Origin of the sequence: Georgenia thermotolerans, from assembly GCF_009193185.1 — a bacterium.
Classification (GTDB): domain Bacteria; phylum Actinomycetota; class Actinomycetes; order Actinomycetales; family Actinomycetaceae; genus Georgenia; species Georgenia thermotolerans.
Window position 1 is genome coordinate 1 of the sequence record NZ_VUKF01000009.1, and the last position, 57339, is coordinate 57339.

The 57339-nt window shown below is 71.5% G+C and carries 53 protein-coding genes and 1 pseudogene (1 of these 54 only partly in view); 30 read left to right on the top strand and 24 right to left on the bottom strand.

The features are described from left to right. Nucleotides 1–125 precede the first annotated feature (125 nt). Together GD970_RS05760 and GD970_RS05765 are read left to right on the top strand one after the other, a co-directional pair. A pseudogene (locus tag GD970_RS05760) lies at nt 126–329 on the top strand (integrase core domain-containing protein); the annotation flags it as partial. Nucleotides 330–352: 23 nt separating this feature from the next. Then, nucleotides 353–1222 (top strand): outer membrane protein assembly factor BamB family protein, encoded by an 870-nt coding sequence (locus tag GD970_RS05765; protein WP_152201854.1) that lies wholly within the window; start codon nt 353–355, stop codon nt 1220–1222. A gap of 28 nt (nt 1223–1250) precedes the next feature. Here the strand turns inward: GD970_RS05765 and GD970_RS05770 are convergent, their stop codons facing one another. Then, entirely contained in the window at nt 1251–1955 is a 705-nt protein-coding gene (locus GD970_RS05770) for a TetR/AcrR family transcriptional regulator (RefSeq protein ID WP_226925182.1), read from the bottom strand. A gap of 254 nt (nt 1956–2209) precedes the next feature. Here GD970_RS05770 and GD970_RS05775 point away from each other — a divergent pair, with 254 nt between their 5' ends. The 3 genes from GD970_RS05775 (at nt 2210) to GD970_RS05785 (ending at nt 6045) form a co-directional block, all read left to right on the top strand. Then, nucleotides 2210–3193 (top strand): NAD(P)-dependent alcohol dehydrogenase, encoded by a 984-nt coding sequence (locus GD970_RS05775; protein ID WP_152202023.1) that lies wholly within the window; start codon nt 2210–2212, stop codon nt 3191–3193. 119 nt (nt 3194–3312) lie between these two features. After that, complete coding sequence (locus tag GD970_RS05780; protein WP_152202024.1) at nt 3313–4581, top strand: MFS transporter; 1269 nt, start codon at nt 3313–3315, stop codon at nt 4579–4581. A gap of 108 nt (nt 4582–4689) precedes the next feature. Next, entirely contained in the window at nt 4690–6045 is a 1356-nt protein-coding gene (locus tag GD970_RS05785; protein ID WP_152201858.1) for an APC family permease, read from the top strand. A 22-nt stretch (nt 6046–6067) separates the two neighbouring features. Here GD970_RS05785 and GD970_RS05790 read toward each other — a convergent pair whose 3' ends face one another. From GD970_RS05790 to GD970_RS05815, 6 genes are read right to left on the bottom strand one after another with little or no spacing between them, the layout of a single operon-like run. Next, nucleotides 6068–7525 (bottom strand): aminobutyraldehyde dehydrogenase, encoded by a 1458-nt coding sequence (locus GD970_RS05790; protein WP_152201861.1) that lies wholly within the window; start codon nt 7523–7525, stop codon nt 6068–6070. 8 nt (nt 7526–7533) lie between these two features. Beyond that, nucleotides 7534–8916, bottom strand: a complete 1383-nt coding sequence (locus tag GD970_RS05795; RefSeq protein ID WP_226925185.1) for an NAD(P)/FAD-dependent oxidoreductase — start codon at nt 8914–8916, stop codon at nt 7534–7536. Next, nucleotides 8913–10001 carry an ABC transporter ATP-binding protein gene (locus GD970_RS05800; protein WP_152201866.1) on the bottom strand — a complete coding sequence of 363 codons (1089 nt, stop codon included), beginning with the start codon at nt 9999–10001 and terminating at the stop codon, nt 8913–8915. The genes GD970_RS05795 and GD970_RS05800 overlap by 4 nt, the downstream gene beginning before the upstream one ends. Then, nucleotides 9998–10789: an ABC transporter permease gene (locus tag GD970_RS05805; protein ID WP_211489633.1), complete on the bottom strand. Its 792-nt coding sequence runs from the start codon at nt 10787–10789 to the stop codon at nt 9998–10000. The genes GD970_RS05800 and GD970_RS05805 overlap by 4 nt, the downstream gene beginning before the upstream one ends. Beyond that, nucleotides 10782–11672 (bottom strand): ABC transporter permease, encoded by an 891-nt coding sequence (locus GD970_RS05810; protein ID WP_152201868.1) that lies wholly within the window; start codon nt 11670–11672, stop codon nt 10782–10784. The genes GD970_RS05805 and GD970_RS05810 overlap by 8 nt, the downstream gene beginning before the upstream one ends. After that, a complete protein-coding gene (locus tag GD970_RS05815) occupies nt 11672–12778 on the bottom strand; it encodes a polyamine ABC transporter substrate-binding protein (protein ID WP_211489634.1) in 1107 nt (368 codons plus the stop codon). The genes GD970_RS05810 and GD970_RS05815 overlap by 1 nt, the downstream gene beginning before the upstream one ends. Nucleotides 12779–12985: 207 nt before the next feature. Between GD970_RS05815 and GD970_RS05820 the strand changes: the two genes are divergently transcribed. Genes GD970_RS05820 through GD970_RS05835 form a run of 4 tightly spaced genes read left to right on the top strand, consistent with a single transcriptional unit; the run spans nt 12986 to nt 17227 of the window. Beyond that, a complete protein-coding gene (locus GD970_RS05820) occupies nt 12986–13609 on the top strand; it encodes a TetR/AcrR family transcriptional regulator (protein WP_152201872.1) in 624 nt (207 codons plus the stop codon). After that, nucleotides 13606–14949: a glycosyltransferase gene (locus GD970_RS05825; RefSeq protein ID WP_152201875.1), complete on the top strand. Its 1344-nt coding sequence runs from the start codon at nt 13606–13608 to the stop codon at nt 14947–14949. The genes GD970_RS05820 and GD970_RS05825 overlap by 4 nt, the downstream gene beginning before the upstream one ends. Then, complete coding sequence (locus GD970_RS05830) at nt 14946–16235, top strand: aminoglycoside phosphotransferase (protein WP_152201878.1); 1290 nt, start codon at nt 14946–14948, stop codon at nt 16233–16235. Before GD970_RS05825 ends, GD970_RS05830 begins: the two co-directional genes overlap by 4 nt. Further along, nucleotides 16232–17227 carry an SIS domain-containing protein gene (locus tag GD970_RS05835; protein WP_152201880.1) on the top strand — a complete coding sequence of 332 codons (996 nt, stop codon included), beginning with the start codon at nt 16232–16234 and terminating at the stop codon, nt 17225–17227. The genes GD970_RS05830 and GD970_RS05835 overlap by 4 nt, the downstream gene beginning before the upstream one ends. Nucleotides 17228–17286: 59 nt before the next feature. Here the strand turns inward: GD970_RS05835 and GD970_RS05840 are convergent, their stop codons facing one another. From GD970_RS05840 to GD970_RS22645, 3 genes are all read right to left on the bottom strand, one after another. Next, nucleotides 17287–18114 carry a deoxyribonuclease IV gene (locus tag GD970_RS05840; protein ID WP_152201882.1) on the bottom strand — a complete coding sequence of 276 codons (828 nt, stop codon included), beginning with the start codon at nt 18112–18114 and terminating at the stop codon, nt 17287–17289. Between the two features lie 84 nt (nt 18115–18198). Then, on the bottom strand, nt 18199–18609 hold the full coding sequence (locus GD970_RS22640) for a VOC family protein (protein ID WP_346266129.1): 411 nt from the start codon (nt 18607–18609) through the stop codon (nt 18199–18201). 12 nt (nt 18610–18621) lie between these two features. After that, on the bottom strand, nt 18622–18840 hold the full coding sequence (locus tag GD970_RS22645; RefSeq protein WP_211489636.1) for a helix-turn-helix domain-containing protein: 219 nt from the start codon (nt 18838–18840) through the stop codon (nt 18622–18624). Nucleotides 18841–18910: 70 nt separating this feature from the next. Between GD970_RS22645 and GD970_RS22650 the strand changes: the two genes are divergently transcribed. Then, nucleotides 18911–19489 carry a hypothetical protein gene (locus GD970_RS22650; RefSeq protein WP_211489637.1) on the top strand — a complete coding sequence of 193 codons (579 nt, stop codon included), beginning with the start codon at nt 18911–18913 and terminating at the stop codon, nt 19487–19489. Nucleotides 19490–19578: 89 nt separating this feature from the next. On the opposite strand, the gene GD970_RS21515 is transcribed toward GD970_RS22650, so the two are convergent. After that, nucleotides 19579–19800, bottom strand: a complete 222-nt coding sequence (locus GD970_RS21515) for a DUF6191 domain-containing protein (protein ID WP_193314891.1) — start codon at nt 19798–19800, stop codon at nt 19579–19581. A 192-nt stretch (nt 19801–19992) separates the two neighbouring features. On the opposite strand from GD970_RS21515, the gene GD970_RS05860 reads away from it, so the two are divergent. Then, complete coding sequence (locus tag GD970_RS05860) at nt 19993–21768, top strand: MDR family MFS transporter (protein ID WP_226925186.1); 1776 nt, start codon at nt 19993–19995, stop codon at nt 21766–21768. A gap of 81 nt (nt 21769–21849) precedes the next feature. On the opposite strand, the gene GD970_RS05865 is transcribed toward GD970_RS05860, so the two are convergent. Both GD970_RS05865 and GD970_RS05870 read right to left on the bottom strand, forming a co-directional pair. Further along, nucleotides 21850–22278, bottom strand: a complete 429-nt coding sequence (locus GD970_RS05865) for a protein-tyrosine phosphatase family protein (RefSeq protein ID WP_152201884.1) — start codon at nt 22276–22278, stop codon at nt 21850–21852. 118 nt (nt 22279–22396) lie between these two features. Next, complete coding sequence (locus tag GD970_RS05870) at nt 22397–22744, bottom strand: nuclear transport factor 2 family protein (protein WP_152201887.1); 348 nt, start codon at nt 22742–22744, stop codon at nt 22397–22399. A gap of 247 nt (nt 22745–22991) precedes the next feature. On the opposite strand from GD970_RS05870, the gene GD970_RS05875 reads away from it, so the two are divergent. Together GD970_RS05875 and GD970_RS05880 are read left to right on the top strand one after the other, a co-directional pair. Then, a complete protein-coding gene (locus GD970_RS05875; RefSeq protein WP_152201890.1) occupies nt 22992–23960 on the top strand; it encodes a serine/threonine-protein kinase in 969 nt (322 codons plus the stop codon). A gap of 44 nt (nt 23961–24004) precedes the next feature. Next, nucleotides 24005–24586 carry a thymidine kinase gene (locus GD970_RS05880; protein ID WP_152201892.1) on the top strand — a complete coding sequence of 194 codons (582 nt, stop codon included), beginning with the start codon at nt 24005–24007 and terminating at the stop codon, nt 24584–24586. A gap of 101 nt (nt 24587–24687) precedes the next feature. Here the strand turns inward: GD970_RS05880 and GD970_RS05885 are convergent, their stop codons facing one another. Next, a complete protein-coding gene (locus GD970_RS05885; RefSeq protein WP_211489638.1) occupies nt 24688–27189 on the bottom strand; it encodes a beta-glucosidase family protein in 2502 nt (833 codons plus the stop codon). A gap of 229 nt (nt 27190–27418) precedes the next feature. Next, complete coding sequence (locus GD970_RS05890; RefSeq protein ID WP_152201895.1) at nt 27419–28174, bottom strand: sulfite exporter TauE/SafE family protein; 756 nt, start codon at nt 28172–28174, stop codon at nt 27419–27421. 830 nt (nt 28175–29004) lie between these two features. On the opposite strand from GD970_RS05890, the gene GD970_RS05895 reads away from it, so the two are divergent. After that, on the top strand, nt 29005–29628 hold the full coding sequence (locus GD970_RS05895) for a hypothetical protein (RefSeq protein WP_152201898.1): 624 nt from the start codon (nt 29005–29007) through the stop codon (nt 29626–29628). A 119-nt stretch (nt 29629–29747) separates the two neighbouring features. Further along, entirely contained in the window at nt 29748–30233 is a 486-nt protein-coding gene (locus GD970_RS05900; RefSeq protein ID WP_152201900.1) for a hypothetical protein, read from the top strand. Nucleotides 30234–30816: 583 nt separating this feature from the next. Here GD970_RS05900 and GD970_RS05905 read toward each other — a convergent pair. Next, the gene (locus GD970_RS05905; protein ID WP_152201903.1) at nt 30817–33903 is read right to left on the bottom strand and encodes a DUF3427 domain-containing protein; all 3087 of its coding nucleotides are present in this window, start codon (nt 33901–33903) and stop codon (nt 30817–30819) included. Between the two features lie 437 nt (nt 33904–34340). Between GD970_RS05905 and GD970_RS05910 the strand changes: the two genes are divergently transcribed. After that, entirely contained in the window at nt 34341–34601 is a 261-nt protein-coding gene (locus GD970_RS05910) for a hypothetical protein (RefSeq protein WP_152201905.1), read from the top strand. A gap of 91 nt (nt 34602–34692) precedes the next feature. Here the strand turns inward: GD970_RS05910 and GD970_RS05915 are convergent, their stop codons facing one another. The 3 genes from GD970_RS05915 to GD970_RS05925 form a co-directional block, all read right to left on the bottom strand. Next, nucleotides 34693–35319 (bottom strand): MBL fold metallo-hydrolase, encoded by a 627-nt coding sequence (locus GD970_RS05915; protein WP_152201907.1) that lies wholly within the window; start codon nt 35317–35319, stop codon nt 34693–34695. A gap of 31 nt (nt 35320–35350) precedes the next feature. After that, the gene (locus GD970_RS05920; RefSeq protein WP_152201910.1) at nt 35351–36445 is read right to left on the bottom strand and encodes an S-(hydroxymethyl)mycothiol dehydrogenase; all 1095 of its coding nucleotides are present in this window, start codon (nt 36443–36445) and stop codon (nt 35351–35353) included. A 153-nt stretch (nt 36446–36598) separates the two neighbouring features. After that, nucleotides 36599–37225, bottom strand: coding sequence for an HAD family hydrolase (locus tag GD970_RS05925; RefSeq protein WP_152201912.1), 627 nt, complete (start codon nt 37223–37225; stop codon nt 36599–36601). A 137-nt stretch (nt 37226–37362) separates the two neighbouring features. Between GD970_RS05925 and GD970_RS05930 the strand changes: the two genes are divergently transcribed. From GD970_RS05930 to GD970_RS05985, 12 genes are all read left to right on the top strand, one after another. Next, nucleotides 37363–38226 carry a MurR/RpiR family transcriptional regulator gene (locus tag GD970_RS05930; RefSeq protein WP_211489639.1) on the top strand — a complete coding sequence of 288 codons (864 nt, stop codon included), beginning with the start codon at nt 37363–37365 and terminating at the stop codon, nt 38224–38226. Between the two features lie 47 nt (nt 38227–38273). Beyond that, a complete protein-coding gene (locus tag GD970_RS05935; RefSeq protein ID WP_405002562.1) occupies nt 38274–40430 on the top strand; it encodes an outer membrane protein assembly factor BamB family protein in 2157 nt (718 codons plus the stop codon). Next, nucleotides 40427–41383: a carbohydrate ABC transporter permease gene (locus tag GD970_RS05940; protein WP_152201920.1), complete on the top strand. Its 957-nt coding sequence runs from the start codon at nt 40427–40429 to the stop codon at nt 41381–41383. The genes GD970_RS05935 and GD970_RS05940 overlap by 4 nt, the downstream gene beginning before the upstream one ends. Further along, entirely contained in the window at nt 41380–42201 is an 822-nt protein-coding gene (locus GD970_RS05945; protein ID WP_152201923.1) for a carbohydrate ABC transporter permease, read from the top strand. Before GD970_RS05940 ends, GD970_RS05945 begins: the two co-directional genes overlap by 4 nt. Before the next feature lie 62 nt (nt 42202–42263). Continuing rightward, entirely contained in the window at nt 42264–43580 is a 1317-nt protein-coding gene (locus GD970_RS05950) for an extracellular solute-binding protein (protein ID WP_152201926.1), read from the top strand. Beyond that, entirely contained in the window at nt 43577–44686 is a 1110-nt protein-coding gene (locus GD970_RS05955) for an ABC transporter ATP-binding protein (protein WP_170297143.1), read from the top strand. Before GD970_RS05950 ends, GD970_RS05955 begins: the two co-directional genes overlap by 4 nt. A gap of 267 nt (nt 44687–44953) precedes the next feature. Then, nucleotides 44954–45526, top strand: coding sequence for a TetR/AcrR family transcriptional regulator (locus tag GD970_RS05960; protein WP_170297144.1), 573 nt, complete (start codon nt 44954–44956; stop codon nt 45524–45526). A 125-nt stretch (nt 45527–45651) separates the two neighbouring features. Beyond that, the gene (locus GD970_RS05965; RefSeq protein ID WP_152201931.1) at nt 45652–46554 is read left to right on the top strand and encodes a branched-chain amino acid ABC transporter permease; all 903 of its coding nucleotides are present in this window, start codon (nt 45652–45654) and stop codon (nt 46552–46554) included. Beyond that, nucleotides 46503–47741 (top strand): ABC transporter substrate-binding protein, encoded by a 1239-nt coding sequence (locus tag GD970_RS05970; RefSeq protein ID WP_152201933.1) that lies wholly within the window; start codon nt 46503–46505, stop codon nt 47739–47741. The genes GD970_RS05965 and GD970_RS05970 overlap by 52 nt, the downstream gene beginning before the upstream one ends. After that, nucleotides 47738–49459: a branched-chain amino acid ABC transporter ATP-binding protein/permease gene (locus tag GD970_RS05975; RefSeq protein ID WP_152201936.1), complete on the top strand. Its 1722-nt coding sequence runs from the start codon at nt 47738–47740 to the stop codon at nt 49457–49459. Before GD970_RS05970 ends, GD970_RS05975 begins: the two co-directional genes overlap by 4 nt. Beyond that, complete coding sequence (locus GD970_RS05980) at nt 49459–50148, top strand: ABC transporter ATP-binding protein (protein ID WP_152201939.1); 690 nt, start codon at nt 49459–49461, stop codon at nt 50146–50148. The genes GD970_RS05975 and GD970_RS05980 overlap by 1 nt, the downstream gene beginning before the upstream one ends. A gap of 35 nt (nt 50149–50183) precedes the next feature. After that, nucleotides 50184–51629 carry an amidase family protein gene (locus GD970_RS05985; protein WP_152201941.1) on the top strand — a complete coding sequence of 482 codons (1446 nt, stop codon included), beginning with the start codon at nt 50184–50186 and terminating at the stop codon, nt 51627–51629. A gap of 100 nt (nt 51630–51729) precedes the next feature. Here GD970_RS05985 and GD970_RS05990 read toward each other — a convergent pair whose 3' ends face one another. Then, on the bottom strand, nt 51730–52209 hold the full coding sequence (locus tag GD970_RS05990) for a VOC family protein (protein ID WP_170297146.1): 480 nt from the start codon (nt 52207–52209) through the stop codon (nt 51730–51732). A 55-nt stretch (nt 52210–52264) separates the two neighbouring features. Between GD970_RS05990 and GD970_RS05995 the strand changes: the two genes are divergently transcribed. Next, nucleotides 52265–53068, top strand: a complete 804-nt coding sequence (locus GD970_RS05995; protein ID WP_170297147.1) for an SDR family oxidoreductase — start codon at nt 52265–52267, stop codon at nt 53066–53068. Here the strand turns inward: GD970_RS05995 and GD970_RS06000 are convergent. The 4 genes from GD970_RS06000 to GD970_RS21525 all read right to left on the bottom strand — a co-directional run bounded on the left by GD970_RS06000 (nt 53053) and on the right by GD970_RS21525 (nt 57064). Further along, complete coding sequence (locus GD970_RS06000) at nt 53053–54222, bottom strand: AI-2E family transporter (RefSeq protein WP_211489640.1); 1170 nt, start codon at nt 54220–54222, stop codon at nt 53053–53055. The two genes, GD970_RS05995 and GD970_RS06000, sit on opposite strands and share 16 nt — an antisense overlap. Before the next feature lie 120 nt (nt 54223–54342). After that, nucleotides 54343–55005, bottom strand: coding sequence for a response regulator transcription factor (locus GD970_RS06005; protein WP_152201948.1), 663 nt, complete (start codon nt 55003–55005; stop codon nt 54343–54345). Beyond that, nucleotides 55002–56345: a sensor histidine kinase gene (locus tag GD970_RS21520; RefSeq protein WP_170297148.1), complete on the bottom strand. Its 1344-nt coding sequence runs from the start codon at nt 56343–56345 to the stop codon at nt 55002–55004. Before GD970_RS21520 ends, GD970_RS06005 begins: the two co-directional genes overlap by 4 nt. Next, nucleotides 56228–57064, bottom strand: a complete 837-nt coding sequence (locus tag GD970_RS21525) for a hypothetical protein (protein WP_170297149.1) — start codon at nt 57062–57064, stop codon at nt 56228–56230. The genes GD970_RS21520 and GD970_RS21525 overlap by 118 nt, the downstream gene beginning before the upstream one ends. Before the next feature lie 176 nt (nt 57065–57240). Between GD970_RS21525 and GD970_RS06015 the strand changes: the two genes are divergently transcribed. Beyond that, nucleotides 57241–57339 carry the 5' portion of a hypothetical protein gene (locus GD970_RS06015; RefSeq protein ID WP_152201953.1) on the top strand. 672 nt of this gene lie beyond the right edge of the window, so the window shows 99 of its 771 coding nt (coding positions 1–99); the start codon lies at nt 57241–57243; the stop codon falls past the right edge of the window.

The following is a 57339-nucleotide window of genomic DNA, read 5'->3' on the forward strand; positions in this document are numbered from 1 at the left end:
ATCTACGCACCGCGCTCGAGGAGCTCGCCACCAAGGTCCGCCGCCACGAAGAAGAGCTCCGCAGACTCCGACGGACCTGACCAGCTACCTCCACCACCCCGGAGGGGCAGGGATTAGCCGGTTAACCCCAAACCAACGGGAAAGTCGAACGGTTTAACCGGATCCTGCTCCAGGAATGGGCCTACGCCCGCCCCTATACCTCAGAGGCCGAACGCGTGGCCGCTTACGAGCGCTTCCTGCATCACTACAATCACCACCGCGGCCACACCGCCCTGAAGGGCGCCTCACCCGCCGATCGCGTACCCAACCTGGCGGGGCAGTACACCTAGTCGTCGTCAGCCCGCAGGGCCAGGTGCTGTGGCAGTGGCCCCAACCGGGCGACCTCGAGCCGGGGCAGACCTTCACCATCCCCGACGACGTCTTCGTCACCCCCGACGGCAAGAGCCTGATCGCCACCCAGGAGGACGACTTCGTCATCACCGAGATCGACATCGCCACCCGCAAGATCGTCTGGCGGTACGGCACCCCGGGGGCGCACGGGTCGGGCCCCAACCAGCTGTGGAACCCCGACGACGCGATGAAGCTGCCCGACGGCTCCGTCGTGGCCGCCGACATCAAGAACTGCCGGCTGGTCGATCTCGTACCGTCGTCGCCCGGTCCGGTGTGGAGCCTGGGCACGCTCGGGTCGTGCGCGCACGAGCCGCCCGCGCGGTTCGGCAGCCCGAACGGGGTCTTCCCCCTGCCGAACGGCCACTTCCTCGTCACCGAGATCAACGGCGCCTGGGTCGACGAGATCGACCGGAGCGGGCACGTGTATTGGGCGGTGCACGTGCCGGGGACGACCTACCCCTCCGACGCCAGCGAGGTCAGGCCCGGCCAGTACGTCGCGGCCGACTACACGAACCCCGGGCAGGTGGTGGTCTTCGACCAGTCCGGCAGGGCGCTGTGGCGCTGGAACCCGACCAGCGGCGAGGGCCGGCTCAACCACCCGTCCCTGGCCGAGGGGCTGCCCAACGGCGACATCCTGCTCAACGACGACGCCAACCACCGCGTGATCGTGCTCGACCCGAGGCAGAACCGGATCGTGTGGCAGTACGGGCACACCGGAGTCGCCGGCCGCGCACCGGGTTACCTCAACACCCCCGACGGGCTCGACCCGGTGCCGCCGCACTCCTTCGCGACCGTCATGGGGCTGACCCGGCCGACGCCGGGCTCATGGTAGGGGCGCCGACGCCGAGCTCGACCGCCCGCTAGGGCAGGGCTGCCGCCAGGGCGTCGAGGATGACGCCGAGGCCGAACTCGAACTCGTCCCCGAAGTCGTACCCCGGCTGCATGGCGTGCGTCGTGGCCAGCTCGACGAGGTAGGGGTACGCGTCGGGGGAGAACTGCGCCGCGATCGCCTCGGTGACCTCCGGGGCGGTGTCCTTGTCGAACGGCAGTGCGGCCTCCTGGACGGCGAAGCCATAGACGTAGGCGTCCAGGAGGGCGTAGGCGTGCGCGGTCATCACCACCGAGAACCCGGCCCGGCGCAGGATGCCGAGCACCGCGTCGTGGTGACGCAGGTTCGCCGGACCCGGCACCGCCCGGGACTCCATGAGGGTGATGGCCCACGGGTGGCGCCGCAGCACGTTCCGCGCCGAGGTGGCGCGCCGGGTGAGCTCGGCGCGCCAGTCTCCGTCGATCCGAGGCAGCTCCATCTCCGCGAACACCATGTCCACAATGCCGTCGAGGATGGCGTCCTTGTTGGCCACGTGGTGGTAGAGCGACATGGGCTTGACGCCGAGCTCCTGCGCGAGGGAGCGCATGGTGAGCGCGGCAAGGCCTTTCTCGTCCGCGATGGCGAGGGCGCAGCCGAGGACGCGCTCGCGGGTGAGCGGCGTGCGGCCCGGCCCGTCGCCGGGCGGCTGCGTCCCTGACCGGTCCGCGCTCGCCCCGCCCCTGCTCGACCGGTTCACGGTTGCCCCACCCGCGCCAGACCGAGCCATGCCCGCTGCGTCCGCCATCTTCGCTGTCCCTCCGAGCGATCACCTCGGCCGCACCTCTAGACGGCCGTACTTTGTAAGGCTACTCTCCCGTACTAAGTAAGGTGCGGCACCGGGCCGCGCCGCCCGATGAAGGGCTCGTCATGGCATCAGCACGGCAGTCAGTGACCACGCGGACCTCGACGACCACGGGGACCTCGACCGATCCCGCCGGGCGGCAGGCCACCATGCGGGCGGCCGTTCGCGCGGAGTACGGCACGGCCGACGTCGTCCGGCTCGCCGAGGCCCCGCGTCCCGCCGTCGGCGACAAGGAGGTGCTCGTCGAGGTGCGCGCGGCCGGTCTCGACCGCGGCGTCGTCCACCTCATGACCGGGCTGCCCTACCTGGGCCGCCTCGCCTTCGGCGTCCGCCGGCCGCGCAACCCGGTGCTCGGCATGGACCTCGCCGGCACGGTCGTGGCCGTCGGCCCGAAGGTGACGCGGTTCACCGTCGGGGACGCGGTGTACGGCGCCGGGAAGGGCAGCTTCGCCGAGTACGCCGTCGCCAAGGAGAGTCAACTGGCTCGGAAGCCCGCCAAACTCACCTTCGCGCAGGCCGCCGCGGTGCCGGTCTCGGCGTGCACCGCCGTGCAGGGCCTCGACGCCGGGCGCCTCCAGGCGGGTCAGAGGGTCCTCGTCATCGGCGCGTCCGGCGGCGTGGGGAGCTACGCCGTCCAGCTGGCCAAGGCCGCCGGGGCGGAGGTCACCGGCGTGGCCGGCACCGCGAAGCTCGACCTCGTGCGCGCCCTCGGCGCCGACCACGTCCTCGACCACACCCGTGAGGACTTCGCTGACGGCCGCCACCACTGGGACCTCATCCTCGACATCGCCGGGAACCCTTCGATCGCCCGTCTGCGCCGGGCTCTCGCGCCGGCCGGGACCGCCGTCCTCACCGGCGGGGAGGAGGGCGGCAACCTCACCGGCGGCATGGGCCGGCAGCTGGCCGCGCTCGCCCTGTCACCGTTCGTGCGTCAGCGGCTGACGATGTTCCTCGGCCTCGTGCGTGCCGAGACCCTCGAGCGGCTCACCGCGCTCCTCGAGTCCGGCGCGGTGGTGCCCAGCGTGGACCGGACGTACCCGCTCGAGGAGGCGGCGGCGGCCATCCGCGCCCTCGAGGCCGGACGGGTGCGCGGCAAGGCGGTCATCGAGGTGCGAGCCGCAAGCTCGCGCTGACCGCGCCCAACGAACATCACATTCCAGACGAACCGGTCAGGCGTAAAGTTAGGGAGCCTAAGTAACAGTAGAGACCGGAAAGGCGTTTCGTGACCTCCCCCGTCGACGTGCAGCAGCAGATCGCACTACCGGACGGTGCCGCCGCCCCACCCAAGCCCGCTAAGGAGCCGGTCTTCACGCCGACCTTCGTCCTGGCGTGGCTGGTCAGCTTCATCCAGTACCTCGTCTTCTACATCCTCGTCACGACCATGGCGCTGTACGCGGTGAAGCAGTTCGCCGCCTCGGACGCCGCCAGCGGGTTCGCCTCCAGCGCCTTCGTCGTCGGTGCCACCGTGGCCCGCCTCGTCTCGGGGTATCTGGTGGACGTGCTCGGCCGGCGCAAGGTCATGCTCGTCGCGCTGGCCGTGGTGGTCGTGGCCTGCGCGTTCTACGTGCCCGCCGGTTCCCTGGCCTTGCTCATCGTGGTGCGGGCCGTGCACGGCGCCGCCTACGCCTTCGCCAGCACCGCCACCATGGCCATCGCCCAGGCCGCCATCCCGGCCTCGCGCCGGGCGGAGGGCACCGGCTACCTGGCGCTGGCCACCACGCTGGCCACCGCCGTCGGCCCGGCCCTGGGCCTGCTGCTCGTCGGCTCCGTCGGCTACGACGCCATGTTCTGGACCGTGCTCGCCACCGCCGTCGTCGGGCTGCTGCTCGGCCTGTTCCTGCGCAAGCCCCTGCACGAGCGCGAGGCCGAGGCCGCCGCCGCGCGGGCCGCCGAGGAGGCCGGCACGGCGCCGAAGACGCGGGCCAGCTTCTCCTTCGGCGACATCGCGCACCCGGCCGTCGTGCCGATCGGCTGCTTCATGCTGGTCATCGGCCTGTGCTACGCGGGCGTCATCACCTACCTCAACGCCTACTCCGAGCAGCGCGACGTCGTGGCCGGCGCGGGGCTGTTCTTCGTCGCCTACGCGATCGCGATGCTCCTCATGCGGTTCGTGCTCGGCACGCTGCAAGACCGCAAGGGCGACAACGTCGTGGTCTACCTCGGCCTGGTGTGCTTCGTGCTGGCCCTGGGCCTGCTGGCCGCGGCGCAGGCCGACTGGCACGTCGTCCTCGCCGGCGCCCTCACGGGCCTGGGGTACGGCACCCTCATGCCCGCCGCGCAGGCCATCGCCGTCAGCGCGGTGCCGCCGCACAAGCTCGGCACCGGCATCTCCACCCTGATGCTCCTGGCCGACGTCGGCATCGGCGTCGGGCCGATCTTCCTGGGCGTGCTGGTCTCCGCCACCGGCTACACCACCATGTATGCGCTGCTGGCCGTCCTGACAGTGCTGGCAGCCGGGCTGTACCACGCCGTCCACGGGCGCCGGGACGTGGCCAAGACCGGCCGGGCCGCCCGGGCCTGACGCGCCGGCGTCTGCTCGCCGACGTCGACCCGGGCCGTAGCGTCCGGCGCGACGTCGGCGTCATCGGCAGCGGTTGCCGAAGCCGGTGAGTGGACGGAGCCTTCCGGGATGACCACCGACGCGCCCACCGGGGCACCCTCGCGCCTGAAGCAGGGCATCACGCCCGCCCTGCTGTTCCTGTTCATCCTCGGTGACGTGCTCGGGGCGGGGGTGTACGCCCTGGTCGGCGAGCTCTCACAGAAGTCCGGCGGGATGATCTGGGCCCCGCTCGTCCTCGCCATGCTGATGGCGATGCTGACCGCCGCCAGCTACGCCGAGCTCGTCACGAAGTACCCCAAGGCCGGCGGCGCGGCCGTCTTCGCCCGGCGCGCCTTCAACCGGCCGATCATCTCGTTCCTCGTCGGCTTCTCGATGCTGGCCGCCGGGGTCACCAGCGCGGCCGGCCTGGCCATCGCCTTCGCCGGGGACTACCTGTCCACCTTCCTGGCCGTCCCGACGGCGCTGGCCGCCCCGGTGTTCCTCGTCCTGCTCGCCCTGCTCAACGCCCGGGGCATCAAGGAGTCGGTGCGCTCCAACGTCGTCATGACCCTCATCGAGGTCTCCGGCCTGGTGCTCGTGATCGTCCTGGTCGCCGTCGCGGTCGGGGGCGGGCAGGGCGAGGTCGGCCGCCTCACCGAGGTGCCGGACGGCGTCGGCGTCGGCGCGGCGGTGCTCGGCGGCGCCCTGCTTGCCTTCTACTCGTTCGTCGGCTTCGAGACCTCGGCCAACGTCGCCGAGGAGGTCCAGGACGTGCGCCGGGCCTACCCGCGGGCGCTGTTCGGCGCCCTCAGCGTCGCCGGGATCGTGTACGTGGCCATCGGCGTCGGCGCGGCGGTGATCATGCCGCCCGAGGAACTGTCCGGGTCCTCGAGCCCGCTGCTCGACGTCCTCGGCGCCACCGGCATCGGCGTGCCGCCGTGGGCTTTCAGCGCCATCGCGCTCGTCGCCGTCGCCAACGGGGCGCTGCTGACGATGATCATGTCCAGCCGGCTGGCATACGGCATGGCCGACGAGGGGCTGCTGCCGGAGCCGCTGACCCGGGTGCTGCCCGAGCGCCGCACGCCCTGGGTGGCCATCGCCGTGACCACCGTGGTGGCGCTCGCGCTCACGCTCGTCGGTGACCTGAGCGTGCTCGCCGAGACGGTCGTGCTCCTGCTGCTCGTCGTGTTCCTCAGCACCAACATCTCCGTGCTGGTGCTCCGTAAGGACCGGGTGGCCCACCAGCACTTCCGCACGCCCGTGGTGCTGCCGGTCCTCGCGATCGTCTCGTGCGTCGTGCTGCTCGCCCAGCAGTCGCTGCAGGTGTGGGCCTACGGCCTGCTCATGCTCGGGGTCGGCGTCGTCCTCCACCTTGTCACCCGGCGCACCAGCCACGCCCGGGCGGTCCGGGCGGACCAGGCCGAGGCGGTGGCGACACCGCAGTAGCTGCGGGGTGACCCGCCGCCGGTCACGCCGGGCGGAAGGAGTCGTGCGCCTGCCGGACGGAGTGCTTGATCATCACGTGCTGGGTGACCGTGTACTCCAGCACCGCCTCGTGGCTCATGTCCTTGCCGAAGCCGCTGCCCTTGACCCCGCCGTGCGGGGCCTCGGACGCGATGGGCAGGTGGTCGTTGACCCAGGTGACGCCGGCGTGGATCTGGGGCGCGACGCGCAGGGCGGTGGCCACGTCGGCGGTCCAGATCGAGGACGCCAGGCCGTAGGCGCTGTCGTTGGCCAACCCGACGGCCTCGTCCTCGGTCTCGAAGGTGCTGAGCACGAGCACCGGCCCGAACACCTCGTCCTGGACGATCTCGGCGTCCTGCGCCGCGCCGGTGAGCAGGGTTGGCGGGTAGTAGGCGCCCGGTCCCTCCGGCAGCACCCCGCCGGCCCGGAGGGTGGCGCCCGCCTCGACGGCCCGGGTGACGAACCCGTGGACGCGGTCGCGGTGCCCGGCCGAGACCAGTGGTCCGATGTCGGTGGCCTCGTCCCGCGGATGCCCCACCCGGACCCGGGCCATCTGCTCGACGAGGAGGCCGGTAAAGCGGTCGGCGACGGACGCGTGCACGTACGCCCGCGTGGCGGCGGTGCAGTCCTGGCCGCTGTTGTAGGTGGTGGCCATCGTCAGCGCCGTGGCGGCCGCCTCGAGGTCGGCGTCGGCGAAGACGATCGCCGGCGCCTTGCCGCCGAGCTCGAGGTGCACCCGCTTGGTGCTCGCCGCCGCCGACTCCATCACGGCGCGCCCGGCGCCGGGGGAGCCGGTGATGGACACCATCGCGACCCGGGGATCGTGCACCAGCGCCTGACCGACGTCGGCGCCGCCGGTCACGACGTTCAGCACGCCCGCGGGCAGCCCCGCCCGGGTCGCGAGCTCGGCGAGCCGGATGGCGGTGCGCGGGGTGCTCGGTGCCGGCTTGAGCACGACGGCGTTGCCGGCCGCCAGCGCCGGGCCGATCTTCCAGACCGCCATGACCAGCGGGAAGTTCCACGGGGCGATGCCGGCGACCACCCCGAGAGGGCGGCGCACGAGCATCGAGGTGTACCCGGCGCTGAAGCTGCCCGCCCCGGTGCCCTCCAGCGAGCGGGCGGAGCCGGCGAAGAAGCGGAGGTTGTCGGCCGCGAAGGGCAGCTCCCCGTCGCGGAAGACGGCCACGGGCTTGCCCGTCTCGGCCACCTCGAGATCGGTGAGCGTCTCGGCGTCGTCCTCCAGGAGGTCCGCCAGGCGCAGCAGCACCCGTGCCCGTTCCCCGGGGGTGCGGGCCGCCCAGCCGGGGAAGGCGGCGGCGGCCGCGTCGACGGCGGCGGCGACCTCCGCCGCGCTCGCCTGGCTGACGGTGTCGATGACGTCGCCGGTGGCGGGGTCGACGAGCAGGGCCGCCTCGCCGCGGCCGGGGCGGGTGACCCCGTCGACGTGAAGTCCGTGTGCCATGTTCTCTCCTAGCTGTTGAAGCCGACGCCGAAGCGGTCCATGACCCGCAGGAGGGGTCCGCGCCGTCCGGTGCGGTCCTCCCGGGCCAGCGCGGCGCGGGTGATCTGGACGGCGGGCCAGCGCAGCGGTTCCGGGGGGACGGGGACGGGGCGCTCGCGGACCAGCGCCAGGCGGGAGCGCTCGGTCTCGCGCCCGGCGAGCGCGTCGAGCGCGACGCGCGCGCCGAAGCGCGATGCGGCCACGCCCAGGCCCGTGTACCCCACGGCGTACGCCACCCGGCCCCCCAGGGCCGTGCCGAAGACGGGCGTGAACCGCGAGGTGGTGTCGATGAGCCCGCCCCACCGGTGGGTGAAGCGGACGTCGGCGAGCTGGGGGAACGTTTCGCGGAACTGACGGGCGAGCAGCGCGTGGGTGCTGTCCCGCTGCCCGCGGTGGGCGGCGGTGGCGCCACCGAAGTAGTAGACGGCGTCGTACCCGCCCCACAGGATCCGGTCGTCGGGCGTGCGCCGGTAGTAGTGGAACTCGTTGCCGGCGTCGGTCAGGCCCTGGTTCTGGTGCCAGCCGATCGCCTCGAGCTGGGCCGGCGTCAGCGGCTCGGTGGCGAGCACGTAGTCCCACACGGGGATGACGTAGGCGCGCAGGCGGCGCAGCAGCGGGTCGAAGGCGTTGGTCGCGATGATCGCCTGGCGGGCGCGGACCTCGCCGTGCTCGGTCCGGCACCGCACGCCCGCGCCGTCGCGCTCGAGCCGGGTCACCTCGGTGGACTCGTGCAGGCGGAGCCCCCGGGCGAGCGCGGCGTCCCGAAGCCCGGCGCACAGGGCGGCCGGGTCCACCAGGCCTCCGCCCGTCGTGCGCAGGCCGGCGAGGTAGGTGGGGGAGTGCACGTCGGCCTGGGCCTCGTCCCGGTCCAGCAGATACGACTCCTCGCCGTACCGCTCGTTCAGCGCGTGCGCGGCGCGCAGCGCCGCCACCTCGTGCGGGCGGGTCGCCATCATGGTCTTGCCGCACAGGCGGAAGTCCGCGTCGATTCCTTCCGCGCGCAGGAACTCACCGATCTCGCGCACGTTCTCCCGGCCCAGCCGCACCAGGTCGTGCTGCTCCGCGGGCCAGGTGGCCTCGCCGTGGGAGAGCCCGTGGCTGAGGGACTCCGAGACGAAGCCCCCGTTGCGGCCGGACGCCCCCGCGGCCACGTGCGCGGCCTCCAGCAGGACCACGTCCCGGCCCGGCGTCTCCTCGAGGGCGTGGATCGCGGCCCACAACCCCGTCAGGCCCCCGCCGATGATGACGAGGTCGGCGGTCGTGGCGCGGGTGAGCGGGTCGGAGACGGCTTCGACGTCCCGGTCCTCCCACCACACCGGGAGCGGACGTGCCTCGGCGAGGTCGCGGCTCACGCGAGCTCGTCCTGGACGACGACGGCGTCCGCGGCGTCCCACGCCACCCCGACGGCGGCCCCGCGCTCCGTGGTGGTGGCGCCCGGGACGCCGACGAGCAGGGGGGTGGGGAGGCCCGCGACGGCGACGGCGATGGTGGAGCCGCCGCCGTGGAACTGCACGTCACGGACGGTGCCGCGGAGGAGGCCGTGGTCCGGCTCCGTCAGACGGACCCACTCGGGCCGCAGGACGAGATGCGCGGGACCGGTGAGGTCCGGCGGGACGGTACCGGGGAGAGCGCCCAGGTCCTCGGCGGTGAAGGTGCCGGCACCGGCGGCCCCGGCCACCAGGGTGCTCGAGCCGATGAAGTCGGCGACGAACAGGTTGCGCGGGTTCCGGTACAGCTCGACGGGGTCGGCGACCTGCTGCAGGCGTCCGGCGGCCATGACCGCGATGCGGTCCGCCATCGACAGCGCCTCCTCCTGGTCGTGGGTGACGATGACGAATGTGATGCCCACCTCGTGCTGCAGCCGTTTGAGCTCGAGCTGCATCTCCCCGCGGACCTTGCGGTCCAGGGCCGAGAGCGGTTCGTCCAGCAGCAGCACCTTGGGACGCTTGACGATGGCCCGGGCCAGCGCCACGCGCTGACGCTGCCCGCCGGAGAGCTGGGCGGGCCGGCGCCCGCCCATGGCCGAGAGCCCGACGGTCTCGAGCACCTCGCCGACCCGCCGGTCGATCTCGGCGCGGGGCAGCTTCTCCCGCTCCAGGCCGTAGGCGACGTTCTTCGCGACGCTCATGTGGGGGAACAGGGCATAGGACTGGAACATCAGGTTCACCGGGCGGCGGTGCGGCGGCATGGCGAGGAGGTCCTCGCCGCCGAGCAGGATGCCGCCGGCGTCGGGCTGCTCGAACCCGGCGATCGAGCGCAGCAGCGTCGTCTTGCCGCAGCCGGAGGGGCCGAGGAGGGCGAAGAACTCGTTCTCGCCGATGGAGAGGGAGACGTCGTCCAGCGCCTTAACGTCGCCGTACGCGCGGCTGACCTCGGAGACCTGCAGCAGCGGGCGCACGGCGGTCCGGGTGGAGGTGCCGGAGTCGAGGACGATCATGGTGCGGGCTTCTCCGTTCTGCGCACGGCGCGCGCCGCGACGACGATCACGGTGACGGTGATGGCGATGAGCACCGTCGCGAGGGCGTTGATCTCGGGGGTGACCCCGGTGCGGACCATCGCGTAGATGGCGATCGGCAGCGTCTGGGTGGTCGGGCCGGCGGTGAAGTAGGCGATGACGAACTCGTCGAGCGAGAGGGTGAACACCAGCAGCGCACCGGCCACCACCGCCGGGGCGATCGACGGCAGCGTCACCCGCAGGAACGTGGTGGCGGCGTTGGCGCCGAGGTCGCGGGAGGCCTCCTCCAGCGAGGCGTCCGTACCGTTCAGCCGGGCGCGGACCACCGCGACGACGAAGGCGGTGCCGAACACGGAGTGGGCGATGAGCACGCTGAGCGTGCCGGTGGGGATGGACGCGAGCGTGAAGAACGACAGCAGCCCGATCGCCAGCACGAGGTCCGGCAGGATGCCCGGCGCCATGGACGCCGCCTCGAGCGCGGTGGAGCGCAGGTGCCGGGCCAGGCCCACCGCGAGCGTCGTGCCCAGCACGGTCGCCACGACGGTGGCGCCCACGGCGACGACGAGCGAGGTGCCCAGCGCCCCGATGAGGTCGCCGTTCCGGGCCAGCTCGCCGTACCAGCGGAAGCTGAAGCCGCCCCAGGTGAAGGCCGAGCGGGAGGCGTTGAACGACATCCCGATCAGCACGAGGATCGGCAGGTACAGGAAGAGCCCGCACGCCGCCAGCGCGAGCCAGAGCCTGCCCGGCCCGGTGGCCCTGTGGCTACGCACGGCGGCCACCGCCCTCGATGTGCCTCGCGATGCGCGACTGCACGAGGAACAGCACCACGAGCAGGACGATGAGGATCATCGCCAGCACCGCGCCGAACGGCCAGTCACGGGCCCGGAGGAACTGGTCGCGCACCAGGTTGCCGACCATGGAGACCTTGCCGCCGCCGAGAAGCTCGGGGATGACGAAGTTGCCCATGGACGGCACGAACACGAGGATCGCGCCGGTGAGGGTGGCCGGGAGCGTGAGCGGGAACGTCACGCTCCAGAACGTCCGGGCCCGGGTGGCGCCGAGGTTGGCAGAGGCCTCGAGCAGCTCCGGGTCCACCTTCTGGATGGCCGCGTACAACGGCAGGATCATCAGCGGCAGGTAGGCGTAGACCATGCCCACCACCACCGCGCCGGTGGTGTACAGGAGCTCGACCGGGGCGTCGACCAGGCCGAGCGCCACCAGGGCGTCGTTGACCAGGCCCTGGCTGTTGAGTAGCACGATCCACGCGTAGGTCCGGATGAGGAAGTTCGTCCAGAACGGCACCACGACCAGCACGAGCGCCACGGTGCGCCACCGGGACGGCAGCTTGGTGATGGCGTAGGCGGTCGGGTAGCCGATGAGGAAGGCGACCAGGGTGGCGAGCCCGGCGACCAGGAGGGAGTCGGCGAGGACCCGCAGGTAGATCGGCTCCAGCGCCCGTGAGAAGTTGCCGAGCGTGAAGGACCACTCGACGCCGGAGAAGCGGCCGCGCGTGGCGAACATGTACGCGCCGACGAGCAGCACGGGCACCGCCACGAAGACCGTCAGGTACAGCAGGCCCGGCGCGAGCAGGAGGGTCGGCTCGAGCCGGGCGCCGCGCCGGCGGCGCCCGGGCCGAACGGGCGGGGTGGGCATCAGGAGGCCGTGACCTCGGTGATGGTCCGCGTGTAGAGGGACATGGCCTCGCCGATGTCGGTCAGCGCCTCGCCCTGGAGCATCTCGTCCCGCCGGGCGCCGAGGACGTCGTACTGCTCGAGGAGGTCGGCCGGAAGCAGGTCGAGGGCGGCCTGGTTGGGGACGTTGTACAGGATGTTCTCCGCGGCCCACGCGTGGTTCTCGGGCTTCAGCACCGTGTCGATGAACGCGTACGCGGCCTCCTTGTTCTTGGAGGACTTCAGGATCGCCATGGCGTCGACGAACAGGTCCGAGCCCTCCTTCGGGACGGCGAACTTGATGCTCGCGTTCTCGGCGGTGCCGTAGTTGCACCAGCCGTCCCACGCCTCGACCATGACGGCCTCGCCGCTGATGAGCCGCTCGTAGAAGGTGTTGTCGTCGTAGGCGAGGAGGCTCGGCTTCGCCTGCAGCATGAGCTCCTTCACCTCGGCCATCTCGGCCTCGTCCGTGGTGTTGGCGGAGAACCCGAGGGCCTTCTGCGCGGGCAGCACCGCCCAGCGGTCGGTGCCCATCATGGTGACCTTGCCCTTGTACTCGTCGGCGGGCGTCAGCAGGTCGTACCAGCTGTCGGGCGTCTTGGCGACGAGGTCCTCGCGGTAGCAGATCCCCGTGGTGCCCCAGGTGTACGGCGCCCAGTACGTCTGGCCGTCGACCACCGCGCTGTCGGTGGCCAGGCTGTCGAGCTCGCCCCAGTTCTCGAGCAGGGCGGGGTCGATGGGCTCGAGCAGGCCCTCCTTGGCAAAGGCCTCCAGGAAGGGGGCGGTGCCGAAGATGACGTCCAGGCCGTCGCCGCCGCCGGCCGTGACCTTGGCGACGAGGTCCTCGTTGGTGGCGTGGTGGGTGACCTTGACGGTGGCGCCCGTCTCCGTCTTGACGATGTCGGCGATGTCTTCGGGCATGTACGACTCCCAGTTGGACACGACGATGGTCTGCTTGCTGAGGTCGGCGTCCGGGTCGAGGGCGGTGGGCTCGTCGGCGGAGCCGCCGCCGCAGGCGGCGAGCAGGACTGCGGTGCTGGTGCCGAGGGCCGCGACGGCGGTGCTGCGCCGGGAGGGGAACTTCGTCACGGGGTTCTCCACATCATCGGGGGAGGGCTCGGCGCCGGTGCCGGGCCCTTGGGCGCAAAGATTTGCACGTCGATTCAGACTTGGCAATGCCCCTTCTGCACCGATTTCTTGGCAGAAGCGGGAAATTTCTGAATCGCTCTTCAAATCCGCTTGGTCCCGTGCCATGCTCTGCGCCACGACTCGTCCCCTCGAGAGATGGCCCCCGTCATGTCCGTAGGCAGGAAGCAGCGCCGCGAGAGTCTCATCGCGGCTGCGCGGCGTGCGGTCGCGGAGCACGGGGCCGATGTGCGTCTCAAGGACGTCGCGCAGCAGGCCGGTCTCACGCCGGGAGCGGTGCTCTACCACTTCCCGGACATCCAGACGCTGCTGGTCGAGGCGAACCGGGCCGGTGTGGAGCGGTTCTACGACGAGCGCCTACGCACGGTGGCCGCGATCGCCGACCCGGCGGAGAAGCTCGTCGTCACCATCGCCTCCGGCCTGCCGCACGACTCCGACGACGAGGCGGTCCGCCTGATGTGCGAGCTGGGCGGCGCCGCCGGCCGCTACCCGGTCTACGGCGCCATGCTGACGTCCCTGTACGACCGGCAGGTCTCGATGTACCAGCTGCTCCTCGAGACGGGCGCCGCCGCGGGCGCGTTCGTCCTGGCGCAGCCGTCCCTGACCATCGCGCGCAACATCGTCGCCCTCGAGGACGCGTACGGCTATCGCATGGTCGCCCGGCACCCCATGATCGACCGCCGCGCCGCGACCGAGCTGATCCTCGACTACGCCCGCCTGGCCACCGGCCACCCGCTCGACCACCCCAACCCCTATGACAAGGAGCTCCGATGAAGAAGCTGACTGTCCTGTTCCTGCCCGAGTCCGCCTACGGCCCTACCAACCAGTGCATCGGCGTCGGTGACCTGCTGCTCAAGCGAGGGCACCGGGTGATCTTCGCGTCCGAGTCCTCCTGGGCCGGCAGGCTGAGCCCCCTGGGTTTCGAGGAGCGCCTGGTCGACCTCGCCGAGCCGGACCCGGACGCCGGGGAGGAGGACGCCGGGCAGTTCTGGACCGACTTCATCGCCGAGACCGCGCCGGAGTTCCGCAAGCCCACCACCGAGCAGCTCGAGACGTTCGTCCGCCCGACCTACCAGGCGCTCATCGACGGCGCGAAGTACGCCGAGCCCGCCTTGCGCAAGATCATCGCCGAGACCCGGCCGGACGTGCTGGTCGAGGACAACGTGGTGCTCTTTCCGGCCCTGACCACCAGCGGCGCGCCCTTCGTCAGGATCGTGTCCTGCAACCCGCTCGAGGTCCCCGGGCCGGACGTCGCCCCCGGCCTGTCCGGCCTCGGGCAGGACGATCCGAGCGCCTGGGAGCCCTTCCGCGCCGAGTTCGAGCGCACCCACCGGGAGATGTGGGAGGCGTTCAACGCCTGGGTCGTCGAGCAGGGGGCCGACCCTCTGCCCGAGCTGGAGTTCATGCCCCGCGACAATGCCGCCAACCTCTACGTCTACCCCGAGGAGGCCGACTACACCGACCACCGGCCCCTTGACCCCAGCTGGCACCGCATCGACTCCAGCGTGCGGCTCACCGACGACGCCTACGAGCTGCCCGCCGAGGTGGCCGACCGGCCCGCGGGCAGCGCGCTGGTGTACGTCTCGCTGGGCTCCCTGGGCGGGGCCGACGTCGAGCTCATGCAGCGCATCGTCGACGCGCTCGCGGACAGCCCGCACCGCTTCATCGTCAGCAAGGGCCCGGTGGCCGAGAAGATCACCCTTGCCGCCAACATGGTGGGCGCGGGCACGCTGCCGCAGACGAACGTGATCCCGCAGGTCGACCTGGTCATCACGCACGGCGGCAACAACACGACGACCGAGACCCTGCACTTCGGCAAGCCGATGGTGCTGCTGCCCCTGTTCTGGGACCAGTACGACAACGCCCAGCGCATGCACGAGCTCGGCTACGGCATCCGGCTCAAGACCTACGAGTTCACGCCGGAGGAGCTCAACGGCGCCGTCGAGAAGCTGCTCGCCGACACCGAGCTGCGCGCCCGACTCGCCGCGATCGGCGAGCGCATCCGCGCCCGCGACGGGCTCCGCAAGGCGGCCGAGATCATCGAGGCCGTCGGGCTGGAGCACGCCCGCGCCACGGAGGCCGGCCTCGAGCCGGCCGTGACCGCGCAGGCGTGACGACGCCGCTCCGCCGCGCCGTCGAGCAGGCGTCATGGGCGTCGCTGCTGCCGCCGCACCGGGCCGACGGCGACGACCAGCCCATCGGAGCTCCCCTGTACCTGGACGCGCTCGACCTCGCGCCCGGGCGGTGGCTGACGATCATCGCCGACGCCGCCGACCGCACGTACCCCGTCCCGCTGGTCGCTGCGGGCTCCGGCCTGCGGCGGGCCCGGGCCGGCGACGGCGCGGCCGAGGCCCTCGCGGGCCTGCTTGCCGCAGGCAGCCGCGAGGTGGGCGCGTTCAGCCTCACGGGCTGGCACGCCGAGCCCGTCACCGGGGAGGCCCCGATCGACGTCGACCAGACGAACGAGTCGGTCGTGCTCGGCGGGCGCGGCGTGGTGAAGTGGACCTTCCAGGCCACGGAAGGGCCGCACCCGGCCCCCGCGATCCTCGAGCTGCTCGAGCGCGCCGGCTTCACGGGCACCCCGCGTCCGTGGGGCCTGGTGCAGTGGCGGCCCTCGCGGACGGCCGCACCGCGCCTGATCGCGAGCGTCACCGCCTACCTGCCGGGTGCCGTCGACGGCTGGACCTGGGCGGTGGAGGACCTGCGCCGCGCCTGCACCGAGGGCCCGGACGCCGTGCGCGCGCCCGGCCGGCGGCTCGGCGAGCTGGTCGCCCGCTTCCACCTCGCGCTCCTGCCCACCCACCGGCCTGCCGACCTGGCCGACGTCGCCCGCTGGCAGGGGGAGGCCCTGGCCGACCTCCGGCGCGCCCTCGAGGTGACGACGGGCGCCGAGCACGCCCAGCTCGCGCGCCACCGCGACGTGATCGCCGCGAGGGCGGTGCCGCCGTCCGAGCTGGCCGGGACCCCCATGCTGCTCGGGCACGGGGACCTGCACGTCGGCCAGGTGCTGCGCGCCGGGGAGTCCTACGCCGTCATCGACTTCGACGGCAACCCCGTGGTGCCGCCCGCGCAGCGCACCAGCGCCCAGCCGCCCGCGCTCGACGTCGCCGGCATGGCTCAGTCGATCCGGCACGCCGGGCTCGTGCTGCGCAAGCACCACCCGGAGCTGGACCCCGGTCGGGTCGAGCGCATGACCGGGGTGTTCGTCGAGGCGTTCCTCGCCGCGTACCGGGCGACGCTGGCCGGGGCACGGCGTCCCGACCTGCTCGAGGAGGCGTTGGTGCGCCCGTTCCGGCTGCGGCAGGTGTGCCGGGAGTTCACCTACGCCGCCACCCACCTGCCCCGCTGGGCCTACGTGCCCACCGGGGCGCTGCCCGAGCTCGTGAAGGGAGCCCGATGAAGCCCGAGGAGTTCCTCGCCGACCTCATCCGCAAGCCTGAGGTGCTCGCCGCGCTGGCCGCCTCGCTCCGGAAGGGGAACCCCTGGCGCCACCTGCGCCCGCTGCCCGAGCGTCTCGTGCTGCTCGGGATGGGGTCCTCGGCCTACGCCGCCGGTGTCGCGGCGCGGCGGATGCGGGCGCAGGGGCTGCTCGCCGTCGCCGAGCTCGCCAGCAGTGACCTGCTGCCGCGGTGGGGCAGCGCGACCCTCGCCGTCGCCATCTCCGCCACGGGCGGCTCGAGGGAGACGCTCGACGCTCTGGGCCGGCTCGACGACGGCGCCACGGTGGCGGCGCTGACGAACACGCCCGGCTCGCCGATCACCCGGCTCGCCGCGAGCACCGTGCCCATGGCCGCGGAACCGGAGCTGGGCGGGGTGGCGTGCCGCACCTTCCAGCACACCCTCGTGATGCTCCTGGCGCTGGAGGACCACCTGCTGGGCCGGTCCGGCGAGCGGCTGGTCGGCACGGTGGAGAAGGCCGCGGAGGCGACCGCCCACCTGCTGGCCACCGAGGCGGACTGGCGGCCGGCCGTGGCCGAGCTCGTCCTCGGCCCGGCCGGCACGCACGTGGCCGCCCCGGCGCACCGGCTGAGCTCGGCGCAGCAGTCGGCCCTCATGCTGCGCGAGGGACCCCGGCGCGCCGCCGTCGCCTGCGAGTCCGGGGACTGGGCGCACGTGGACGTCTATCTCACCAAGAACACCGACTACCGGCTGCTGTCCTACGCCGGGTCCGCCTGGGACGAGGGCATCCTCGAATGGACGCTGCCCCGGCGAACCACCGTGGTCAGCGTGGGCGGGGAGCTCGAAGGGGCCCGTTACGTCCTGCGCTACCCGCACGACGACGAGGACGACGTCCGCCTGCTCACCGAGACGCTGGTCGCCGAGCTGGTCGCCGCCCGGGCGTGGATCGCCGCCGAGGCCGAGGCCGCGGCGGCGTCGATGACGGGGCGGTGATACCCCGGCGGGCCGGGATCGGCACCGCGCCGGCCGGCGCGGTGCTGGGCGGAGCCCCGTCAGAGGCGCGCGCGCAGCCAGGCGAAGTCGGCCTGGTGCTCCACCGCCCCGCCGGGCGTCTCGCACACCACCGGGGCGCCGGCCTCGCGCACGACGCCGGCGAGCTCGTCGGCGTCGATGTTCCCCGTGCCGAGGTTGGTGTGCCGGTCCGCGCCGGAGTTGAACGCGTCGCGGCTGTCGTTGAGGTGGACCAGGTCGATGCGGCCGGTGATCTCGCGGACCTGCTCGACGACGGTGGTCAGGTCGCTGCCGCCGGCGAAGGCGTGGCAGGTGTCGAGGCAGAACCCGACCTGGTCGAAGCCCTCGGCCCCGGAGATGACGTCCCACAGCCGGGCGATGCGCTCGAGCTGGCGGGCCATGGCGTGGTTGCCGCCCGCGGTGTTCTCGATGAGCAGCGGGACCTTGATGTCCGTGCGCTCGACCGCCTTGCGCCAGTTGTCGAAGCCGGTCTCCAGCTCGGCGTCGGAGCCGACGTGCCCGCCGTGGACGATCAGGCCCTTCGCGCCGACCTCGGCGGCGGCGTCCATCTGCTGCTGGAGCAGCTTGCGGCTGGGGATGCGGATGCGGTTGTTCGTCGTCGCGACGTTGAGGACGTAGGGCGCGTGGACGTACAGGTCGATGCCGGCCTCCTCGGCGGCCGCGCGCAGCGCGGGCGCGCCGCCGTCGTAGGCCACCACCGGCTTCTTCCAGCCCTGCGGGTCGCCGATGAAGAACTGACTGAGGTCCGCGCCGCGCTCCAGCCCGGCGGCGATGGGGTCGTCGTGGCGCACGTGGGCGCCGATGCGCAGGGTCTCGGCCGTCAGCGGGGCGGGGGTCGCGGCAGTCATGGGCCCCACCCTAGGCAACGGGTCGGACGTCGAGCCCGGCGTCCGCGCCCTCCCCAGGTGCCCGCCCCCGCACGAGGCAGCAACTCAGGCGCCGAGGTAGGTGCCCACGGCCCAGAGGTTCCCGTCGCCGTCGCGCACGTCGAAGGTGCGCGCGTCGTAGTCGGTCGCGTGCGGCGGCCGCAGCACCGCCACCCCGTCCAGGTCGCGCACGCCCTCGAACGCGGCATCGACGGTGGCCGGGTCGGCCGCCACCACGTACACGCCCTGCGGCCCCAGCCCGCCCCAGGCCCCCGCCTTGCCGCGGCTGCCGAACATGACGCCGCCGCCGTCGGGCCAGCGCGCCTCGGTGCTCGACGGTGCCGTCCGGCCCGCGGTGCAGCGCCGTGACGACGAAGCCGAGGCCCTCGAGGAACCGGATCCCGGCGTCGACGTCAACGAACCCGACGCTCGGCCACACGGTCGGGGTCGGTGGTGCCAGCTTCTTCGTGGTCTCACTCGTCGTTTCGCTCATGACATCGAGCCTGCCCCGGCCAAGGCGGCGCCGTCTTGAACGAATGGGAGCTCCTCACGCAGCCAGGTGCCGACGCTGCACCCGGCCAGCGCCCGCCACTCCCGGGCCAGGTGCGACTGGTCGGCGTAGCCCGCGCGGGCGGCGACGTCGGCAAGCCCCGGCCGGCCCGGGCCGAGCAGCAACGCGCGGGCGTGCTCGAAGCGGGCGATGCGCACGGCCTCGCGCGGGGTGAGGCCCCGTGGCCAGGCGGAACCGTTCCGAGAGGTGGCGCCGTCCCCACCCCACGTGCGCCGCGACGTCGCCGACCCGCACCTGGCCGCCGCGCCGGAAGATCACCCGCCACGCCTCCGCGACCTCGGGCTGCGCGGCAGGCGGTTCCCGGCCGGCCAGGCGGGCGAGCAGCGCCTCGTCCACGCGCCGGAAGCGCGTCGCCCAGTCGGGCGCTTCCCACACCTGCTCGACGAGCAGGTCGGCCTCCGGCAGCAGGTCGGCCAGGTCGACGGCGAGGCCGGCCAGCTCGGCGGCCGGCAGCCCCAGCAGCGCCGCCGCCCCGAGCGGGGTGAGGGCGTACTGCAGGCCCTCCTGCGGCGCCGACGCGTCGATCAGGACCGGCCGGGTGTGGAGTCCACCGGCGACGGCGTGCGCGGCGACCGGACCGCCGAGCCCGGAGAGCCGCAGCGGCGCCGGCAGCTCGACGACGAGCGTGAGGTGGCGCGAGGGCAGCCCGCGATGCACGCCGGTGGGGTTGGTTGGCACGGCGTAGCCGTGCGCGGCGGCGACGAACGGCCGCAGTGGCGGGGGCAGGTCGTGGGTGGGAAACGTCGCCATGGGCCGCTCTCCGTGTCCGCATCGTCGGGGACATGACCAAATACTTCTCGCTGGCACGCGTCGTGCGATGTGTTCGACGGCCTTCGCTGAAGAGTACGTACGGACAGTCCGTACTTTCTCTTCGGTCACCGAGCGACTGCCGGGGGCGGCGCGTCACCATCGGCCGCATGGCCGTCATGACCCTGGGGCTCCGATGCCTGCTCGATGTAGGCCACGCCGGCGTCGAGGTCCACCGGCCCGAACGGCGGGGCGCCCTCCCCGGGCCGCTGGATGTCCAGCCTCCGGCGCTCACGCTCCTCGATGAGGTGGCGCAGCCCTGGTTCGAAGATCGCGAAGAACTCCGACATACCGCGCAGCGTACGGCGGGGGAGACCTGCGCCGGGGCCCGTTGAAGGCACCACTCCACCGTGCGACCCCGCGCCGACCCGACGCCGCGGGGCGAGCGCCGTCACAGGAAAATCCCTTAATTCCGGACGGCACGGCCGGGTACCGTATCTCCGCCTGCTCGGCAACCCCACTTCTCCTACCAGGAGCGCCCTGTGCCCACCCCGCCCGCGCCCACGGCCGAGACCCGGCCCGCGTCACCCGCCGACCGCGCGCCGATCGTCCTCGACAAGCGCACCGTCTGGCTGATCATCGCCGCCCTGATGGCGAGCATGTTCCTGTCCTCGCTGGACCAGTCCATCATCAGCACCGCCATGCCGACGATCGTCGGCGAGCTCGAGGGCGTGGAGCACCAGGGCTGGCTTATCACCATCTACATCCTCGCCGTCGCTGTCGTCATGCCGCTGTACGGCAAGGCGGGCGACCTGTGGGGGCGGCGCTACCCGTTCCTCATCGCCATCGGGCTGTTCACGGTGGCCTCGGCGGGCGCGGGCTTCGCGGAGACCTTCAACCAGCTCGTCACCTGGCGCGGCATCCAGGGCCTGGGCGGCGGCGGGCTGATGATCCTGTCCCAGGCGATCGTCGCCGACATCGTCCCCGCCCGGGAGCGCGGGAAGTACATGGGCCCGATGGGCGCGCTGTTCGGCGTGGCCGCGGTGGCCGGGCCGTTGCTCGGCGGCTGGTTCACCGACTCCCACGACTGGCGCTGGGCCTTCTGGATCAACATCCCCATCGGCCTGGTCGCCCTGGCCATCGCGTGGTTCACGCTCAAGCTGCCCACCCACCGCTCGGGCAAGCGCCTCGACGTCCTCGGCGCCATCCTCATGGCCGTGGCGACGTCGGCGCTCATCCTCGTGGCCACGTGGGAGAGCATGGTCGGCAAGTACGACCTGGCCGACGGCCGCCTCGTCGCGCTCATCGCCGGGACCGTGGTGGCGTGGGTGCTGTTCGTCGTCGTCGAGCTGCGCGCGACGGACCCCGTGCTGCCCCTGCGGCTGTTCCGCAACTCCGTCTTCACCGTCTCGACGATCATCGGCCTGGTGATCGGCATGGGCATGTTCGCGGCCCTGGGCTTCCTGCCGACGTTCCTGCAGATGGCCACCGGCACCGGCGTGACCCAGTCTGGCCTGCTCATGCTGCCGATGATGGCCGGCGTCATGCTGACCTCGATCGCCTCCGGCATCACCATCACCAAGACCGGCAAGTACAAGATGTTCGCGATCGCCGGCATGGGGATCGCCACCGCGACGCTGGTGTGGATGACCGCCATCACGGCCGAGATCTCCATGCTGCAGTACTCGCTCATGGTCTTCGTCCTCGGCGCCGGCCTGGGCCTGGTCATGCAGACGGTGGTCCTGGCGGTGCAGAACGCCGTCGACCCGCACGAGATCGGCACCGCCACCAGCGCCAACAACTTCTTCCGCGAGATCGGCGCGGCGGTGGGGACCGCGCTGTTCAGCTCGATCTTCACCTCTCGCCTGGTCGACGAGCTCCAGCAGGTCTTCGCCGGCACGCCCGCGGCCGGCGCCGGCGGGGAGGCGGCGCCTGCGTCGCTGACCCCGCAGGTGGTCCAGACCCTGCCCGAGCCGCTGCGTACGGGCATCGTCGAGGCCTACGCCCACGCCCTCGCCCCGGCGTTCTGGTACCTCGTGCCGCTGCTCGCCGTCGGCTTCGTGCTGGCGTTCTTCATCCGGGAGATCGCCCTGTCCGACGTCGCCGGGATGGTCGCGCGGGGCGAGGCCGTCACGCCCGAGGAGGCCGAGGCGCTGCTGGCGGCCCGCGCGGCGGAGGCGGGATTGGCCGGCGGCGCGGGTGATGCCACCGAGGGGGTCGTGGTGACCGACGACGGCACCCGCGAGGGCGGCGCCGCGGACGACGGCGCCACGCCCGCGGGCGAGGCGGACAGCTCGGTGACGTCGGCCCGCGCCTGACCCGGCCCTGGCGCCGACGGCGAGGGCTCAGGCCCACCTCGCCGTCGGCGCCGGGCTAACGCCGTATTCGGTCGGCCGCTCTCATCGCCCGAACCGGCTCACGAAGCGCCGCTGCCACGGCGTCTCGACCGCCCGGCGGTCGTAGTGCTCGCGCACGTAGCGCAGCGCGTCCTGAGGAGCGACGCCGTCGAGGATGGCCAGGCAGGCGAGCGCCGTGCCGGTGCGCCCCCGTCCGCCGTTGCACGCCACCTCCACCCGCGAGGTGGCGGCGCGGTCCCACAGGTTCGCCAGCGCCTCGCCGGCGGCCGGCGGGTCGGTGGGCAGCCACCAGTCCGGCCACCGCAGCCACTGCGCCTCCCAGGCGACGGGCGGCGGAGGCCTGCCTTGGAGGTACAGCCCGAACTCCGGCAGGGGCCCGGCTGGGAGGGGAAGCCTGAGCGCCCGGCCGCGGACCAGCCGTCCCGACGGCAGGCGGAGCACGCCTGGCGCGTCCTCGGCCCACGGCTCCACGCCGGACACGGTAGCTCGCCACCGGCCTCCGCCACGTCGTCGCCGGGGAAGCCCACGTCGGGCGCGCGGGATGGCGGCGGGCCGCCCGCCCGTCACGCCGTCGGCGCCCAGCGCGGGATCACGCCCAGATGTACTCCTCGGCGATCGCGCCGTCGCGCCACTTGGCGACCGTGACCATGCGGCTCCCGTCTTCGAACTCGCCGATCACGCAGGTCCACTCGCCGGAGCCGAACCGGATCGGGTGCGAGGTGATCTGCGGTGGCGCGCCCCCCGCGCTCTCGACGTACGCCTTCATCGCGTCGATGTGCTCCTGGAGCCCGTGGGTCGGCGCCTGCCCCTTCCAGTCCACCAGCACGTCGTCGGTGTGGTGGTGGGCGAAGACCCCGTGCCAGTCGCCCTTGTTCCACCCGTCGAAGTCGAGGCGGTCCATTCCCTCGAGGTTGCGCTCGACCTGGTCGTCCGCCATCGGTCTCTCCCTCCACGGAGGCGTGTCCGCCCGGGCGTCCGGTCGCAGAGCAGTGGCCGGCACCCGCGCTCGGCATCAGGCACGGTAGTCGCTGCGCCGTCGGCCGGACAGGGGCCGGATCCGGGCCCGGGGACCCGTCCGCCGAGCTCCAGTTCGGGCCCGGTACCCCCTCCGGCACGCTCCAGTCCGGGAGTGCGGGTCATCGACTCGTGATGCCGTTCCGGCCGCTGTTCGAGACAATCCGTTGGTGCCCAAAAGAGTGCTCGCCGACCGGTACGAGCTCGACCGCCGCCTCGGCCGCGGCGGGATGGCCGAGGTCTGGCGGGGGATCGACCTCGTCCTCGCCAGGCGGGTCGCCGTCAAGACGGTCAGCCTGGCCGGCTCCGCCGACCCCACCCTGGGCGAACGCGTGCACCGCGAGGCCGTCGCCACCGCGGCCCTCGAGCACCCCGACATCGTCACGATCTACGACGCCGGGATCGATGGCGACACCGCCTACATCGTCATGGAGCGGCTGAAGGGGCGGGACCTGGCCGCCGTGCTGCGCGCGGGATCGCCGCCGCTGGAGGAGGCGCTGCGCATCGCCGGCCGTGTGGCCGGGGCGCTCGCTGCCGCCCACGCCTCGGGCATCGTGCACCGGGACGTCAAGCCGGCGAACATCCTCGTCGACGGCGACCGCGTCATGGTCGTCGACTTCGGCATCGCCGCGTTCGAGTACCAGGCGGTGACCTCCCTCGCCGCGCCCGGCACCACCCAGGGCACCGCCGAGTACATGGCCCCCGAGCAGGCCCGCGCCGAGCCGGCCACGCGCGCGACCGACATGTACTCCTTCGGCTGCCTGCTCACCGCCCTGGTCGCCGGCCGGCCGCCCTTCACCGGCGAGCGGCCGGAGAGCGTGCTGCACCAGCACGTCTACGTCCAGCCGCCGCGGCTGAGCCAGCTGTGCCCCGGGGTGCCCGCGGAGCTCGACCGGCTCGTGGGCGAGCTGCTCGCCAAGGACCCGGACGAGCGACCGGCGGCCGACGACGTTGCCGCCGTGCTCACCGGCCTCGCCGACCGCCTCCGTGGCACGCCCGCCGGTGCGGCACCGGTGGCGGAGGTCGTCGCCGTCGATGACCTCGGCGAGGCGCCGACCCTGGCGCCGGACGCCGTCGACCAGCCGACCCTGGCCCCGAACGCCGTCGACCAGGCGACGGAGGCCTACCGCCGTCGCTGAGCGTCGACGGCGGCGCGACGACCGCTTCTCACTACGCTGCGCCCATGAAACGGGACGGTCTGGGCCGGCTGCAGGTGGTGTGCGGGCCGATGTTCGCCGGGAAGTCCGAGGAGCTGGTGCGCCGGGTCCGCCGAGCACAGCTGGCCGGCCTCGCCGTCGAGGTGATCAACCACGCCCTCGACGAGCGGCACGGTGCCGCCCAGGTGGCCTCCCACTCTGGGCTGCGCGTGTCCTCCCGGCCGGCGTCGGACGTCGACGCGCTGATGGAGCTGGCCCGCGGCCGCGAGCTGGACCTCCTCGCCATCGACGAGGCGCAGTTCTTCGGCGCGGACCTCGTGCCCGCCGTCGGCGAGCTCGTGCTCGCAGGCACCACGGTGGTCGTCGCCGGGCTGTGCGTGACCTTCGACGGCCGCCCGTTCGAGCCGCTGCCCTCGCTGATGGCCCTCGCCGAGGACGTGACGAAGCTGACGGCGGTGTGCGCCGTCTGCGGGGAGGACGCCGGTTTCCACCAGCGCGTCGCCCGCGGGGACGCCGGCGACGACGCCCTCGTCAGCGCCGCCGAGCACGTCGGCGGGATCGAGGTCTACCAGGCCCGGTGCCGGCGCCACTTCGAAGCCCTTGCCTGACGCGCCGACCTCGGGGCCAGGCCTCGTCGCGGTGACGACGACTGCGGGCCCCCGGACCACATGCTGGTCCGGGGGCCCGCCGCCTCACTGCGGCCGCGCGGTCAGTGCGCCTGCCCGGCGGGCGTGCGCACGGTGACCGTGCCGGCGAGCGCCACGTCGCCCGCGGAGTCACCGACGTAGACCTTCACGTCGCCCGTGGGCGTCGTCCACCGGTCGGCGTCGGCGTCCCACACCGACAGCGGGTGGCTGGTGGCGGCGGGGTCGATGGTGATCTCCACCCGCTGCTTCTCGCCCGGCTGGAGCTCGACCTTGTCGAAGCCGACCAGCCGCTTGGGCGGCTCGTTCGCCGACCCCGGCAGGCTCACGTACACCTGCGGCACCTCGGACCCGGCCACGTCACCGGTGTTCTCGACGAAGAACTGCACCTTGATCGGGTGCGTGCCGTCCGCCTTCTTCGGGGTCACCACCGGCTTGGAGATCTCGAAGTCCGTGTAGGAGAGCCCGTGCCCGAACGGGAACGCCACGCAGGGGTTCGACCCGTCGGCGGCCGGGGCGCACTCGCCGCTGACGTTGGCGTCGTACCAGCGGTAGCCGATGTGCCGGCCCTCGGTGTACTCCACCGTCTGCTTGCCGTCGACCAGGTCGCCGGGGAACTGGCGGGTGGTGACGTTGTCGAGGAAGCCCTGGCCGGCGTAGGGGTAGGTGAACGGAGACTTCCCGGACGGGTTCTCCACGCCGAGGAGCAGGTCCGCGACGATGTTGCCGTCCTCCTGGCCGGGGAACCACGCCTCGAGGATCGCCGGGCCGGACGGGCCCACCAGCGCCGGGTCCATCGCCACGCCGGCGTTGTCCTTGAGCACCAGGGCGGTCTTCTCGGCCATCGACGGCGAGGCGGCCATGACGGCCTTGATCATGTCCACGGTGTGGCTGTTCTTGGCCGCGTTGGGGCCGTCGACCGTGGCGATGGAGTTGGGCTTGTCGACGTACCAGTCCAGGTCGTCGCCGATGTCGGTCCGGGTGCGCCCGGACTTGTCGGTGAACGTCGCCCGGTCGGCTCCCTCCTCGGAGATGGTGCCGGCCATCATGACGACGGCGTCCGCGTCCCGGGCCGCGTCGAGCGCGGCGTCGAAGGTGACCTGCTCGCCGTCGATCGTGGCGGTGTTGTTGGCGTCGTCGACGAGCACGAGCCGCACGTTCGCCGTCGTGTTGCCCAGGTTGGTCAGGACGTTCTCCAGGCCCTCCACCGGGGAGACGGTGTAGGTGGGCACGACGTCGGAGCTGCCGCCGCCGGCGCCCATGGGCTTGCCGACGACGACGCCGCCGGCCACCGCCTGCTGGGCGTAGACCTGGGTCTGCTTGCCGATGACGACGACGTCCTGGACGTCCGCGGCGAGGGGCAGCGCGCCATTGTTCTGCAGCAGCACCGCGCCCTCGGTGCCGACCTCGCGGGCCTTCTCCCCGCCGGCGGCGTAGTCGATGGGCGTCTGGACGAGCGGGCGGTCGAAGATGCCGTACTTGAACATCTGGACGTAGCGCCGCTCCAGCGCGGTGTCGATGTTCGCGACCTGGATCTCGCCGGCGTCGAGCGCGGCCTTGAGCTTCTCCGGGGCCCACTGCTGCGGCGTCGGCATCATGAGGTCCATGCCGCCGAGCAGGGTGGGCACCGTGCTCTTGGTGGCGAAGAAGTCGGACTGGACGTAGCCCTCGAAGCCCCACTGGTCGCGCAGGACCTCGTTGAGCGTGTAGTCGTTCTCGCACGAGGAGACGCCGTTGACGTAGTTGTAGGCGCACATGATGGAGGCGACGTCGCCGTCCTTGACCGCCATCTCGAACGGCAGCAGGTACGTCTCGTGCAGGGTCCGCTCGTCGATCGTCTCCTGGATCGTCGTGCGGTTGGTCTCCTGCTCGTTGCCGACGTGGTGCTTGGCCATGGCGATGAGGCCCTGGTCATGTACCGCCTGGATCTCGTTCACCGCCATGGTGCCGGTGAGGTAGGGGTCCTCGCCGAAGTACTCGAAGTTGCGGCCCAGGACGGGCAGGCGGGCCATGTTCACGCCCGGGGCCTCGAACACGTGCAGCGCCAGGTTGTTCATCTCGGTGCCGATGACGCCGCCGAAGGTGCGGGCGACCTCGGGGTCGAACGAGGCGGCGACGGCGGGGCCCGAGGGCAGCGCGGTGGCCTTGGCGGAGGAGGGATGGGTGTAGGCGGCGTACGGCGAGGCGTTGGGGTCGGTGGCCAGCGCCGGGTCGACGCAGTCGTTCTGCCCCACGCCGACGGGGCCGTTGGTGATGCGCAGGGTCGGGATGCCCAGCTCGGCGATCCCGGTGACGTGGCGGGCGCCGTAGCACTCGGGCAGGTCGGGGAGGATCTCGGGGGTGGCGCCGGTGAGCTGCTGGAGCTTCTGGTCGAGCGTCATCGCGTCGACCAGGAGGGAGGCGCGCTCCTCGGGTGCGAGCGCCTTGTTCATCCAGGGCAGGTCGGCGGTGGTGACCGCCGAGCTGCCTACGGTGGCGGTGTCGGCGATGGCGACGGCGGTGGTGAGCGACAGCGGCACGGCCGCTGCCAGCGCCAGGAGCGTGCGTCTGCGGGAACGTCTGGTCATGTGTCTCCTTCGACCTGCGGGCATGTCGAGGGGACGCGAAGCCCACGCCCCCCGGCGGGTTTCGGGTGCGGGCACCCGTGGCGACGTCGGCTGCGGGTGCGCGGGCCCGTGCGCACCCTTCTCCTGGGTACCGGACGGCGACAACCGGTTGCCACTTGTTGCCCGGAGGTCTCCGTTACTCGTTCCGCGAGGGGCGACGGGCGGGGTCGGGTGCTCCTCCCCGCTGGGTCTAGAGGCGGGCGAAGAGGTAAGCCGAGACCAGGACGCCGAAGGTCACGATGACCACGCGCAGAACCGTCGACGGGATCAGCCTGGCGACCTTGGCACCGAGGAAGCCGCCCAGGAGGCCGGCCGGCGCGGCGACGGCGACGACCAGCCAGTCGACGGGGCCCCAGATCCCGAAGATCAGCAGCGTGACGGTCGCCATCACGGCCGACAGCGCGGACTTGAGCGCGTTCGCCAGCTTGAGGTTGTGCAGCCCGAGCCCGAGGACGGCCACCAGGATGACGCCGAGCGCGCCGCCGAAGTAGCCGCCGTAGACCGTGGCCAGAAAGAGGACGACGTAGAGCCAAGCCGGGTCCGACGAGGAGCCGATGCGTTCTTCGCGCCGCACTCGGCGGGTGATCAGGGGCTGGACGGCGAGCAGCAGGCTCGCCAGCAGGACCAGTACCGGGACGATGAGGTCGAACGCCCTGGCCGGCGTGGTCAGCAGCAGCACCGAGCCCCCGGTCGCGCCGACGACGGCGACGACGCTGAATCGCACCAACCGTCCGCGCTGGCCGGCGTACTGGGGACGGAATCCCAGGACTCCGCCGAGGTAGCCGGGCCACTGGGCGATGGAGTTGGTGACGTTGGCGGCGATCGGGCTCATGCCCAGCGCGATCAGAACCGGGAAGAGGATCAGCGACCCTCCGCCGGCGATCGAGTTGATCCCGCCCGCGACGAGGGCGACCGCGGCAACGATGAGCAGGTCGACCGGCGACATGAGCGCCAAGCCTACGAAGACTGCGGCGATGCGTGAGCGCGATCGGTCGTCGACTAGTGGGGCGGTCGGCGGTAGCCGCATGGGCGCGGCCAACGCCGGCCGCCCGGCTGGTCACCTACGATCCTCGCGAACGAGATGCTGACTAGTTCTGCACTGTCTGCAGCGAGAGGTGAAGCCCGGCGACGAATCGCGGCGTTGCCGTGCCCCGCGCGCGACGAGAGCAAGTGTCTCCCCTCCCGCTCGGCCAGCGGCGGCAGTGGAGGGCAGCCTTACTGGGGTGGAGACTCGGGGCCCCGTGGACTGCCCAGCCCGACCCCCAGCGCGGCGCCGCGCAACTCGCCGGACACCACGAAGTCGCCCTCGGCGACGGCCTGGACCGCTCGCACCACGAATGCGTGCCCAGTGCCCTTGAACAGGTAGCCCCCGGGGCGTGGCTAGCAAATGCGACCATGCCGCTTATCTCCTGACCCCATCGCAATGGTTGGGGCGACGGAGGATTTGGCTCAAGCGAAGATGTGCCATTCTATGACGCGTTGAGACGTTTGACTTGGAGAGTGGGGGTCGAAGTGGCCGCAAGTTCTCGGCCGGAGCGGTTGTATGTGGCGCGTTCGGATACGGACGCCCTCGCTGACCTAGTTCTCCAGGAACTTCCTCCCGACTACCTTGTGATCTCCGACCGCGTTGCGCGGGGGGATCGTCCTCCATCGCTGACCGCACGAGACGCGATTGCGGCGTGCGACTTTACGCTCGTTGTGCTTCCAAATATCGGCCAGCGCGATAGGAGCAACGTTGTTTTCGAAACTGGCCTTGCGTTGGGTAGAGGGTGTCCTGTGCTCATCGTGGTCGAAGATCCGCGATTGCCGCGGTCGCTGCGAGGGTTGCCCGTTCTGCAAGTAGCCAACATTCATCTTCTTGAGCAGTCGATCTTGGATACCTGGCACGTCAGGCGGTGGCAAACCGAGACTCGCGAGATCGACCAGTACGCGTGGGAGGCACTGAATAAGCCCTTATATGTCGAGATCCAGTCAACACCCAGATTTCCTTACGGCTCGAGCGAGGACGAAATAATCCAGCACCTCGCTCAGGACCTTCGTCTACGTGGTGCGCGGGTGTTGTTGCCCGGCGAGAAGGCTCGTTCCCGGACAGCGCAGGCGGCGGATCTCATTGTTTGGGATGAAGGGCTGCGAGCGGCTTTCGGACTTCCGCTCCCCATAGAAATTCTTCCGTGGTCCGGGAGTGTGTCCTGGGTCCGCTCGCAGGTGCAGGACACATTGGTCCGAAGCGGGGCAAAGAGCATTGTCGCCGTAACCCCCGAAGGGGCCAGGAAAAACGATTTATGGTCGGACGGTGACAAACTAATCCTCACAGTGACGGCACAGAGCCTGCAACTTGCCCTTGAGGGAAAGACAGTAGCTGACGCGTTCAACTCTCTGCTTGCGGCGGCTTCGGCATGACCGTGTCCACCTCAGGCCGAATACCTGCTCCCGTTGTGCTTCCATTTGGTGACCCAACGCTTTGGAGTACTCCGCTTGATACGAGCGAACTTGCCGCACATGTTGAGCACTGTAAAGGTGTGGCAGCCTCTACCAAGGAGAAGGGTGAACGTCTTGAGCATTTGATGTGCTGGCTGCTTAGTCATCTGCCCGGCGTGCAGGCTCGTCGAAGAAATGTGTATAGCGCAAACGGCGCTCAGGAAATCGACGTCCTTTTCTACAATGAGCCTACCACGGGAGGTTTTGCAGAGTTCGGCTCCAAGTTTATTGGCGAATGCAAGAATTGGGTCCGACCGGTGGATAGTAGTGATGTTGCGTGGTTCGCGTGGAAGATGCGACTCGGCGGTGTGTATCAGGGCGTGCTGTTTGCCGCGAACGGCATCACCTCAGACCACAAGCGGCGAACGGCGGCTCAGAGTATTGTTCTCGACTCCAATAGTGAAACTCCCTCCAGGCAAATCTATGTTCTTACGTTGGATGAGGTTGCGGACATCACGTGTACGGGCGACTTGCGCGAGCTTCTAATCGATAAAGCCATGCTGCTCACCGGCCGAGATCCGTTTTAAGATGGCGGCGCGGCAGCGGCAGGAGTTGCGGTTGAGGTTAAGCCCGACTGGGCGCTGCAGGAGCTTGTCGAACGTGGCGACGGGGCGATTGCCGATGACCTTGACTCAAGGTGCCAAGCCCCCGGTCGGTCCATAGCCTGATCGAGGTTCTCAAGCATCACCGGGAGACAGACGCGGAAGAGCGCTGGGCCGGCTTCCGGCGGGCAGAGGCAAGCAACCGAAATCCTTGATGATGGGCAGGGAGGTGCTGGCGCGGAAGCGCATGGTTTGGCCTCAGCGGTCCTCGATGCTGGCCTGGTGAAAGCGGGCGCCGGGTCAATGACGGCCTAGGTCAGCGGCGTGACCGTCTCAAGACCTAATGCAGCCTCAACCTCGATTAGCAGAGCAGACACATCCATTGTGCCTCTTTCGCGGCGTAGTCGCCGTCGATGGCGACTAACTGAGTCGGAGGGGTGCTAGACCGGGTTGTTTGGACCCCGGTGTCGTGGTGGCGATTCGTGAGGTGACCTATCGACTTGAGCGTGACGATCACAAGTCGGTTGTGGAACAGGCACCGAGGCGCTATACATAAGCCCGCTCTAGGTCAACTGATGGCAACTGCTGTGGAATAGTAAAAGTTAGTCGGCAGGGCTCGCCGAAGTTTCCACGTGACGGCGATGGGGCGTTCACCCGAGTGCGTCACATAGTCGGCGTCGCCAAGAAGCAGGTACGGAGCGGTACCGAGCGAGTTCCGTTTCGTCTCGCGTGCAAAGAGCAGGACCTTGGTGCCCAGCCGCCGATGGTTGAGGTAGCGCTGGCCGGTCCGGGAGGCCACTGTCGTGCGCGACTGAGACTCCCAGTGGAACAGTTCAGAACTCATCGCGTAATCGTTGTACATCGTCGTTGGGGAGTAGTCCTCTTCGGACTTCTTGAGCGTGACGAGGAACGAGTCGGTCTTCCACGGTTCCGAGAAGAAGACTCCCTCGCGGAAGCTGTTCGGTAAGCGGTCGAAGCTGGCGTAGTCGAGCGCGACGGCAATCTCTTCACGGGTGTAGTGGGCGTGGGACGCGAGTGCCGAGCCGGCAAGTGGGCCCTCGAGTAGGACCGGGACATGGCTGATCCGCTCCATCGCCAGTTCGATGATCTCGCGGAATTCCGTGCGCGCCGCCGATTCGCCCCGCAGAGCCTCGAGGGCCTGCTCATAGGTACGGTGGCTGCCGCCGTCAGGCCAAATGCTGAAGACGAGCATGCGTGCGTACCGCTGCATGTCAGCGTCAAGGTCTGTGTAGCGGGGTGCGTGGTCAGCTAGAAGCTGGAGGTAGGCCGTCGCGCGCGGGAGGTCGTCAACGTGCGCAAGCGCACGCCCTCGCTTGATGACATTGTCGTGATGCGGGCCTTGCTGGGGCACGAGGAGCCCGGCATCACGGCGAAGCCGGGTCCAGTTCTTCGAATTCTTCAGGACGTCGCTTAGCTCAAAGTCGGTCTCGTCAAGGAACTTGCGAAGGGAGACGTCGCCCAGACTGCGTAGCTCCTGCACGAGGACTTTCCAATTGGGATTGAGCTGGCTCCGGATGTTCTCGAGGACCAGCGCCTGACTTTCCCGATCCAGCACGATTTGGGAGCCAGACGGCAGGAACGGGAAGCCGTTCTCCACCTGTCGTTTCAAGCCTGCGCGGCTGGCTCCGGTCATGGCTCGGTAGCGACGGTCGAACCGGAACTCCCTGTGTTGATGACCCACGAAGTCGAGCGCGGTGAGGACCGCCTTGGTGGGAGTGCGCCGCAGGCCGCGACCGAGTTGCTGGAGGAAGATCGTGGCGCTCTCCGTCGGCCGCAGGAACAACACGGTGTCGACGTCGGGGAGGTCTAGGCCCTCGTTGTAGAGGTCTGCTGAGAAGAGCACGTTGACGCGCCGGTCGCGGAGGTCGGTCAGGGCAGCCCGCCGGACCTCCGTCTCTGTGTCGCCCCATACGGCTCGCGACGGGATGCCGGCATTCGTGAAGGCATCCGCCATGTATTGGGCATGCCGGACCCCGACGCAGAAGCCCAGGGCGCGCATGCTCCGCACGTCCCCCACCTTGGCGTGGACCTGCTTGAGGATAATGCGGGTGCGGGCGTCATTGCCGGTGTAGACATTCTCGAGTTCCGTCCGGTCGTACTGTCCGCTCCTCCAGCCCACATCGCGCAGGTCGACGGTGTCGGCGATGCCGAAGTAGTGGAAAGGGCTGAGCAAGTTCGCATCGAGGGCGTCCCAGAGTCGCAGCTCTGCGGCGGTGTGGCCTCCGAAAAAGTCGCGGACGTCGACGCCGTCCGCCCGCTCGGGCGTCGCCGTTAGCCCGAGCAGTTCGACCGGCGTGAAATGTCCCAGGAGGCGCTTGTAGCTCCCGGCCTCGGCATGGTGGAACTCGTCCACAACGATCACGTCGAACGCATCGGCCGCAATGGAACTCATGCCGCGTCGGTCCAGCGTCTGGATCGTGGCGAAGACGTGCTCGCCCCGCTCGGGCTCATGCCGGCCGCCCCAGAGCTCCCCGAAGGAGCCGTCGGCTAGCACTTCACGGTACGTGCGGAGGGACTGCTGAAGAATCTCCATGCGGTGCGCGACGAAAAGAAGCCGTGGACGGCGGGCCGCCGCCTGCGCCAGGTTCCGGTAGTCGAGAGCCGCAACCACTGTCTTGCCGGTGCCTGTTGCTGCCACGACGAGATTGCGGTGGCGACCGTAGACCGTCCGTTCGACCTCGAGTTGTTCGAGAATCTCCTGCTGGTGTGGGTAGGCGCGTACCTCGAGCCCGGATAGGCTCAGGCTCGGCGCCGTACCGGACTGGCGACCGCTCGCCTCCGCTAAGGACGCGTCCAGCAGGCCGGCGTCCCGGGCAGGGTTGTAGGTTCTGAACGACGCGTCATTCCAGTAGGTCTCGAATGTGGCGTCAAACTTCTGTAGCAGCGCGGGAGTCGCGACCGCCGACAGCCGGACGTTCCACTCGACGCCGTCAAGGAGTGCCGCCATCGAGAGGTTCGATGAACCGACGTAGGCGGTATTAAAGCCGGAGCTCCTGCGGAAATGCCACGATTTCGCGTGCAGCCGGGTCCTAGCTATCTCGTATTGGATCTTCACCTCGGCGCCGAACTCTTCGACGAGGCGGTCCAGAGCTCTGCGCTCAGTGGCGCCGATGTAGGTAGTCGTGATCACTCGAAGCCGGCCTCCACGCTCGGCGAATCGCCGCAGCGGGTCTTCCAGGATGCGTAGGCCGTGCCACTTCACGAAGGCGCACAGGAGGTCGACTTCGTCTGCAGAGTCGATCTCGGCGCGAAGTTCAGCACCGAGGCTCGGATCGCTCTTGGCGTTGGTGAGGAGTGCGGCGTCGGAGAGGGGAGTCCGGGGACGAGTTCCGTACCTCGTCCCCGTGCCGATCTGGGCGGGCTCGACGAGCGAGAGGAGCTGTCGGGTCGGCGGAGCGACCGCCTCGCCATCTGCCCGGAGCACGTCCAAGATCTCGTTCGCGAGCTGCATGCGCTTGTTTTCGTTCTTGGTGTCACGCAAGACGCGTGCTACCTCGGCACCGATATGCCGTGCCAAGACATCCGGTTCATCCGCCGTATCGACGACGTGCATGTCCGCGCGAAGGTGCGGCAATCCCGCGAGGTCTCGCTCGACTTTCCGTGTGATGAGCTGTTCGTAGATGCCCTCGTTCAATGTGCCCTCCTCGGCGCTGTTTGCAGTCTGCCATTGCGGAGTGACACCGACGGAAAACTTCGAACGAGACGCGGGAACGGCGGCGTCCTGGTCGGCGCTCGGGGTCCTGAGAGGCCGCGTGTTGAGGCGGCTCTCGTTTGGTTAGAGCTTCGCTTCCCACTCGGGCAGCGATGGCTTCTCCGCCCCGATTGTCCTGCTCTCCCCATTCCCGGGGCGCACCACCGTGTCCTCGGGCAGCGTCAGCAGCAGCTTGCGGATCGACGCGACGATCGCAACACCGCCGTCACCGCGCGGCCGCGGACGGCGGTCGGCCACTGCGCGGACGTCGTGCGCGGGCCGCTGGCGATTGTCTCGTTCAGGATCCGAGCCCTGTACCGGTGCTTCGGGAGGGGCTACCGTCGGCAGCGGCCGTATCGGTCCAACTCCGGAGGCATGACATGCCGACAATCCTGGTCTTTCACGAGATTGAAGACGCCGATCGATGGCTGAAATCGCCCAAGCGAGAGGAGCTGTTCGGCCCGCTCGGGTACACGGTCCGCACGTTCGTCGACCCGACCGACGCCCATCGTGCCGGCCTGATCATCGAGGGACCTGCCCTGGACGTCTTCGAGCAGTTCATGAAGTCGGACGCGGCCGCGGACGCCATGAAGCACGACGGCGTGCGTGCCGACACAGTCCGCGTGCTGCTCGAGCGTTGAGCTCGGCGGTACCCACCTCCGCTCAGCGCCACCTATCGCCTCCAGTCTCTGATTCGAGCTTGCAGGTGACCGGCGGTCAGGCGGATTTCTCTTAAAGCTTCGCCTCCCACTTGGGCAGCGACGGCTTCTCTGTGCCGATGGTCGTGCTCTCCCCGTGCCCCGTGCGCACCACCGTCTCCTCGGGCAGCACCAGCAGGCGCTCGCGGATCGACGCGACGATCGTGCCGTAGTCCGAGTACGACCGGCCCGTCGCCCCCGGCCCGCCCTGGAACAGGGTGTCGCCAGTGAAGACGGTGCCGAGGTCCGGCGCGTAGAAGCACGTCGAGCCGGGGGAGTGGCCGGGGGTGTGCACGGCGGTCAGCACCGTGCCGGCCACCTCGAAGGTGTCGCCGTCGGCGATCTCGCGATCGGGGGAGCCGTCGGGGTAGACGGCGTCCCAGAGCATCCGGTCGGCGGGGTTGAGGTACACCGGGGCGCCGACCAGGTCGCGGAACTCCCCGACGGCGCGGATGTGGTCGTCATGCCCGTGGGTGAGCAGCACCGCCGTCACGGTGCGGCCAGCCACGGCGTCGGCCACCGCCCGGGCGTCGTGGGCGGGGTCGATGACGATCACCTCGCTGTCGTCCCCGACGAGCCAGACGTTGTTGTCCACGTCCCAGGTTCCGCCGTCGAGCGAGAACGTCCCGGAGGTCACGAGGTTGTCGACACGGGCCACCATGGCAGGTCCCTTCTAAAAGCGGTGAGCGGGGTCAGTACGTCACGACGGACCGGAGCACGGTGCCGTCGTGGATCTTGCCGAACGCGGCCTCGATCTGGTCGGCCGAGATCGTCTCGGTGACGAACTTGTCCAGCGGCAGGCGGCCCTGGAGGTAGAGGTCGATGAGCATGGGGAAGTCACGCTCGGGCAGGCAGTCGCCGTACCAGGAGGACTTCAGCGCCCCGCCGCGGCCGAAGACGTCGATGAGCGGGAGGTTGAGCTCGAACTTAGGGTGCGGGACGCCGACGAGGACCACCCGTCCGGCCAGGTCGCGGCCGTAGAACGCCTGGCGGTAGGTATCCGGGCGGCCGACAGCGTCGATGACGACGTCGGCGCCGAAGCCGTTGGTGCGCTCCTGGATCGCCGCGACGACCTCGTCCTCGGACATCCCGGAGGTGTTGATCGTGTGGGTGGCGCCGAACTGCTTGGCGCCCTCGAGCTTGGCGTCGGCGATGTCCAGGGCGATGATCGTCGTCGCCCCGGCCAGCTTCGCGCCGGCGATGGCGGCGTCGCCGACGCCGCCGCAGCCGATGACCGCGACGGACTCGCCGCGGCGCACCTCGCCGGTGTTGATCGCCGCGCCGATGCCCGCCATGACGCCGCAGCCGAGCAGGCCGGCGACCTCGGGCTGGGCGGCCTCGTCGACCTTGGTGCACTGGCGCTCGTGGACGATCGTCTTCTCGATGAAGGCGCCGATGCCCAGGGCCGGGGTCAGCTCGGTGCCGTCGGTCAGCGTCATCTTCTTGCTGGCGTTGGAGGTGTTGAAGCAGTACTGCAGCTGGCCGCGCTTGCAGGCTCGGCACTCCCCGCAGATGGCACGCCAGTTCAGGATCACGTAGTCGCCGACCTGGACGTGCGTGACGCCCTCGCCGACGGCGGAGACGCTGCCGGCGGCCTCGTGGCCCAGCAGGAAGGGGAACTCGTCGTTGATGCCGCCGTCGCGGTAGGAGAGGTCGGTGTGGCAGACCCCGCAGGCCTGGATGTCGACGATGACGTCGCCCGGGCCCGGGTCGGGCACCACGACGTCGACGATCTCCACCTCGGCGCCCTCGCTGCGGGCAATGGCTCCCTTGACGGTGTACGGCATCGTTCCCCCTTCGGTGCGGTGGCCGGCACGTTTCGACCCGGCACCGTCCAACCTAAGCCATCCCACACGCCGGGTCTCGACCGCTCCCGCTGGGCGGGCGGTGGCCGTGAACCGTGGTCGGTGAGGGCCCTTCGTGGAACGCCCTCGGGGCGCTCAGGCCACCCGGACCGGCCCGACAATGTCGAGCAGCTCCGAGAAGTGCTCCAGGTGGTGGTCCGCCCCCGCCTTCGCAAGGATCGCCGCCGCCTGGTAGCCCGCGCCCACCCCGATGGCGACGTACCCGGCGGTCCGCGCGCACTCGATGTCGTAGGCGGTGTCGCCCACGTAGTAGGCCCGGCGTCCCAGCGGGCGCAGCGCCGCCAGCCGGGCGGCCTTGTCCCGCACCGAGGTGTGGACGTGGTCGAAGACGCCCCGCAGGCCGGTGTGCTCGACGTCGTAGCGCATGGCCGCCCGGTTCGCCGCCGTCACGACCCCGGTGACGACGCCCGCCGTCCGCAGGACCCTCAGCGTGTCAGCGACCCCGGCGCGCAGCGGAGCCGACGTCTGCATCTCGACGTTCCACGCCGCCTCGACGGCCTCGAGGTGGTCCTCCGGCACGCCGAGGTTCCGCAGCCAGGTGCGCATCGGGAGGGTGAAGGAGCGCTGGAACCCCGGTCGGTCCAGCGCGGGGAGTCCGTGCTCGGCGGTGGCGGCGTTGATCGCGGCCAGCGCCCGATCGAGGTCGTCCATGACGGTGCCGTTCCAGTCCACGAGGACCAGCGAGCGGGCCGGTGCGGGCATGTGAGAGCTCCTTTGCGACGAAGGACAAGAAGCCCTCACTGAAGCGGAGTTTCATGAACGGCCGGGACCTGAAATGTTCTTTCACGGTTCACCTGGGGGGCGGTTGGCGTTCACAACCCCTGCCTAGCGTCCTTGCCGTGACCAGCGAGAACACCGTAACCGGGGCCGATGTGCGAGAGCGGGTGCGGTCTCACCTCCCCGCCTTCTCGCCCGCCGAGCGGCGCGTCGCGGACGTCTTCCTCGCGGACCCGCTCGGGGTCATCGACCTCTCGGTCACCCAGCTCGCCGCCCGCGCGGGATCCTCCCCCGCGAGCGTGGTGCGCATGTGCACCTCCATCGGGCTGCGCGGCTTCCAGGACCTCAAGACCCGGGTGGCGCTGGCGCACGTGCCCGCCGCGCCTGTCGACGCCCTGGTCGCCGGCGAGCCCCAGGACGCCCACCGCGCCACGGTCGCCGTGCTCCGCGACACGGCCGCCGCGCTGGAGTCGGCCGCCGCGGTGCTCGACCCGGCGGCGGTCAACGACCTGGTCGACGGCCTGCTCGCCGCCCGCCGCATCCAGCTCGGCGCCGTCGGCACCTCGGCCCCGGTGGCCGCCGACGCGGCCTACCGCCTGACCACCCTTGGCCTGGACGCCACCTTCGTCACCGACGTCCACGCCCAGCACGTCTCCGCCCGGATGCTCGGCCCCGGCGCGGTGTTCCTCGCCGTCAGCCACACCGGCTCGACGTTCGAGACCCTGGCGGCCGCCCGGGCCGCCAAGGCCGCCGGCGCGCGGGTCTACGTCATCACGTCCTTCGCCAGCTCCCCGCTCACCGAGATCGCGGACGTGGCCATCGTCGCCGGCAGCGCCGAGACGAAGGTCCGCGTGGAGGCGCTCACCAGCCGCCTGGTCCACCTGACGGTGCTGGACGCCATCTTCCTCGTCCTCAAGCAGCGCGTCGCCGGCGCCGAGGAGCACCTGCAGGCCACCTCCGAGGTCCTGACCGAGCACCGCTTCTAGCGACGTCCCGGACCTCCCCGCCCCCTCCAGCCCAAGAGATGAGAGACATGCACGGAATCGTTCGTGGACCCGATCGCCGCGGGATGCGCGGCGTGATGGTGTCCAACGGCCACGACGTCGTCCGCACCGACGACGACGGCGCCTTCCGCCTGCCCGACCGCGGCCGCTTCGTGTTCCTCACCCGCCCCGCCGGCTTCACGGCCTCGCCGTGGTGGCAGCCCGCCGGGCCCGACCCCCTCACGTTCGACCTCGACCTCCATCCCCAGGCGCTGCCCTTCGCGTTCGTCCACCTCAGCGACACCCACGTCTCCGTCCCCGGCGGCATGGCGGTGGGCAGCCAGCGCAGCGAGCACGCCCTGTACCCCGAGGGCGGGCTGGCCGGGCAGCTGGGCGACTTCCTCACCGCGCTGCCCGAGGTCGCCCCGGACGTCCAGGCGGTCTTCCTCACCGGCGACCTCGTCGACCACGGCCTGCCCGACGAGTACGCCGCGCTGATGGAGGTGCTCGGCGCCAGCCCCGCGCCGGTGCACACGATCCCGGGCAACCACGACCACATGAACGGCGGTCACGAGAACGTCCTCACCGCCCACAACTACCTCACCAACACCGGCGACCCCGCCGAGTACGAGCGCCACCTGGGCCCGCGCTGGTACAGCTTCGACGTGCCGGGGCTGCACGTGGTGGCCATGGACTGGCACACCCACGAGCTCGGCCTCGACGACGCCGCCCAGGAGGCGTGGCTGCGCGCGGACCTCGCGCAGGTCCCCGAGCACACGCCGTGGGCGCTGCTCTTCCACGACCAGCCCGGCCGCTACGTCCTCGACGCCGCCCCGCGCCCGCCCGTGGCCACCTTCTCCGGGCACTGGCACACCTCCCGGGTGGTGGAGGTCGACGGCGTCCTGCACGTCAACACCCCGCCGGCCCTCTTCGCCGGCCTGGACTACTCCCCGCCGTCGTGGCGCAAGGTCACCTGGGACGGTGAGCGCTTCACGCTCGACACCATCGCCCTGCACGCCCCGGCACGGTCGGAGGCGGCGGGCGCGCTGCGCAAGGCCACCATCGCCGCCACGCCGCGTCCCGGGACGGCGGCTGTCGGACGGTCCGGCGCGGGTGTCACGGCGTGGCAGACCTTCCTGGCCGGGGCCGGGCACCGCCAGGGCGTCAGCGTCGCGGGGGACCGGCTCTTCGCCGGCTCCCAGATCGAGGACGCCCCCGCCGGCGCGGTCCAGGCCCTGGACGCGCGCACTGGCGAGGTGCTGTGGACGGCCCGCACCGCCGCGGCGGTGAAGGTGAGTCCCGCCGTCGTCGGCGACCTCGTGGTGGCCGCCGAGGTCACCGGGGACGTCGCCGCCTACCGGGCCGAGACCGGCGAGCCGGTGTGGCGCCGCCCCTCCTCCGACCCGCTGCGCCGGTTCGCCTGGGGCGCCCCCACCCCCGCCGGCCAGAGCGTCGTGGTGGGGGACCAGGCGGACCTGCGCCGCCTGGACGCCCGCACCGGCGAGGTGCTCTGGCGCCGCACCGACCTGGCCCCGCACCACAACCTCGTCAACCACGCCGCGCCGCTGGTGGTCGGCGACCTCGTCGCGATCGGCTGGTGGCCCAGCCCGCAGTACCCCCGCGGGCTCGACCTGGCCACCGGCGCGGACCGGTGGCCCGCCGAGGCCGCCGCCTCGCTTGCCGACTTCCCCGAGGCCAAGCGGCTGCTCGTGATGGGGACCGCCGCCTTCGACCCGGCGACCGACGCGGTGCTCATGCCCGGCTACGCGGCGACCATCAGCGTCGACGCCACCTCCGGCCGGCTGCGCTGGATCGCCCGCCACGAGGGCAGCTTCAGCCCCGCCGCCCCGCTGGTCACCGACGCGGGCGTGGTCGTCACCGTGGGCGGGCGCGGGCTGCGCCTGCTCGACCCCGAGGACGGCGGCACCCGGTGGGACCTCCCGGTCGCACCCGCGGCGCCCTTCCCGCTGCAGCCCTACGCCAAGACCGGCGGCACCGTCCTCGCCCCGCCGCTGCTCCTCGAGGACCGCCTGCTGCTGCCCGGCCTGGACGGCACGGTGCGCACGGTCTCCCTCGAGGGCACCGAGCTCGCCCGCCTCGACCTAGGCGTCCCGATCGCCGCCCCGCTGACCGACGCCGGCGAGCACGTCGTCGGCATCGGCGTGGACGGCGGCATCTTCGCCCTGGAGAAGGGAGACCTGTCATGACCCTCACCACCGCCCCCGCCCGCTCCCGGGCGGAGCGCCGGACGGCCAAGCCGCGCCCCACGGCGGCACCCCGCCCGGCGGCGGCGCCCCGCCGGCGCCGGCTCGCCCCGGCCCTCATGGTGACGCCGGCCCTGGTGCTCGCCTTCGTCTTCGTGCTCCTGCCCGCCGTGCTCTCCTTCGTCGGCAGCTTCTTCCGCATCCCGCTCACCGGCGGGCCGTGGGAGTTCGTAGGGTTGGGCAACTACACCGCGCTCCTCGGCGACACGCGGGCCCGCACCGCCATCACCAACACCGCGGTCTACTCCGTCATCACCATCGTGCCGTCCCTGGCGATCGGCCTGGCCCTCGCCCTGGCGACCGACGCCCTCACCCGGGGCAAGGCGCTCGCCCGGACGCTGCTGTTCCTGCCGATGACCGCCAATCTCGTGGCGATGGCCGTGACCTTCAAGTGGATCTTCGACCTGCGCGGCGGCTTCGCCAACCAGCTGCTCGGCCTGGTCGGCCTCGCCCCGGTCAACTGGCTGGGCAGCACCGAAACCTCGCTGCTCACCGTGGCGCTCGTGGGCGTCTGGCGCACGGCGTCGTTCACGATGATGATCTTCTTCGCCGGCCTGACCACCATCCCGGGCACCATGAACGAGGCCGCCCGCATGGAGGGCATCACCGGCTGGACCAAGCTGACCAAGATCACGCTGCCGGCCATGCGGCCCTCGGTGATCTTCGCCGTCGTCATGGCGATCCTGCAGTCCGTCCAGGCCTTCGACACCGTCCGGGTCATGACCGACGGCGGCCCGCGCTACTCCTCCGAGCTGATCCAGACCCTGACCTGGCGCTACGGCTTCGAGTACTTCAACCTCGGCGCGGCCTCGGCGCTGAACTTCCTCCTGCTGGTCGCCCTGCTCGCCGTCGGCGTGTGGCAGCGCAAGGCCCTGCTGGGCGGTGAGGACCGATGAGCCGCACCCGCCGCCCCGCGCGATGGGCGTTCCTGGCCGTCGCCGTCGTCGTCGCGCTCTTCCCGTTCTACTGGATGCTGCGCACCTCGGTGGCCCCGGCGGACGAGGTCTTCTTCGACGGCATCTCGTTCCTCCCGCAGAACCCCACCCTCACCGGGTACGCCCGCGCCTGGACCCAGGGCAACCTCGGTCAGGCCATGGGCGTGGGCGTGATCGTCACCCTGGGGATCCTGGCGCTGCAGCTGCTCACCGTGGTGCCGGCCGCCTTCGTCCTGGCCAAGCACCGGCGGCGGTGGACCGGCAAGGCCTTCGGCTTCGTGCTGCTGTGCCTGCTCGTGCCCACGCAGGTCACGATGATCCCGCTGTTCATCGGGCTGAACCAGGCCGGGCTGGCGGACACCCTCGCCTCCCTCATCCTGCCCTTCTCCACCTCGGTGCTGGGGATCTTCATGATCCGCCAGCAGATGATGGCCATCCCCGACGCCCTGATGGAGGCGGCGGCCATGGACGGGCTCGGCCCGGTCCGCACGCTCCTGGGCGTCGCCGTCCCCATGGCCCGCCCCGGCATCGCGGCCTTCAGCGTCTACTCGATCTTCGTCCACTGGAACGACTACATGTGGCCGCTGCTCGTGGCCCGCAGCCCCGAGCTGTCCACCCCGCCGCTGGCGCTGGCCATCTTCCAGGACGCGGCCACCGGCTTCGACTACGGCGCGCTCGCGGCCGGCGCCACCCTCGTGACCCTGCCGATCGTGCTGCTCTTCCTCGTCGCGCAGAAGCAGTTCGTCCGCGGCATGAGCGGCACCGAGGTCACCGGCTGACGCCGTCACGCACCTTTCCCAGACCTGCCCGTTTCCCCCTCCCACACAGAAATGAGTTCACCATGCCCACGACCCGTCGCCGTCCCCTCGTCATCGGCGCCACCCTCACCGCCCTCGCCCTGACCCTGGCTGCCTGCTCCGCCGCGGAGAGCGACGAGCCGGCCGCGGCGGTCGCCACGGCGGCCGACGTCAACCAGTGCGACGCCGACGGCACCACGCTGACCGTCACCTACAACGCGCTGGCCACCGAGCCCATGGAGCACGCCGTGGCCAAGCTCAAGGAGAAGCACCCCGGGCTGGAGGTCGACGAGCAGCTCAGCGCCTCCACCAGCTACCCCGAGCTCACCCAGCAGATCGTCGCCGACATCGCCGTGGGCAAGCGGCCCGACCTCATCATGACCGGCCTCGGCCAGCTGCCCTTCTGGGTCTCGGAGTACAACCCCACCGAGTTCGACACCAGCGTGCTGGCCGACACCTACCAGAAGCAGTTCCTCGGCGCGGGCACGATCGACGGCAAGGTCTACCTCGCCCCGGCGCAGATCTCCGCCCCGGCCATGGCCGTCAACCAGGACCTCCTCGACGCCGCCGGCGCCGGCAAGGCCGAGGACATCACCACCTACGAGGACCTGCTCGAGGTCGCGAAGAAGGTCACCGACCACACCGGCAAGCCGTCGGTGTCCATCCCGCCGCAGGGCCTGCCCGAGTGGTTCTCCCAGGGCCTGATCCAGAACTCCGGCGGCACGCTGGTGGCCGAGGACGGCAGCGCCGCGTTCGGCGACGAGACCGGGGTGGCCGCGCTGGACATCTGGTCCGAGCTTGCCCGCCAGGGCCTGGAGGCCGGCCTGCCGCACACCTCCGACGCGCTCAACGCCTTCGGCACCGGCGACCTGGCCGTCTCCATGATCACCACCTCCAACATCGCCGCCCTCAAGGAGTCCATCGGCAACGGCTTCGCGTGGATGCCCATCCACCTGCCCAGCGTCGACGGCGAGAGCGGCCGCCCGCTCCCGGCCGGCGGCAACGGGTGGATCGTGCTGTCCGAGGACGAGTGCCGCGCCGCCTTCGCCAGCGAGCTGGTCGGCGAGATCCTCAGCCCCGAGGCCGTCATGCTCGCCTCCGGCACCCAGCGCAGCTACATCCCGGTGGACACCGACGCGCGCGACGAGCTCCTCGCCTCCCCCGAGGCCACGCCCCAGATGGAGTTCGCCTGGCTCTTCGACACCGAGCTGACCCCGTGGGGCGGCTTCGACGGCGCGCACACCGCCGAGGTCAACGACGCGCTGCTGTACATGGTCGAGGACCTGCAGGCGGGCACCGAGACCCAGGCGGCGGTCGACCAGGCCGTGAGCACCATCAACTCCATCGTGGGGGCGAAGTGACGGCCGTCCAGATCGCCGGCGTCACCAAGCGGTTCGGCTCCGTCACCGCGCTGGACGACATCAGCCTGGACATCGAGGACGGCGAGAACGTCGCCATCCTGGGCCCGTCCGGCTCGGGCAAGTCCACCCTGCTGCGGGCGATCGCGGGCCTGGAGGAGGTCGACGACGGCGAGATCCGCTTCGGCGGCGTCCTCCAGAACGGCGTCGCCCCCGAGCAGCGGGACGTCGCGATCGTCTTCCAGAGCTACGCCCTCTACCCGCACCTGACCTCCCGGGAGAACATCACCCTGGGGCTGCGGCACGGGAAGAAGCTCAACAAGGCCGACGCCGACGCCCGCGCGACCGACATCGCCACCCGCATGCAGGTCGAGCACCTGCTGGACCGCAAGCCGAAGCAGATGTCCGGCGGGCAGCGCCAGCGCATCGCCCTGGCGCGGGCGCTGGCCCGACGCAGCGGCATCGTGCTGCTCGACGAGCCGCTCTCCGGGCTCGACGCGCAGCTGCACGCCGCGCTGCGCGTCGAGATCGCCGGGCTGCTGCAGTCCGTGGGTGCCACCGGCATCAACGTCACGCACGACCAGGCCGACGCCATGGCCATGGCCTCGCGGATCGCGGTGATCAACAAGGGCCGCATCGAGCAGGTCGGCACGCCGGACGAGCTCTACCGGCGCCCCGAGACGCTGTTCGTGGCCGGGTTCGTCGGCACCCCGCCGATGAACCTGTTCGAGGTCGACGACGCCGACCGCGCCTCGGCGTTCGGCCGGCACGACGGCGCCGAGACGGGGCCCGTCACGCTGGGGGTGCGCCCCGAGCGGCTCCACCCCGGCGAGGGCGACCCGCACTCGCCCGAGGTGTGGCGGCTCTCCGGGCGGGTGGTGCTCATCGAGCCCACCGGGCGCGAGCGGGTGGTGCACGTCCAGCTCCCCGCGGGCGGCTCCTTCGCGGTGCTCCTGCCTGGCGACGCGGTTCCGGCCGTGGGGCAGCACCTCACCGCCTGGTGCGAGCGCGAGCACGTGCACGTGTACTCGCGCGCGACCCAGAAGCGGCTCGGCAACGCCCGCGAGCGCGGTGTGACGCTGCGAGAGGTGGCGCTCGCGGGGGTGTGAGGTCCGGGCGCCGAACGGCAGCCCGGGTGGTTCGGGTCCCGTGTGTCGGCGGGGCGCGGCCGGCGCCGCAGGAGGTGGGGGCCCTCCTGCGGCGCCCGCGCTTGTGCGGCGCGCATTCCGGACGCTGAGTGTCCCGGCCAGGCTTGCCGCACGCACTCCGGGGGCGCTCGTCTCGCCATGCGAACTCGTTGCTGCTCGAATCACGTGTCGCTCACAATGGGGCCTTCTCGGCGCAGGGGGACACCGGTCTTCGAGAAAGGTGCAGGGATGCGCAGCGACGCGCAGCAGAACCGTCTTCGTCTTGTCCGAGCCACGCGGGACCTCGTGGGGTGGGCCGACTCGCCGGACGTCACCGTCCGCGACATCGCCAAGACCGCGGGCGTCAGCCTGGCCACGCTGTACCGCCACTTCGACGGCCGTCAGGCGCTCATCGACGAGGTGTCCATCCTTCGGTGGAACCGCATGGCGGAGCTCTCGGGCCAGCGGCGTCCCGACGAGGAGCCCGTGGACCATGTCCTGCGGATCCTGGAGACCTACACGCGGATGACGACACGGGACCACCGGTTCATCCGCGGGGCCGGCATCGAGGTGGGCACCACCCCGGTGGAGCACATCCGCGCGGCCTTCGAGCCCAGGTTCGCCACCTCGTGGGTGGCCGCTCAGTCGGCAGGGCAGATCCGGCGCACCGCCGACCCCCGCGACGCCATCGACATGGCGGGCATGATCCGGGACTCCCAGCGGCGGGTGCCGATGCTGGCGATGCTCGCCGGCGGCATCTGCACCGACAAGGTGGACGTCGGCGCTTTCGCGGCCCGGGCGGTCTCGCGCCACTGGAAGTGAGAAGCACCTAGGGGCAACGTCTCACTTGTCCCTGCGGGGGCCGTGCGGGGTGCCAGCATCCCGGCCATGCCCGCCGATGTGTACGACGTCACCGCGCCCCCGGCGCTCCCCGAGGGGAGTGCCTGATGGACGCCCTCGTGTCCCTTGCCCTCTCGGTCGTGTCCCTCTTCGGGTTCTACGCCCTGCTGGCGCTCAGCCTCGGCATCATCTTCGGCCAGCTCGGCGTCGTGAACGTCGCCCACGGCGAGTTCGTCATGGTCGGCGCCTTCACGATGTACGCCCTCGACGGCATCCCGTTCGTGCTGCGGCTGGCCGTCGCGGTCGTCGTCGGGCTGGTGCTCGGCGTGCTGACCGAGCGGCTCGTGCTGGCGCAGCTGTATGCCCGCGGCTTCCTCGCCACCCTGCTGGCCATGTGGGGCGTCGCCATCGTGCTGCGCCAGGGTGCCGACGCCATCTTCGGCTCCACACCCGCCTCGGTCGCCGCCCCGGTCGGCGGCACGCTCAGCATCCTGGGCGTCAACTACCCCACGTACCGCCTGGTCGCCACTGCCGTCTGCCTCGCCGTCGTCGTCGCCGCGCTGCTGGTCATCTACCGGACCAGCTTCGGGCTGAACATCCGGGCCACCGTGGACAACCGGGAGATGGCGTCCCTGCTGGGCATCGCGCCGGCATTCATGATGACCGCCGGCTTCGCCGCCGGCACCGCGATCGCCGTCTTCGCCGGGGCGATCCAGAGCCCGATGCTCGGGGTGACGCCGATGGTCGGCGCCTCGTTCCTCGCGCCTGCTTTCTTCGCAGTTCTGCTCGGGCGGCCGGGATCGCTCCCTGGAGCCATCTTCGGCGCCTTCGTCGTCGCCGTGCTCAGCACGGTCCTGCGGACCTACCTCTCGGAGACGGCCGCCCAGCTCGTGCTCTTCGCCCTTCTGATTGTGCTCATCGCCGCCCGCCCCAACGGGCTGACCTGGAGGAAACCACAATGGCTCACCAAGTCCTCAGCACCCGCGACCGCGCCGGCGGGCGTGGCATGAGGCCCGCCCGCGCGGCACTCGCAACCGCCGTGGCCGCAAGCACGCTGCTCCTCGCCGCCTGCGGCGGCGCAGTGAAGGAGTCCGCCGAAGGCGCCTCCGAGGACACCCTCAAGATCGGCCTCATCGCCCCCACCACCGGCCCCGTGGTGCCCGAGGGCACCGCGCTCCAGCGCGGCTTCGAGCTCGGGATCGAGCGGATCAACGACGACGGCGGCGTCCTGGGCAAGCCCGTCGAGTTCGTCAAGGTCGACGACGAGGCGAACGTCTCGAAGTCCACCCAGCTCGCGCAGCGCCTCATCAACCAGGACCACGTCGACTTCCTCTTCGGCACGATCCCCGGCGACACGGCAGGTGCCGTCGCCAAGGTCTCGGACGAGGCCAAGGTGCCCTTCGCCACCGCGATCATGGGTGACGCCCCGTTCTGCGGGGACTACTTCTTCCCCTTCGGGGAGCCGGACCAGACCATGCTCGAGGGCATCGTGCCCCGCATGCTCGAGCAGTACGGCCCCAACGTCGCCCTCGTCGGCAACGACTACGTCTTCCCCCGCGGCTACAACGCCAAGGCCCGCGCCATGATCGAGAAGGCCGGCGGCAAGGTCGTCATGGAGGAGTACTCCCCGCTGGGTACCACCGACTGGCAGCCGGTGGTCGGCAAGATCGCCGGCGCCAAGCCGGACTGGATCCTCTCCGCCGTCGTGGGCGGGGACGCCGTCGCCCTGGTCACCCAGGCGGACCAGGCTGGTGTCCTGAAGGACACCGGCTTCACCGGGATCAGCCTGATCCAGGAGTTCTACCCGAGCCTGACGACCAAGACCGAGGGCATGGTCCTTAGTGGTCGCTACTCGGACCAGCTCGAGAACGCGGCGAACGCAGACTTCGTGAAGAAGTACCGGGACAGCTACGACTTCCAGGACCCGATCCCGTCCGTCGCGGCCAACGCCTACGAGGGTGTCCAGGCGATCGCCCGGGCGGTGAACGAGGCGGGCAGCACCGACGCCGACGCGGTGTCCAAGGCGCTCGCGCAGACCACGGTCGAGGACGGGGTGTTCGGGAAGGGCCACTTCACCGACGACCACCGGTTCGTCACCGAGATGTACAACTTCGAGATCCAGCCCGGTGGCGCCTACCTCCCGATCGAGGACCTCGGCGCCATGGACACCCTGCCGCCCAACGCCGCCTGCTCATGAGCCGCTCCCGTCCCTCCGCGCGCGTCGAGCGCCGCCACCTCGCCGGCCTCGCGCTGGCCGTGGTGGCGCTCGCCGCCGCGCCCTTCGTCCTGACCTCCTACCCGCTCTCGCTCCTGACGCTGTCGCTCGCCTACGGGCTGTTCGCGTTTGGGCTCGACCTCGCCTGGGGGCGGGCGGGCGTCATCAGCATCGGTCACGCCGCGTTCTTCGGGGTGGGCGCCTACGGCGTCGCGATCGCGACGGAGCGGGGGATCCCGCTGGCGCTCGCGATCCCGGTCACGCTCCTGCTCGCCGGGGCGCTGGCCCTGGCCATCGGGCTGGCCGGCCTGCGGCGGGGCACGTCGCCGTCGACGATGGCGGTCCTGACCCTTGCGCTGACGCTGGTCGCCGAGCAGGCGGCCCGCTCGTTGCTCAGCCTCACCAACGGCACCAACGGCCTGTTCGTCGAGTCTGGCGGCATCGTCGGCACCTACTACCGCACGGCCGTCGTGGTGCTGGTGGCGGTCACGGTGGTCTGGGTCGTGCTGCTGCGGGGTCGGTTCGGCCGGCGCCTCCTCGCGGTCCGCGTCAACGAGCCGCGCTCGGAGCACCTCGGCGTCGACCCGCGGCGGGTGAAGATCCAGGCCTTCGTCCTCAGCGCCACGGTGGCGGCGCTGGCCGGCGTGGTGGTCGCGCCCATCATCGGGCTCGTCTCGCCGGGGGTCGCGGGCGTCGTGATGTCGACGCAGGTGCTCGTGTTCCTGGCTGTGGGCGGGCGGGGCAACATCCTCGGCGCGTTCCTCGGGGCAGCACTGGTGACCATCGGGCAGGAGTACCTCGGCGCCGCGATCGGCAGCTGGTATCTGTTCGTCATCGGGGTCGTGTTCGTCCTCGTCGTGCGGTTCGCGCCGGGCGGCCTGGTTGGGCTCGTGACGTCGCGGCTCCGCCGGCCCGTCGGGGAGGAGGCTGCGCAGGGCGCCGTCATCGAGGCGCCGGCGCACCCTGCCGAGCAGCCTGCGGTCCCGGCCGGGGCCGCCGACGGGCGGCCCGCGATCGACGTCCGGGGGCTGGTGAAGCGCTTCGGCGCGATGTCGGTCATCCGCGGCGTGGACCTGACCATCGAGCGGGGCGAGGTGGTCTGCCTCATCGGCCCCAACGGCGCGGGCAAGACCACCCTGCTCAACCTCATCGCCGGCGACCTGGCGCCCACGGGCGGCGAGATCCACCTCAACGGTCAGGACGTCACCAGCTGGACCCCGCACCACCGCGCCCGGCTCGGGCTGGGGCGGCTGTTCCAGACGCCGAGCGTGTACCCGGAGCTCACGCCGGCGCAGAACCTCGCGCTCGCGCAGGCCGAGGCGCACCACCCGGTGACCCTGCCGGCCGAGCTCGCCCGCTTTACGGACGTGGACGACATGCTCACCAGCGATCTGTCGCTGGCCGACCAGCGCGCCCTCGAGCTGGCCCTGGTGATGGCGTGGGGCCCGGAGATCGTCCTGCTCGACGAGCCGGCCGCCGGGCTCTCCCACGAGGACTCGGTCCGCCTGGCCGAGACGCTGCGGGCCATCAACCGCGATCTCGGCTGCACCCTCGTCGTCGTCGAGCACGACATGGACATCGTGCGCCAGCTCGGCGACCGCGTCGTCGTCCTCGCCGACGGCCGGGTGCTGATGAGTGGGGACATGGACGAAGTGGCCAGCCATGACGAGGTGCGGGCCGCCTACATAGGAGCGGTGTGATGCTGCAGCTCGAGCACCTGACGGCCGGATACGGCAAGACGCGGATCGTCGACGACATCGACCTCGAGATCCCGGCGGGGGAGGTGGTCGCGCTCCTGGGCCGCAACGGCATGGGGAAGACCACCCTGCTGCGGAGCATGTTCGGACTGTGCGACGTCTTCTCCGGCAGCCTCACCATCGACCGGTCGCCCCTGCCGCTGGGGCGTCCGGAGGGGCTGGCACGGCATGGCCTCTCCTTCATGCCGGACGACCGCGGGGTCTTCCCCAACCTGACGGTCGAGGAGAACCTGCGGCTGGCGCGGCGCCGGAGCTACACCCCGCCGGTCGACATCTACGACGTCTTCCCGCTGCTCGCGGAACGCTCCCGGCAGCTGGCCGGTCAGTTCTCCGGCGGTCAGAAGCAGCAGCTCGGCCTCGCCCGGGCGATGCTCGCCGGCGAGCGGCTCATCGTCGTCGACGAGTTCTCCCAGGGGCTGCAGCCGTCGGTGGCGAAGGAGGCGCTGGAGGCGCTGCGCACCATCGCCGCCACCGGCGTGAGCGTCCTGATCGTGGAGCAGGGTCCCCAGCTGCCGCTCGCCTATGCCGACCGGATCCTCGGCATGGTCAAGGGCCGGCTCGTCTTCGACGAGCCGGTGCCGAAGCTGCGGGCCGACCCCGAACCGCTGACGAACCTGCTCGTCGTCGCCTGAACCGAAAGTCAGAAAGTCAGAAAGGAACCACCTTCGTGTCCGAAGAGATCTGGCAGTGGTCGGCCGTCCAGACGGCCGACGCCATCAAGAACGGTGTCATCAGCTCCCGCGAGGCGGTCGCCTCGACGCTGCAGCGGATCGAGGAGGTCAACCCCGTCGTCAACGCGCTGGTCGAGGTCCTGGCCGACAACGCCCTCGCCGCCGCCGACGAGGCCGACGCGCGCCGTCGGGCCGGCGAGCCCCTCGGACCGCTCCACGGCGTGCCGGTGACCACGAAGGTCAACACCGACCAGGCCGGCTGCGCCACCACCAACGGCGTCACCGCATTCCGCGACGCGGTGGTCGACCGTGACTCCCCGACCATCGAGAACTGGCGCAAGGCCGGCGCGGTGTTCGTCGGCCGGTCCAACACCCCCGCATTCTCCATCCGCTGGTTCACCGACAACGAGCTGCACGGGCGCACCCGCAACCCGTGGAACCCCGAGCGCACGCCGGGTGGGTCGAGTGGTGGCGCGGCCGCAGCGGTCTCCACGGGCATGGGACACATCGCGCACGGCAACGACGTCGGCGGGTCCATCCGGTACCCCGCCGCGGCCTGCGGCGTCGTGGGCCTGCGGCCCACCCCCGGCCGGGTGCCGACCTGGAACATGGCCGAGGACCAGGACCAGCTGCTCGCGGCGCAGACGATGTGGGTGCAGGGCCCGCTCGCACGCTCGGTCGCCGACGCCGAGCTCGGCCTGCGCGCCATGGCCGCTCCCAACCCGCGTGACCCGCACTACGTGCCGGCCCCGCTCCACGGGGCACCTCTCCAGCGCCGACGGGTGGCAGTCCTGCGTGACGTCGGCGTGGCAGCGCTGGATCCGGCGGTCGACGCCGCGATCACCGCCGCGGCCGGTTGGTTCCAGGACGCCGGCTACGAGGTGGAAGGGGTCCAGCTCCCCCTCTTCGCCGAGGCGTGGCGGCTGTGGTGGCAGCTCGTCCAGGGCGTGGAGTTCGAGGACCTCGGGCGGCTCATCGAGCAGCACGGCGACGAGGCGATCCGCAAGTCCGCGGACAACCAGTTCGCCGTCACCAAACGGATGCACAGCGACTTCGGCCTGGACGCGTATATGCGCGGGTACGGCCGACGCGCCACGCTCATGCGTCAGCTCCAGCTGTTCCTCCAGGACTTCCCCGTGCTGCTCACGCCCATCTCGGCCGAGCGCACGTTCGAGATCGACGCCGACCTGCAGGACGTGGACCGCATGGAGCAGGTCATCAACGCGCAGTGGCCGATGATGTCTCTCGCGCTGCTCGGGTTCCCGGGGCTCTCCGTCCCGGTTTCCCGCGGCGACGGCCTGCCGATCGGTGTGCAGCTCGTGGGGCAGAAATTCCGTGAGGACGTGATCCTCGAGGCCGGACGGGTGATCGAGGCGCGCAACGACGTCTCCGCGCCCATCGACCCCGTCTTCAGCTCGGTGGCGCAGGCGGCTCGGTCGTAGGCGTCCTAACCAGGTGCCGGCGGGGAGCCAGATGATCGTCATCTGGCTCCCCACCGGTGCGCCGAAAGCTGGTGGGGGCCAGCCGGGCCGCGTTCGCCGGTCAGCCGGCGCGCTTCTGCAGCAGCCGGACCTGGTGGCCCTCCGGGCCGAGCACCCAGGCATACCGCAGCCGGCCGTCGGGGGAGTCCATGGGCGGACGGACTGAGCTGCCGCCCGCCCGTAGGGCGCGCTCGTAGAGCGCATCGACGTCGCCCACCCACAGCGCCACCTCGGCGGACCGGGTCTCGCTGGCGGCGACGCCGAGACCCGCGATGCGGTTCGCCGCCCGGATCGAGTCGAAGCCGATCCGGAGGCCGGCGGCGTCGACCTCGATCTTCTCTGGAGCCTCGGCCTTGGGTGAGACGAACACCCGCGGCATTCCGAGCGCCTCGAAGAACCGGGCGCAGCGCTCGACGTCCTCACAGAAGAAATTGACCTGAGCGCCCGCGACGTCGGACTCCGTCTCCGGGGCGCCCCCGTCCAGACGGTGCGCCGTTCTCCCGGTCCCGCTCGTGGCGCCGTCGCCAAGGGCTGTCGTCATGCGGTGCAGACTAACGATCGGCCGAGAACCGGCCGACTCGTCGAAGGGCACGTCCATGGGGTTCGTCCTCGTCACCGGTGCGACCGGAACGCTCGGGCAACAGGTCGTCGCCCGGCTCCTCGCCTCCGGGCGCCAGGTCCGCGCCCTCACCCACCGGTCCGCCGTCGTACTGCCGGACGGCGTGGAGCGGATGCCGGGCGACCTCACCTCCGGCGAGGGTCTCGCGGCCGCGCTCGCCGGCGTGGACACGGTCGTCCACGCCGCCTCGAACCCGGCCGACCCGTGGGCGACCGACGTGGAGGGGACCGAGAAGCTCCTCGCCGCCATTGCCGCACAGGCCACACCGGCGAGGATTCTCCACGTCTCGATCGTCGGCGTGGACCGCAGCGAGCTGTCGCACTACCGCGCCAAGTACGCCGCGGAACAACGGGTGGCCGCCTCCGGCACCGCCTGGGACATCCTCCGCGCCACCCAGTTCCACACCCTCGCGGTGACGGTGCTGCGCTCCGTCACCGACGCGAACGGCGTCATCACCGTGCCGGCGGACGTCTTCCTCCAGCCGGTCGACGTCGCCGACGTCGCCGACCGGCTCGTCGCCCTGCTGGCGCGCCCGGCCAAGCGTCGCGTGATGCTGTTCGGCGGGCCGGAGGTGCTGAGCGTGGAGCGCCTGGCCCGGGACTACGTGGCGGCCGGCGGCGCGCGGAGCGTCCAGACAGGTCCGGTCGAGCACCGACTGCTCACCGCGTGGCGCTCGGGCCACCAGCTCGTCCCCGACCACACCGACGGATCCGTGACGTGGCGGCGGTACCTGGACCTCCGTTGTCCTCGAGGGGCGACCGGGGCTCAGCCACTTCCCTGACGGTCCGGGAAGGACTCTGGGCCGCGCTCGGCGCCGGCGGCGCCGTCGTCCGTGACGGCCACGGGCTCTGGCGTTGTCGCGGGCTCCGCCGCTGCCCCGGCAGTGACCAGGAAGGCGTCTACCCAGCGGGCGCCGGGGTCGGGGTCGATGAGGACGGCCTTGAAGAACAGGGTGAGCGGCACCGCGAGCAGGGCGCCGAGCGGGCCGACGACGAGCGCCCAGAACACCAGCGAGACGAACGTGACGGTGGGACTCAGGCCGACGACGTCGCCGGTGATCTTGGGCTGGATGATGGACTGGATGGTGAAGTTGATGACGCTGTAGAGGGCGACGACCCACAGCATCGAGCTCACGCCGCCGTCGAGGAGCGCCACGAGCGCGGGCGGGACGAGCCCGAGGACGAAGCCGATGTTGGGGATGTAGTTCGTGACGAACGCGAGCACGCCCCAAGTCACCGCGAGCGGCACCCCGATCACGGAGAGGGCGACGACGTCCACGGCGGCGACGATCAGGCCGAACACCGTGGCGACGATCCAGTACCGGCCCACCGCGACGACGAAGCCCGACAATGCGTCGGACAGCTGGGGCCTCGCCCGTGCCAGCAGGCGGCGCCGGCTGGCCGTGTCAGTGGAGTCGAGGGCGAGGAAGAACATCACCACGACGAGCAGCGCGACCTGCGCCCCGGCAGCGCTCAGGCCGCTCGCGGCCCGGCGCAGGAGCCCGAGGACGCTGTTGAAGTCGACAGCCCCGAGGAGTTGGTTGATGCCGGCCACCTGCAGGCCCAGGGTGGCGAGCCAGTCCGAGACGGTCTGGTAGAGGCCTTCGAACTCCGGCGCGTACTGGGGCAGCGTCGTCGAGAGCTGGGCGATCGACCAGCCCAGCGCGACGGCGAGGACCACGAGCACCAGATAGAGCGCAAGGAGCACCAGGAGGGCCGCGAGCATCCGGTGCATGCCGAGCCGCACGAGCCGGCGCTGCACCGGCCGGCCGGCGACGACGAGCGTCAGGGCGAAGAACGCCGGCGCGACGATGCTCTGTGCTGCGTGCATCCCCGCGGCGACGACCACCAGGCCGGCGAGGGTGAGGACAAGGGCCAGGGTCGAGGGGACCCGGCCGGCCGCCGTGGCGGGCGGTTCCGGGTTCGGGACGGCCACGGCGCCATCTTGCCAACCGCACGCCGCGCTCGCCCGCGGGACGGTGGGCCGCCGGTGCGCTCGACGCCGATCTACCTCCGAGCTCCTCGGGCAGTTGACCCGGCGAGCGGGCGACAGCGGTCAGCGGTGTCCGTCCCGCCGTCCCAGCCCCGCGTCGCGCGCCCGCGCCACCGCGGCTGCCCGGTCGCTGACCTGAAGCTTCACAAGGATCGTCGAGACGTTGTTGCGCACCGTCTTCTCGGAGAGCACGAGCCGGGTGGCAATCGCGTGGTTGCCGAGCCCCTGCGCCACCAGGGCGAGGATGTCCTCCTCCCGGGGCGTCAGCTCGGGGAAGAGCCGGGCGGTGGGCTCCGGCTGCCGCGTGAGGAGCTCGGTCACGCGCCGCCCCACCTGCGCCCCGTACACGGCGCCGCCGCCGGCCACGGTGAGAATGGCCTGGACGATCTCCTCGCGCTCGGCGCCCTTCAGGAGGTAGCCGCGCGCCCCCGCCCGCAGCCCGCCCCGGACGGCGTCGTGGTCGGCGTGCATGGTGAGCACGAGGACGGGCAGCTCCGGGAACCGGTCGAGGAGGGTGCGGATGACCGTGTACCCGTCGACGCCGGGCATGTCGAGGTCGGTGAGCACGACGTCCGCCCTGACCCGCTCGACGAGCGCCAGCAGGCCGGCTCCGTCGCTCGCCTCGCCGACGACCTCGACCGCGGCCGATCCGTCGAGCGCGGCGCGCAGGCCGTAGCGGAACATCGGGTGGTCGTCGGCGAGAACCACCCGGACCGGCCGCGTCACGGCACCCTCGCCGCGGCGGTCAGTCCCGGCGCGGGCGGTCCCTCGACCGCCGCGGTCACACTGGAGGTCCCGGCCAGAGGGAGGTCGAGAACCACGATCGTGCCGCGGGGCGTCGGCGTCGTGGTCAGCTCGCCACCCAGGACGTCGGCCCGCTGCCGCATCGAGGCGAGTCCGACCCCCGGCACCGCACCCGCCGAGAACCCCACGCCGTCGTCGGCCACCCGCAGCACGACCCGCCCGCCGGTCACCCGCACGTCCACCGTGGCCCGGGTTGCCCGGGCGTGGCGGCGCACGTTGGTGACGGCCTCGAGCGCGACCCGATACACGGCGTCCTCCACGGCGGGCGGCATCGGCGGGAGGGTCCCGACGGTGACATCGACGGCGAGCGGCGAGCCCGAGGTGGCCAGGCCCTGGTCGAGGGCCGCGGCGAGGCCGTGCTCGGCGACCGGTGCCGGGCGCAGGTCCTCGAGGATGCGGCGCACCTCCGTGACGGCCGCCGACACCTCCGTTCCGAGCACGGACACGATCTCCCGGGCGCGCGCGGCGTCGCCCGCCTCGACGGCGTCGTCGAGCGCCCGCAGACCCAGCCCCACGCCCGTGAGTGACGGCCCCAGGCCGTCGTGCAGGTCCCGGCGCAGCCGGTCACGTTCCGCGCGCCGGGCGTCGACGACGGCGTCGCGCTGGCGCTCGAGCGCCGAGGCGAGGTCGAGGGCACGGACGAGCACGGCGACCTGCGGCGCCATCGCCGCCACGAGACGCTCGTCCGGCGCGGAGTACCGCTCGCCGGGCCCGCGCGGCGCGAGCTGCAGGGTCCCCACCAGCTCGCCGCCGACGGTCAGCGGCGCGGCGAGGGCGCCGGGCGGCGCGGCGGGCGCGTCATGCGACGCGGCGAGGGTGCCCGACACGGCCAGCACCTCGCCGTCGGGCCGGATGATGCGGGCGCCGGCGGCGCGCACGGCGGTGCGGACCCCCGTGAGGACGGCGTCGAGCAGGTCCCGGTCCTGCGCGGCCGCCATCCGGTCGCCGAGGTCTGCCACGGCGCGGACGGGGTCCGATCGGTGCCCGTAGAGCAGGCGATCCACCCCGCGCTGCAGCCGGACCCGCAGTGGCGTCAGCCCGACGGCGACGACGGCGGCCGCGACCACCCCGGGCAGCGCGCCGCCGGTGAGCCGGGCCCCGGTCACGAGGGCGACGACCGCGTGAAGGGTGACGATGGCGGCCGTCAGCGCCGCGTACACCAGGCCGCGCCTGAGGACGACCTCGATCCCCAGCAGCCGGTACCGCAGGATGCCCACGGCGACCGCCGCGGGCAGCAGGTACAGGCCCGCCGCCTGCGCCACATCGCGGCGGTGGAGTCCCCGAGGGACTGGGTGAGCAGGATGACCACCACCGCGGTGAGCAGCCACGCCAGCTGCTGGCGCTCGGGGCGCCGTGCCCGCACGAGGCGCCCCACGCACGCCGTCCACACCGCCAACGTGGCCGCGGCGTACACCGCGGTGGGCGCCCACACGAGCCAGGCCGGTTGCGAGGAGCCCGGGGCGGGCGAGAACGGCCACGCCCACGTGTCGCCGAGCTCGGAGAGGAGCCACTGCACCTCCATGAGCGCCGAACCGGCGAGCACGGCGATGACCGGGACACGCCAGCGTGGGCCGGGCAGCCGTCCGGAGGGGTAGAGCACGGGCAGCAGCCCCAGGAGCGCGAAGATGAGGAAGCCCCCGGCGACGCCGAGGGCCAGCCCGGCGCCGCGGCCGTCCCAGGGGTACGCCGGGTCGCCACCGCCCAGCACGCCCACGCGGGCGAGGGACTCCTCCGCCAGGCTCAGCTGCGTCGTCGTGCCGACCACGAGCATCAGCCACCCGAGGACGTTGCGGGGGCGGTGCCAGGTCAGGACGGCGCCGATGCCGGACCACGCGAGCCCCACGAGGGAGAGGGCGACCTGCACGAGCGCGACCGAGGTGGGCTCGCCGGACCGGTGCTGCCACTCGGCCCAGCCGCCCCACACCGCCGCGACCAGGCTGACCAGCAGCAGCCCGGTACCGGCCGCCCGTCGTGCCCGCATGTCGCACAGTCTGGGGCACCGGTGCGGGCAATTGGCGCCAGTCGGTGTCCCGATGTCCCGGGCACGTTGCCCGGGTCGTCGGGACCGCCGCCTCTGTCGCCCGGCGCCGGGGCGCCGAAGGATCCCGGTGGAGCGGGCGCCAGCGGGGCGCCGGCCGTCCCGAAAGGAAGCCCCTCATGGCCTCGACCTCCGTCGACCAGGTCGTCCCCAGCACCGTCCGCGACCGGCGCTACCTGCTGTTCCGGATCTTCGCGGTCCTCGTCGCGCTCGTGTTC

Bases quoted from the DNA above. Each gene is read 5' to 3' on its own strand.
- GD970_RS05775 (WP_152202023.1), top strand. From the start codon at position 2,210: ATGCGGGCGGCCGTTCGCGCGGAGTACGGCACGGCCGACGTCGTCCGG.
- GD970_RS05785 (WP_152201858.1), top strand. From the start codon at position 4,690: ATGACCACCGACGCGCCCACCGGGGCACCCTCGCGCCTGAAGCAGGGC.
- GD970_RS05790 (WP_152201861.1), bottom strand. From the start codon at position 7,525: ATGGCACACGGACTTCACGTCGACGGGGTCACCCGCCCCGGCCGCGGC.
- GD970_RS05800 (WP_152201866.1), bottom strand. From the start codon at position 10,001: ATGATCGTCCTCGACTCCGGCACCTCCACCCGGACCGCCGTGCGCCCG.
- GD970_RS05810 (WP_152201868.1), bottom strand. From the start codon at position 11,672: ATGCCCACCCCGCCCGTTCGGCCCGGGCGCCGCCGGCGCGGCGCCCGG.
- GD970_RS05820 (WP_152201872.1), top strand. From the start codon at position 12,986: ATGTCCGTAGGCAGGAAGCAGCGCCGCGAGAGTCTCATCGCGGCTGCG.
- GD970_RS05825 (WP_152201875.1), top strand. From the start codon at position 13,606: ATGAAGAAGCTGACTGTCCTGTTCCTGCCCGAGTCCGCCTACGGCCCT.
- GD970_RS05835 (WP_152201880.1), top strand. From the start codon at position 16,232: ATGAAGCCCGAGGAGTTCCTCGCCGACCTCATCCGCAAGCCTGAGGTG.
- GD970_RS05840 (WP_152201882.1), bottom strand. From the start codon at position 18,114: ATGACTGCCGCGACCCCCGCCCCGCTGACGGCCGAGACCCTGCGCATC.
- GD970_RS21515 (WP_193314891.1), bottom strand. From the start codon at position 19,800: ATGTCGGAGTTCTTCGCGATCTTCGAACCAGGGCTGCGCCACCTCATC.
- GD970_RS05870 (WP_152201887.1), bottom strand. From the start codon at position 22,744: ATGGCGGACGACCAGGTCGAGCGCAACCTCGAGGGAATGGACCGCCTC.
- GD970_RS05880 (WP_152201892.1), top strand. From the start codon at position 24,005: ATGAAACGGGACGGTCTGGGCCGGCTGCAGGTGGTGTGCGGGCCGATG.
- GD970_RS05885 (WP_211489638.1), bottom strand. From the start codon at position 27,189: ATGACCAGACGTTCCCGCAGACGCACGCTCCTGGCGCTGGCAGCGGCC.
- GD970_RS05890 (WP_152201895.1), bottom strand. From the start codon at position 28,174: ATGTCGCCGGTCGACCTGCTCATCGTTGCCGCGGTCGCCCTCGTCGCG.
- GD970_RS05910 (WP_152201905.1), top strand. From the start codon at position 34,341: ATGCCGACAATCCTGGTCTTTCACGAGATTGAAGACGCCGATCGATGG.
- GD970_RS05915 (WP_152201907.1), bottom strand. From the start codon at position 35,319: ATGGTGGCCCGTGTCGACAACCTCGTGACCTCCGGGACGTTCTCGCTC.
- GD970_RS05920 (WP_152201910.1), bottom strand. From the start codon at position 36,445: ATGCCGTACACCGTCAAGGGAGCCATTGCCCGCAGCGAGGGCGCCGAG.
- GD970_RS05925 (WP_152201912.1), bottom strand. From the start codon at position 37,225: ATGCCCGCACCGGCCCGCTCGCTGGTCCTCGTGGACTGGAACGGCACC.
- GD970_RS05935 (WP_405002562.1), top strand. From the start codon at position 38,274: ATGCACGGAATCGTTCGTGGACCCGATCGCCGCGGGATGCGCGGCGTG.
- GD970_RS05940 (WP_152201920.1), top strand. From the start codon at position 40,427: ATGACCCTCACCACCGCCCCCGCCCGCTCCCGGGCGGAGCGCCGGACG.
- GD970_RS05945 (WP_152201923.1), top strand. From the start codon at position 41,380: ATGAGCCGCACCCGCCGCCCCGCGCGATGGGCGTTCCTGGCCGTCGCC.
- GD970_RS05950 (WP_152201926.1), top strand. From the start codon at position 42,264: ATGCCCACGACCCGTCGCCGTCCCCTCGTCATCGGCGCCACCCTCACC.
- GD970_RS05960 (WP_170297144.1), top strand. From the start codon at position 44,954: ATGCGCAGCGACGCGCAGCAGAACCGTCTTCGTCTTGTCCGAGCCACG.
- GD970_RS05965 (WP_152201931.1), top strand. From the start codon at position 45,652: ATGGACGCCCTCGTGTCCCTTGCCCTCTCGGTCGTGTCCCTCTTCGGG.
- GD970_RS05970 (WP_152201933.1), top strand. From the start codon at position 46,503: ATGGCTCACCAAGTCCTCAGCACCCGCGACCGCGCCGGCGGGCGTGGC.
- GD970_RS05975 (WP_152201936.1), top strand. From the start codon at position 47,738: ATGAGCCGCTCCCGTCCCTCCGCGCGCGTCGAGCGCCGCCACCTCGCC.
- GD970_RS05980 (WP_152201939.1), top strand. From the start codon at position 49,459: ATGCTGCAGCTCGAGCACCTGACGGCCGGATACGGCAAGACGCGGATC.
- GD970_RS05990 (WP_170297146.1), bottom strand. From the start codon at position 52,209: ATGACGACAGCCCTTGGCGACGGCGCCACGAGCGGGACCGGGAGAACG.
- GD970_RS05995 (WP_170297147.1), top strand. From the start codon at position 52,265: ATGGGGTTCGTCCTCGTCACCGGTGCGACCGGAACGCTCGGGCAACAG.
- GD970_RS21525 (WP_170297149.1), bottom strand. From the start codon at position 57,064: ATGCGGGCACGACGGGCGGCCGGTACCGGGCTGCTGCTGGTCAGCCTG.